Below are 57,671 nucleotides of genomic sequence, written 5' to 3'. Positions count from 1 at the left end.
TGTACATTACGAACAGTCGTATTTCCTAATATCAATTCTTCAGCAATAGCAATTTTTCTATTTGTCATAGAATCGTCTTCAAATTCAATGATCTTCATTTGATATTTAGTCGCGTCTTTTGACGAAATCTGACATTCTTTTTTATCGGGTGAGAAGTAAACTTCAGATGTTGTTTTGTTGATTTTAGCATTTACACATAATCCGTTGTCTGTTAAAGTTGCGGGGAGAATAGATTCAGAACTGTGCCAGTCTATGTTTGGTTTTCCTATTGGTTCTAAAGCAATACATTTATTTAATCCTCCTTTTAGATCAGGAGCTGTTTCTATAAAGCTCTTTGTAACTTTTATAGCTGATGTATAATCTCCGATAGCTGCAAAAGCGGCGGCTCGTATATTTAAAATTGTAGTTTTTGATCCTTCTTCTACCAGTTGCTTTTCATACTTAGTTAATAATGAATCTGTATATTGAATACATATTTCTGATCGTTCTTTTAGAAATTCTAAAAACATACGGATGATCCAGCGTCCCTTTTCATCTGTTGTTGCTTCAAACCATTTACGATTTGCATCCAAGCGGATAAAGTCACCGTTATTAATACAAATAGAATAATGAAGAGGGTGCGTCCGGTAGCCTTTACCACTGAATGTCATTTGATCAAGATCTAAAATACAGGATTCAAAGCTTGAAGTATACGGGAATCCCAATAACCCTTCACAAGTACCTGCTATATCATTGTGTCCTTGTCTGGTAAGGAACTGAACAGGATTTTCAAGAATAGAGTGCCATTCCAGAGAATTCTCCTGGATAGAGTTATTTGTATAAATAAGATTGCTGTCATATCCTGTATCAAACATATATTCTTCCTTCTTATTATTGTTTAGATGTTGGATATAGGGATGTCCGTCTCTGAAACATACATTCGGTTGAAGAACTTTCTTTTGAGCGTTTTTCCTAAAAGTGACTTTGCCCGGTGAAAATTCGATGGATGATAATTTCATTAATTCCTGCATTCCCAAAGTGTTACTTTGAGAAAAGTAATCCGGAGCTTGTGGAGATGCTATTTGAACATTGATATTGTGATATACAATGTTTCCTACTTGCATTTTATCTATTATTCCAGTAACGGCTTTTATATCTCCCAAATAACTGCCAACAATAACTGTATCTCTTAGCATGTGAACATTGCACTTTTCTGCTGTAGCATAAGAGAGAAAGGTAAATGGTGCTCCTGTATCGATAATGACATTCGGTATTTCAATGTCATTTATCTGAACAGGTATTCGAAGCGGAAAGTCCTGCGGAATCGGGATCGTGCAAATTTCTTTATTAAAATCTATTCTACTATCAGGTGTCCCGTCTAATTGACGGGCTACAGATTCTATCCAGGCAAATTCAGGCCCCGTCTGGGAAAGAGAATCTTTTTCAATGCTTTTGCAATAGACTGCCAATTCATTATATTTTCCTAGTTCAAAAAGGGCTTTAGCTTTTAAGTATTTATATTTAGGAGGATAATCTTCAGAAGCATAATATGTGTACAATGAGTCGATACTTTTAATAAGTAATTCTGGGCGGTTGAATGCGTTGCCGATACACATTTGCGCATAAAATCTCATACTAGGTTCAAAATAAGCGGCAGAATCATTATGTAGTTTCCATATTTCAAAGAAAGAATCATTAGAACCTAATTTAATGAGTTTGTCAGTGTAATTATTCTGAATTTGGCTTTGTACTTGAAGAATATGTCCAGTGAAAAGCAAAAAGCAAATAATAATTTGATGGAGGAGATGTCGTTTGTTCATGCACTTATAGTTTAAAGTAGAATATATTTCGCTACAAAGTTCGTCATTTATTGTGATAAGAACAAATATTCTAATGCTTATTTCATCTACCTTATTTTTATTTATAAAAGTGAGTTTATTTAAAGTTTTAGTTAGTCGAGATTTTCAATAATTTGCTGTAAATTTGCGCAATTAAAACTATAAACAGTAATATTATGGCAGCAAAACCAAGTATTCCTAAAGGAACTCGTGACTTTTCGCCGGTAGAAATGGCGAAGCGTAACTATATATTCAATATAATTCGTGATGTATATCATCTGTATGGTTTCCAGCAGATAGAGACTCCTGCGATGGAGATGCTTTCTACATTGATGGGTAAATACGGTGATGAAGGGGATAAGCTTCTTTTTAAGATTCAGAATTCAGGTGATTATTTTTCCGGGATTACTGACGAAGAACTGTTGAGTCGTAATGCTACTAAACTGGCAAGCAAGTTCTGTGAAAAAGGACTTCGTTATGACTTGACTGTGCCTTTTGCTCGTTATGTGGTGATGCATCGTGATGAAATCACTTTCCCGTTCAAACGTTATCAGATTCAACCGGTTTGGAGAGCAGATCGTCCACAGAAGGGACGTTATCGTGAATTCTATCAGTGTGACGCTGATGTAGTAGGTAGCGATTCATTACTGAATGAGGTTGAGTTAATGCAGATTGTAGATACGGTGTTCAGCCGGTTTGGGATTCGCGTATGCATTAAAATCAATAACCGCAAAATACTTTCTGGGATTGCAGAGATTATTGGCGAAGCTGATAAGATAATAGATATTACAGTTGCAATCGATAAATTAGATAAGATCGGTTTGGAGAATGTGAATGCCGAACTGAAAGAAAAAGGAATCAGTGATGAAGCGATTGCTAAGTTACAACCGATTATTCTATTGAGTGGAACCAATGCTGAAAAGCTCGCTACTTTGAAAAATCTATTAGCTGCAAGCGAAGTAGGAATGAAAGGAGTGGAAGAAAGTGAATTCATTCTGAATACTTTGGAAACAATGGGATTGAAGAATGAAATAGAGTTGGATTTGACATTGGCTCGCGGACTGAACTATTATACAGGTGCCATCTTTGAAGTGAAAGCATTGGATGTACAGATTGGCAGTATTACGGGTGGAGGCCGTTATGATAATTTGACAGGAGTATTCGGGATGTCCGGTGTTTCCGGTGTTGGTATTTCTTTTGGTGCCGATCGTATTTTTGACGTGTTGAATCAGTTGGAACTGTATCCGAAAGAAGCAGTAAATAGTACGGAAGTATTGTTTGTGAATTTTGGTGAGAAAGAAGCAGCGTTTGCTATCGGAATATTAGCTAAAGTTCGTACAGTAGGTATACGTGCTGAAATATTCCCGGATGCAGCTAAGATGAAAAAGCAGATGAGCTATGCAAATGCTAAAAATATTCCTTTTGTTGCTATCGTTGGAGAGAATGAGATGAATGAAGGTAAAGTTATGCTTAAGAATATGGAAACAGGAGAACAAAGTCTTGTTTCAGCAGAAGAACTGACTGCTATTTTGCGCAAATAAAATATCTTTCTGTAACGAATCTGTAAAGAATAGGAGGTATGCTAAGAACTATTTTGCATACCTCCTATATTTTTTATAAATGTCGTTCCGGATACATTTCATTCCACCATTCCGGTCGTTCTTGCAGCCATCGTGCAAACCAAGCCATGATAGAATTATGCCATTTGATGCGTTTGTCGTAATCCGAAATAAAGTGGTTCTCTCCATCTACGGTGATAAATTCTACTGTTTTACCTAATATTTTGAGAGCATTGAAAAGCTGAATACTTTCACCGATAGGTACATTCGTATCGACAGTTCCATGCAATAGCAGCAATGGAGTGTTGATTTTGTCTGCATTGAACAGAGAACCTTGTTTGGTAAACAGTTCGGAATTATTCCATGGATAGCTATCAGCGGCAGCAATAGAATTATATCCATAGCCCCAATAACCTTCTCCCCAATAACTGGTTACATTGCTGATACCTGCGTGTGATACAGCGGCAGCAAAAATGTCTGTTTGAGTCTGCAAATACTGAGTCATAAATCCACCATAAGAAGCACCAATACATCCGATTCGTTTCTTGTCCACAAACGGATGTTCTTTACAGAATTGCTTTGTACCTTCAATTATATCATCGGCAGTACGCTTTCCCCAGGCATTGACGTGACGTGCAGAAAACTCCTGTCCGAAACCGATTGTGCCGCTAGGTTGGATAACATATACTACATAATCTCTCGAGGCAAATAACTGTGCACAATACGGACTACTGATACCGCGGGTTGTAGGAGTCGTTCCACCGTAATAATATACAATCATCGGATATTTCTTATTCGGATCAAAATTGGGGGGTAAACACATTTTTCCTGTGATTACTGTTCCGTCCGAAGCTGTAAAGTTCCAAGGTTCAGTTTTTCCTAATTCAATTTTTTCCAGAATTGGTTTCATCGGATCTGCCAACAATCGGGACGTTTTCTTTTTCATATCATATAGGTAGGCAACGCCTGCATTATGATCCGATTGACCGATATAAGCAGCTATCCATGGATTGTTTTCTGCTAAAGTGAAAGACCCGGTAACATCTGTTTCTAAATTCAACTTTTCAAAGTTATTGTTTTTGGGAGAATAGCGGTAAATGTTTTTGCAGTCACCATCATCCGTGTTGAAGTAGATACATCCATCTCCTCGATTCCATTGCAAAAGACTGACGGTAGGATTGAAATTTTTGGTGATCGGCTCTATCTTACGGGTAGCCAAATCCATAATAAATGCCTGAGTGTCGTAATCATTGGCAATAGGATGATCGCCACAATTCTTTCCAATTCCCCCAAAAGCTTCGGGACTTGCAGTCAGCAATAGTTTTTTCCCATCCGGAGAATAATTGGCTCCTCCCAGAAATCGTTCTTCGTGGAAAAGAGTATCTACTTTCAATGTTTCCAAATCAACGAGATAAAGAGAAGACAGTGAGTAAGGACGTTGGGTGATGTTCTCCTTTGAAGTACTGTATATCAGATATCTACCGTCTGGAGAAATATCTTGTAAATAGGTACTGTGATTGCCATAAGTTAAACGTTCGGAAACTCCATCGGTTATATTATACTTAGCAAGGAAACTGCGTCCACGAGTATTTGGGATGCGGTCTGCTGGGCTGACAATACGGCGTAAATTCCCTGCTTCCTTTTCTCCTTCCTCGTAAGGATAATAGATAAGATACTCCTCAGTAGGCGACCAAGTGAAATTCTGTTCGGGAATTCCTTTCAGAATTGTTTCTTCCTGTAATGTAGCAGGATCGAATGTAAGTACATCATTTCCGCTAGAAGCAGTAGCAGTGTAATACAACTTATCGCTTTTCGGCATCCAGCGCATGCCATCCTTTACATTTTCTAAAATAACTTTTCCGGTTTTCAGTTCAGTGAGTTCGCAATAGATGCGCGAACGTTTGGCAGAGTGGTTGTTCCAATAACGGGTTAATAGATATTTTCCACTGGGAGAGATAGATACGGCAATAACCTTGTTTCCGTAGACCGTATTGTCAAGAGCAAAACGTTTTTTGGCATTCGGGTCCAAAGTGCAGGCGATATCTTTGAATTGCTTGTCTTTTATAAATTCACTTTTTAACGTAGGTATAGCTTTATCTTCGGAAGTAGAAAGAAGTTTGAATGTAATTTCGTAATCTCGTTCCGGTTCCAGATTGATAGCAATCTCATGGGAAGAGGCAGAAGTGATGCTATCTTCGGCATTTTCTTTTTTGTGTTTAGAAACTCCGTCAATAAAAGCTTCCCAGCGTACAGGAGAAGTGACTTTCAGCTTACCTTTAACAAAGCGCTCTGCTCTAATTTGAGTCTTGACTAAATAGATTTTACTGTCTTTCTCCGCTTTCGTTAATTTCAGAAATCCAGCGGTGTCTACAGCTAGCGTTTGCATAGGTGCATCGGGCAACTCCAATACTACCGGAGTCTGAAGTAACATTTTAGTTGCATATTTTTCTCCTTTAGGATTGATACTGTCGTTCATAATAGGAGTACGTACATCAATTGCATTACGAACTTGGTATTGCGTCAATCTGTCCTGTGCTTGGAGAATAACGCCGGTTGCCAGAAAAATGGCTAAAATCATTCCTTTCTTTTTCATGTGCAGTGTATTTTAATAAGTATTAGTATTCGATGTGTTCCAATATTCCGTTTAAAAAAGCGATAGCTACTCCATAATTTGTCATAGGTATCTTTTGTTCTCGGGCGCGTTCAATACGGTTGAGTACATACTTGCGGTTGAACATGCAAGCTCCGCAATGTATGACTAACGAATATGGAGTTAAATTCTCCGGAAAGTCAGTGCCCGAAACAATATCGATGGATAACTTCTCACCAATTCTTTTTCGCAATAATCGTGGGAGTTTTACTCTTCCTATATCCTCGGAAAGTGGAGCATGGGTACATGCTTCGGCTATTAACACACGTGATGCTTCTGTCAGACTTTCAATAACGGCAGCACTTTCGATATAGAAATGGATATCTCCCTTATAACCGGCAAAAAGAATGGAAAAGGATGTGAGTTTACTCTCTTCCGGCTTCTGTTCATAAACTGTTTTGAAAACTTGTGAGTCCGTAATAATTAATTTGGGAGGACGGGTAAGTACTTTTAATGTTTCCGCCAGTTTGTCGGTAGTACATGTCACAACGAGGCACTTCTTGTCCAGTAATTCACGGATCGTTTGTACTTGTGGCAAGATCAGTCTGCCTTTGGGAGCCTGAATGTCTTGAGGCATAACAAGTAATACAAGATCGTTTTCAGTCACAAGTTTACCAGTGATACTTTGCTCTTCAAACTCTGTAGGTAGCTTCTCAAGAATAGCCGGACGAATCTGTTCGATACCCGTCCATTCTTTGGTGCTGACTAAAATAGGGTTATTTCCTAAAAGCTCTCTTATACGTTTGGCAAGAGATTTTGTCGTTTTCCGAATATCCGTTTTGTTGATTAGAAAAATAATCGGAATGTTCTTTTCTTTCAGTTGTTCATACCAATAGAGTTCCTCTTTTAGCTCTGGTTCTTCTTCTGTAGCGTCACCTCCACAAATCATAATAGCGATATCTGTTTTCTCTATTGCCTTTTTTGTTTTTTCAATGCGCATCTTTCCCAATTCCCCTTCATCATCAAATCCTGGTGTATCGATAAATAAACAAGGACCTATTCCCTGAATTTCCATTGCTTTCGATACAGGATCAGTCGTAGTACCCGGAGTGTCGGAGACAAGAGCTACCTCTTGTCCTGTCAATGCGTTAATGAGCGATGATTTTCCGCTATTACGTTTCCCGAAGAGAGTTATATGTAACCGGTTGGCATTTGGAGTATCTGATAAACTCATAATTTAGGATGGATATGAAATTTATTATTGCTACAAAACTACATTTTATTATTTAGAATCGAAAATCCCTTTTGCCTTCAGCTATCTCTTTTAAGTTCCTAATTGCTATTTCTCTGATCTTAGGGTTCGGTATTCCTTCCGTTTCCTTCTGAATCAAAGAAACTCCTTTCTTTCGAGTATCTTCTGAGGCATAATCTTCCAGATATTCTTTCAGAGTCATTAAAGCATTTGGTCCGCAGCAATTAGCTATCTGACCGGATTTGACCAATGACATAAAACGGTCTCCGGTTCGTCCTTCCCGATAACAGGCAGTACAGAAACTAGGAATATATCCCAGTTTGAGTAACCAATTTACTACCTCATCCAATGACCGGGTATCACTTACATCGAACTGAGCTGAATTATTTGTCGGAAGTTCTGTTTCTGCATATCCGCCGACACTGGTACGGGAACCGCCACTTATCTGTGAAATTCCTAGTTCCAGCACCTTTCTACGAGATTCTTGTGATTCACGAGTTGAGATTATCATTCCCGTATAAGGAACAGCAATTCGGATGACAGCTACGATTTTACTGAATATCTCGTCAGAGATAGCATTAGGAAAATCTTCCGCATTTATATCATCTGCCGAACAAATACGGGGCACGCTGATAGTATGCGGACCAACTCCGAATCGGGCTTCCAAATGTTCGGCGTGCATTAGCAATCCTACAAAATCATATCGGAACGTATTTAGACCAAAAAGTACTCCCATTCCTACATCGTCGATTCCTCCTTCCATGGCACGATCCATTGCCTCCGTATGGTAAGCGTAATTGCTTTTCGGACCGGTGGGATGGAGATTTTCATAGTTTTCTTTGTGGTAGGTTTCCTGGAATAGAATATACGTGCCGATTCCCGCTTCTTTCAGACGGCGGTAATTTTCTACCGTAGTAGCGGCGATATTCACATTAACCCGTCGGATTGCCCCGTTTTTATGCTTGATGCTGTAAATCGTTTGAATGGATTCCAGAATATATTCTATCGGATTTAATGAGGGATGTTCTCCAGCTTCAAGTGCCAGACGTTTATGTCCCATATCCTGTAGCGCGATTACTTCTTTGCAGATTTCCTCTTGCGTTAGTTTTTTACGGGCAATTGTTTTATTCTTAGCATGATACGGACAATAGACGCAACCATTGACACAATAATTAGACAAATAAAGTGGGGCAAACATCACAATACGATTGCCATAAAACTTTTGTTTGATTTCTTTGGCAAGATGAAAAATTCTTTCTATTAGGTCAGGCTGATCACACTCCAATAGTAAAGCTGCCTCCTTGTGAGTCAGTCCTTTGTAGAGAGCAGCTTTTTCGATAAGTTGCTCTATCAAAACGCGGTTATTTTTATTAGCCTGTGCATATTCCAAAGTTGCCAGAATTTCTTCGTGGTTGATAAACTCTTCTGCTTTTGATGAATCTGCTTGGTATATCATAATTTTCTATTTAAATTTTCAACTCTCGTTTCTCAACCTCTCACGTTGAAGTCTCCTCTGTCAGTCGAAATTTCATAGCCGATGGATTGCAATTGTTTTTGCAAGAGTATTAATCCTTCGGCCGATTCAGCTCCCAGAGAAGCCTTGTTGTTGTATAACTCATATTTTTCCCGTTCTTCGCGTGGCGATAGGTTGGGCATGACTACATTAGCACCTGCTAAGATACCTCTTTCCCGTCCGTCGGGAGCAAGAGTGGCAAGCGCTGTCGTTGCTGGAATCAGTGCTGAAGGGTGCATAAGTCGGAAGATAGACAATAAAAGCAATGTTTGTTCCACTGTTCCATTTGGAAATTGTGCAAAAGGTGTATCATGATGTGGCAGGAAAGGTCCGATACCGATCATTTCCGGACATAACTTTTCGATGAATAAAATATCCTGTATAAGATGTTCTACCGTCTGTCCCGGACTGCCGACCATGATTCCTGTTCCGGTTTGATAACCGATTTCTTTTAAATCCCGCAAACATTGTAGCCGATGTTTACAAGACATTTCAGCAGGATGTAATTGACTGTAATGAATTTCATCATAAGTCTCATGCCGTAAAAGATACCGGTTTGCCCCTGCTTGGAAGAAACGTTGGTAGGCTTCATACGGTTTTTCACCGAGCGATAAGGTGATGGCACAATCGGGATACTGTTTTCGGATCGCCGCTACAATGGTTTCTATCCGCTCATCTGTCAAACCGGGATCTTCTCCACCTTGCAGCACGAAGGTCCGGAATCCAAGTGCATATCCTTCTTTACAGCAATCAAGTATGCTTTCCATACTCAATCGATAACGTTTAATATGAGGATTTCCTTTTCGGATACCGCAATAGAAACAGTTATTCCGGCAACAATTGCTGACTTCAATCAGCCCGCGGATATAAATTTTGTTGCTGAAATGCTGTAGGCTGACCTCTTGTGCCTGCTTATTGATGTGACGCAGAGTTTCCGCGTCACATTTAGTTAGTAACTGTCGAAATTCTTCCGGTTGGAGAGTTTTTTTCTGTCTTAATTTATCGATCCATTGTCTCATAGCTTTCTTTCCGCTTGAGCAACTCTTGTGCCAACTGGCGACGTCCCGAAACAATGTCATTATGTGTGCTAGGACCGGTGATACATCCACCTTCGCACGCCATCACTTCCACAAATTGTCCGGCTATCTTTCCTGTCTTGGCAGCACCACGAAGTACTGCAATATGTTTCTTGTTGATATCTGAAATCTGAATTGCATTGATCTTATCTGCTTCCTCTTTCAGATACGCCTTGACTGCTCCCATTACACCACCAGCCTGAGCAAAGCCATGCGCCTCACGAACAGAAGTCTGAACGACAGAGAACGCTTGAACTTCTTCCAACTGAATATCCAGTCCGTCAAGAATCGAACCAACCTCTTCAAAAGTGAGGATAAAATCTACGGCTTCATCGCGGCGTACTTCTTTTCTTTTGGCAACACAAGGACCGACGAATACGATTTTTGCATCCGGATATTTTTCTTTAGCAATTCTCGCTGCATAGTACATGGGCGAACTGGTGCTTGAAACATAAGGTTTCATGCCGGGAATATGTTTTTCTACTAGTTCAATGTATGATGGGCAGCACGAAGTAGTCATAAATGACTGTCCTTCTTCCAGTTTTTCCAATAATTCATGTGCTTCGTTACTAGTGGTCATCATTGCCCCTTCGGCCACTTCAATAATATCAGTAAATCCTATTTCCTTGAAAGCTCCGTATACCCGATCGATGGAAGTATGGAACTGGCCGAGAATAGATGGAGCAATGATAGCTACCATCTTCTCACCTTTACGGATACGTTGCAATACATCAAACGTTTGTGAGATTTCGAAGATAGCACCGAACGGACATGCATTCATACATTTTCCGCAGTAGATACATTTACTTTCGTCAATATGTTCAATGCCATGTTCGTCTTTGCTGATCGCTTTTACGGGACAAGCTTCTTCGCAGGGAACAGGGATATATACAATTGCATGATAAGGACAACTCTTATGGCAGATGCCACAACTGATACAAGTATCGTGATCAATCATTGCTTGCCCGTTTTTCTTGAAGCGTATCGCATCTTTCGGACAGTTGATATAGCAACTACGAGCTACACATCCGCGACAAAGATTGCTTATTTCATAATTGATCTGTACACAAGAAGAGCAGGCCTCATCAATAACGCACATGATATTTTCCTTGACTGGTTCCGGACGGTTCAATGCCATTTTTGCATAATCAGAGAGTGGAGTTAGTTCGTCATGTTCATCCGTCATGTCGAATCCCATTAGTGGGAATGTTTTATATTTCCAAACTGCACGTTCTTTGTGTACACAGCAGCGTCCCATTGGTTTCGATTTGCGCGGACTCAGTTCAATAGGAAGACGATCGATTTTTTCCACTAACTGGTCAGTTTTCCAGAGCCTTACAAGTTCAGCCAGCAATTTGTGCCGGACAATCATAATATTATTCGTAAATGCCATATTGTGTTTAAAGGGGTTGTTAGTGTCTGCAAAGATAATTCTTTTAATTCTGAATTTTGAATCTTTATTTATGAAATATTCGCTGGTGGGGAGTTTGTGTTGTAAAATTCCGGGCTTAAAACTCTTATTGAATGTAACATCTTCTTCAAACAAATGTAATGTCTGAGTTGTTCCTTTGCAATCATATTAATAAAAGATAATGATAGGTTTATTCAACGATTGCTTTCCGCCGATTATGGACGGAGTTTCATTGACGACACAAAATTATGCTTATTGGCTGAATAAAAAAGCCGGTAACGTATGTGTGGTAACTCCAAGTGCGCCCGATGCCAAGGATGAGGGAACTTATCCGGTATATCGTTATTCTTCTATTCCTATTCCGATGCGTAAGCCTTATCGATTGGGTTTTCCACGCATTGATTGGCCTTTTCATGCCCGTATTCATAAGCTTTCTTTCGATTTGGTACACGCTCATTGCCCTTTTTCTTCCGGATCGTTGGCAATGCGTATTGCCAAGTCACAGCATATTCCTCTTGTGGCTACATTCCATTCCAAGTATCGTTCTGATTTTGAACGGGCTATCCCCTGTAAAAGTATAGTCGATTATCTGATTCGTAATGTGGTTCGTTTCTATGAAATGGCAGACGAGGTTTGGATTCCTCAAGCTTCTGTTGAAGAGACTTTGCGTGAATATGGATATAAAGGGAAAGTCGAGGTAGTGGATAATGGTAATGATTTTGCTGATGGAGCACCCATAGCAGAGTTAAGACGTGTGGCGAGAGAAATGTTGAAGTTGGGCGATGATGAAATGATGTTCCTGTTTGTTGGACAACATATTTGGGAAAAGAATCTTTCTTTTTTGTTGGATGTACTGGCGCAAATAAAAGAACAATCGTTTCGAATGTATTTTATTGGTACAGGATACGCCGCTTCGGAAATCAAACAAAAGGCACGTGAGCTATCACTCATGGAGAAAACAACTTTTGTGGGAAATATAACTGAACGTGAACGATTGAAACAGTATTATGCTGCTGCCGATCTGTTCCTCTTTCCTTCATTGTATGATAATGCACCGTTGGTAGTGCGTGAAGCTGCTGCTTTACATACTCCTTCATTGATGATTAGGAACTCTACAGCAGCTGAAATCATCTCGGATTCTTCAAACGGCTTTCTGAGTGCAAACAACGTAAATGCTTATGCTGAACGGATTACTGAATTAATTCGGCAACCCCGTCTGATTACCAGAGTAGGAGATGAGGCTTCGCGAACCATCGCCCGTTCTTGGGAGAATGTGGCAGAAGAAGTTTACGACCGGTATATGAACCTAATGATACGGAAGAAACTGTGGAAGCGATAAAGAAACCTTTTAGATTTTCTTATGTGATTATTCCTGTCGTAATCGGTCTTTCGGTAGTAGGGTGGCTGTTTTGGAAGGAATTCAATCCTCAATTATTCTCGGATATTCATTTTTCCTGGAGATTGTTGGGCGGTCTGTTGCTTGCCTTTCTATTTATGTTTGGGCGGGATGGCGGACTGATAACTCGGTTTCGTTATCTTTCTGAAAATACTCTTTCGTGGCGGAAAGCATTCAACGTCAATATGCTTTGTGAATTTACTTCGGCGGTAACACCATCTGCGGTGGGAGGGAGTAGCTTGATTGTTCTTTTTCTGAATAAAGAAGGAATTAATGCCGGGCGAAGCACTGCATTGATGATTTCCTGTCTCTTTTTAGATGAATTGTTTCTGGTGATAGCTTGTCCGCTGGCATTGTTGTTCTTTCCGTTTTCCGAGTTATTTGGAACTGTATCCGTTTTCTCGGAAAGTATCAAATTACTATTCTTTATTGTGTATGGAGTGGTAACAATTTGGACCATTTTATTATATCTGGCATTATTCCATCGTCCCGAATGGGTAAAGCATTTGCTGATTAGTGTTTTTCGTTTGCCGCTACTTCGTCGTTGGAAGAAAGTAGTTGAAGAATTGACGGATAATTTAGTGGAAAGTTCTCATCAAATCAGCGGCAAACCTTTTGTATTCTGGTTGAAGGCGTTCGGGTTGACTTGTTGTGCCTGGGTTTCCCGTTACTTGGTGGTGAATGCGTTATTGTTTGCTTTTACTACGAATGGTAGTCAATTAGTTGCTTTCGTTCGTCAGCTTATTTTGTGGATTGTGATGACTGTCAGTCCTACTCCCGGTGGAAGTGGAATTAGCGAATATATGTTTCAGGTATATTATGCAGACTTTTTCTCTGTTTCAGGAATGGCGCTGGTCGTTGCTTTTGTCTGGCGTATCATTACTTATTATATGTACCTGATTGTTGGGGTTTGTATTATTCCGGGATGGTTAAAGAAGTTCAATTTTTAAGATTTTTGAAATATTCTTGAAAATTTTTTGTAGCTTACATGCGTTATCTTTGTAGTAAGTAAAAAATAAAAGGAGGAAGAGGTATGGATGACGGTCTTTTAGAACAGAGAAATCGATATGCTATGATTGGAGCATTAATGATCATTATTAGCCTTATATTTTTATTCTATATAGGCAGTTCAATGGTCAGCGCAACGAAGAAATATCTGGAACAGGTACAAGGGATAGAGATAACTTGCCAATAATTGTTATTAAGTAGGTAAGTTTTTCTATCTATAATTCATTCTATTGTTTTGTTAGTAGGACGGAAAATCATTATTTTTGCCTAATGATAAATCAAAAAGATGATGGAAGAAAAAGAAAGACCCTGGAAAACAGTCAGTAGCAAATATCTATTCCGCTATCCTTGGCTGACTGTACGCTGTGAAGATATGTTGCTCCCTAATGGAAATCATATTCCTGAATATTATATTCTGGAGTATCCTGATTGGGTAAATACTATTGCTCTAACTAAGGATGGTAAATTTATTATGGTTCGACAATATCGTCCGGGAATTGGGAGATATTGTTATGAACTTTGTGCGGGAGTTTGCGAAAAAGAAGATTCTTCTCCATTGGAATCTGCACAACGTGAATTATGGGAAGAAACTGGATACGGAAAAGGAAACTGGCAAGAATATATGGTGATTTCCGCTAATCCAAGCACACATACTAATTTGACACATTGTTTTCTCGCTACGGATGTGGAGTTGATTGATCATCAACATCTGGAAGCTACGGAAGATTTGACTGTACATTTACTGACCCTGGAAGAAGTAAAAACACTGCTCGAGAATAATGAAATAATGCAGGCATTGAATGCTGCTCCACTTTGGAAATATATGGCCAATATATAATTTACATTCATATTGGATTTTTATGAATTCTCTCTCTATGCTTTAACTCTCCCTGTTTAAAAAAAGAAATTTATCTGCCATCTTACACAATCTGCATATATCTATTTGATATATAATGGTTTAATAGTGTGTAAGATGCTGTTGCAGATTGGTGTAAGATCGTTTATCTTGCACACTTTGTATCGTCCTTATTTGGGTTGTCTGGTTAAACTTAATAATTCTTGTATCACTTATTGAAGACTTCGTTATTGCGTTGTTTCCTTTTCGATATTGTTTCAGGATATTTTTAATACTTGAAACATTCTGTTCCAATACGATGAACACATAGTTTCAAGGCATGAAACAAAGTGTTTCAAGCGTTGGAACTAAAAGTTTCATGGGTTGAAACACTTAGTTTGTACGCTTGAAACTATTCGATTGACCGTATATAAGTTACGAATTGAACTATAAGTTTGATGAGTTGCTACGAGTCGTTGTTTTCAAAAAGTTGCTTTGGGCCAGATAATTGGCATTGTTTGCATAGATAAACATGACACTCCCGTCTTTAATTGTATTAATAATAGGCTTTGTCAAAGTCTGCGGAAGCGCGGGACATCCGAAACTTCTTCCCAAACGCCCGGAAGCAATCACAGAAGGATCGGCATAAGCAGCCCCATGCACTACAATTGCACGTTCTTTTGCCTTATCATTAATACCTTTTTCCAATCCGTTGAGAATAAGTGAATATCCGTTTTTTCCCTGATAAGTGTTTTCTGTCAGATAAAAGCCCAATGAACTTTTGTAAGAACCGGTTTGATTGGAGAAAGAAGTAGCATAATTGTCTCCACTATTTTTTCCATGAGAGACAACAGAACTATACAGAAGCTCTTTCTTGTCAATGTCGAAAACATAAAGTCTTTTTTCAGTGGAAGGTTTAGAGAAATCGATCAGTGTCAGTATCGGTTTTTTCTTTCCTTGAATTCGGTTGTAACCTGCTACTGCTTGACGAAAGGCGATAAAATTGACTGTACCTGCCAATCCCATTTCTTCGTAAAGCTGTTCGCCTGCTGCCAATTCCGATACGGGAAGAGAAGAAAGTACAGAATTATCTTCCCTATTTGTGTTAGAAATATGGCTGATCGGGAAAAAAAGAAGTAAACAACTTAATACGATTTTCTGAAACATGATAGATATTCTATAAAAAACGATGTGGCAAATATAGGAAAATTTATTCCAATACAAAAATAATCGTCTCATTTACAGGGGCCCAGTCAAAAATAAACTTGGCATGTGAGGTCGCATTTCGTACACACATATGTGATCTTGGAGTGGTTCCCAACGACCAACTATATTCTATTTGAGTAGTGCGTGGTGCATTGACAGGTACTCCGTGAATATAAGCTCCGTCAGTGAAACGGCTGGCATAGGGGGCATATCCTCCTGTTTCTATCGAACCATCTTTCAGGAATATCATTTTAACCTTCTTTTCTTGTAGTACAAACATTCCTAAAGGAGTCTCCTGTGCATACGGTGGGCGATGGAGTCCTGTGGTAGAAGGGTTCATACTACGGATCAGCCATTGTCCTTCTCCTGTACGTTCTAGAGTAGCGATATTCTGATTGTGGCGGTCCACGAAAATAGCTTTATTAAATACAATCGTATCACCGATCACTTTTACATACTTTTTAGGAACCATCCATTCATCTCCTGTGAATATGGGTTCTACTTTGACAAAATTTTCTCCATCTTCCAGAAAACGTGCTAATTCGCCGTCCTGTCCGTAACGTTCGGGGATAAGCGTATCTGTCAGCAGATAAAGAGGTATGGATTGGTAACGCTCTACTCCCAGCGTATCTGCAATACGTTTGTAAGCATTTCTTTTATAGTTTTTTACGAGCGGTGCTTCACCGTTCCTATTTTTATAATTTTGAAGAATAGCCCATCGTGACGGTTGTAACTGTATCGTTTCGAGCAAAGCAAGTCGTTCTTTGATTTTATCCCACTGAAAGTCACGAGTTGTATCTTTATAAGGATACGTATCTTCCAGTGTATATTTGTCATACAATAATTCTTTGCTGATATGGATATCTTCTGCGGTAATTTTCTTGATGACAGGTATTTCAATGGTGTCCTGTTTCACAGAATCAGTCGGTGGTATCTCGACAGTAGAAACATCTCCTGTCCGAGAAGTACAGGAGTAGAGTACGCAGAGGGCAATGAATATGCCGATTCTTATTTTCTTCATAATCATACAGTGCATTTATAAACTCGTTCACGAATATATGTTATTATAAGGAATAATCCACATCTTTTGTTTAAAAAGTATAGAACAAATATACTTTTTGCCAGTTGAACCGAATGGACGGTCATTTTGTCAGTCCGTTTCTGCCAAACAAACATTATTATACTTTGGCACACTTTTCGCAATGTCTTTAGCGTCCCGCCCGTTAAAAAGGCGGGTGACTTTTAATTATAAATGTATAACAATATAAAATCAAAAAAACTATGAACATTAAACCGTTAGCAGACAGAGTGCTTATCCTCCCTGCCCCTGCAGAAGAAAAAACAATTGGTGGTATTATTATTCCTGATACAGCAAAAGAAAAACCTTTGAAAGGTGAAGTTGTGGCAGTAGGTCAGGGAACAAAAGACGAAGAAATGGTGTTGAAAGTAGGCGATACAGTTCTTTATGGCAAATATGCCGGAACAGAACTCGAAGTTGAAGGTACAAAATACCTGATTATGCGTCAGAGCGATGTTGTCGCTGTTTGGGGTTAATTAAAATAGTAAACTATAAATTTTTAAATTGTAAATATCATTATGGCAAAAGAAATATTATTCAATATCGATGCCCGTGACCAACTGAAAAAAGGTGTCGATGCGTTGGCAAATGCAGTAAAAGTAACACTTGGCCCGAAAGGACGTAACGTTATTATCGAAAAGAAATTTGGTGCTCCACACATTACAAAAGACGGTGTGACAGTAGCAAAAGAAATCGAATTGTCGGATGCTTACCAGAATACCGGTGCACAACTGGTAAAAGAAGTTGCTTCTAAGACTGGTGACGATGCAGGTGACGGTACTACTACTGCAACTGTTTTGGCTCAGGCTATCATAGCTGAAGGCTTGAAAAATGTAACTGCCGGTGCAAGCCCAATGGATATCAAACGTGGTATTGACAAGGCTGTTGCCAAAGTGGTAGAATCAATCGAAGGACAAGCTGAAACTGTAGGTGACAACTACGACAAGATTGAACAAGTTGCTGCTATTTCTGCAAACAATGATCCAGTGATCGGTAAATTGATCGCTGACGCTATGCGTAAAGTTTCTAAAGACGGTGTGATCACTATCGAAGAAGCTAAAGGTACTGATACTACTATCGGTGTAGTAGAAGGTATGCAGTTCGACCGGGGTTATTTGTCTGCTTACTTCGTAACGAATACAGAGAAGATGGAATGTGAGATGGAGAAACCTTACATTCTGATTTATGATAAGAAAATCTCTAACCTGAAAGATTTCTTGCCTATCCTCGAACCGGCTGTACAGTCTGGACGTCCTTTATTGGTAATTGCAGAAGATGTAGATAGCGAAGCATTGACTACGTTGGTTGTAAACCGTCTGCGTTCTCAATTGAAGATCTGTGCTGTGAAAGCTCCGGGCTTCGGTGATCGTCGTAAAGAAATGTTGGAAGATATCGCTATCTTGACAGGCGGTGTAGTTATCAGCGAAGAAAAAGGTCTGAAACTGGAACAAGCGACTATCGAAATGTTGGGTACTGCTGATAAAGTTACTGTTACTAAAGATTACACTACAGTTGTAAACGGTGCCGGTGACAAAACTGCAATCAAAGAACGTTGTGCTCAGATCAAAGCTCAGATTGAAGCTACTAAATCTGATTACGATCGCGAGAAATTGCAGGAACGTCTGGCTAAATTGTCAGGTGGTGTAGCTGTACTTTATGTAGGTGCTGCTTCTGAAGTAGAAATGAAAGAAAAGAAAGATCGTGTAGACGATGCATTGCGTGCTACTCGTGCTGCTATCGAAGAAGGTATCGTTGCTGGTGGTGGTGTTGCTTATATCCGCGCTATCGACGCTTTGGAAGGTATGAAGGGTGACAATGCTGACGAAACGACAGGTATTGATATCATCAAACGTGCAATTGAAGAACCGCTTCGTCAGATTGTAGCTAATGCTGGTAAAGAAGGTGCGGTAGTTGTTCAGAAGGTACGTGAGGGTAAAGCTGACTATGGTTATAATGCTCGTATGGATGTTTACGAAAACTTGCATGCAGCAGGTGTAGTAGACCCAGCTAAAGTTACTCGTGTAGCTTTGGAAAATGCAGCTTCTATTGCAGGTATGTTCCTGACAACTGAATGTGTGGTTGTAGAAAAGAAAGAAGAAAAACCTGAAATGCCGATGGGTAATCCCGGAATGGGGGGCATGGGCGGAATGATGTAATATCGTTCTTCTTTAGAATAACATATAAAAGAGTTAGAACCGCTTTCCTTGTAAAAGGAAGCGGTTCTTTTTTGTAGGTAATATTCGTTGGCGAAGTTTATCCTTTCTTTGATTTACGGTATTCTCTTGGAGACATTCCCATTATTTTGCTAAATAAACGAGAAAAATAATAAGTATCTTCAATGCCTATTTTATAGCATATTTGGTTGATCTTCATATCTGTTGTATCGAGTAACAGGCAAGCTTGCTGTATTTTGAGTAAATTGAAATAGGTTAGCGGGCTATGGCCCGTCTGTTTCTTGAATAACATAGAAAAGTGAGAAGGAGAATAACCTATTTGTCTGGCAATATCTTCCAGACTTAAATGCTTTTCGATGTTTTCTTTCATATAATGAATGGTTATTTCTTCAATATTCTCATTATCCGGACTATTATTCGTTGCATTGCGATATTGTTGTATATAACGTAATGTTCCTAAATAGAAATGGAACATGGAGAAAGCATACCTCAGGTTTTCAAGGTTATAACTATTCTTTAAAGTATTGAATATTTCCTCGAATAAATCAATTCGGGTATTGATACGCGAGTGTTGTATAGGCTTTATGTCCATCGGACGGTTGGCTTCTTTGGCATAGAATGGTGCTAACGTACCTTTAAAGTGAATCCAGTAAATAGTCCATGGGAAAGATTTGTCGGAAGCATAGGCGTGGGGTACTCCGGCGGGAAGTATAAAATACTGATTGGCAGAAATAGTATATTCTTGATTACCTACCCGGTACCATCCGGCTCCATCTATACAATAAATGAATACGTATTGATTGATAGGTTCATTACGTTCACGAAAGTGATGTTTGGCTTTTGGGTAATAACCTATGTCGGTTATATGTAGCATAGATACCAAAGGATCTTCTTCCATTAAGTCGATAATCATACGGGGAATAACTAGTGCCCTTTCTCCTGAAAATCCATCTTTTAGTTTTATCATAGCTTTTAATTTAAATGGTCGTGCTCCACAAATATATAACATCGAAAACTATTTATCAAGTCCTGTCTGGGAAAATATGTGGAAAAATAAAATAGTCCATCTTTATAAGATGATACTCTATTTTTTCTATTTTTGATTCATATTATTTTTGCAGCGTTAATTAATCTAAGTTCTAGTGATATGAAGAATTATAATAAGAAGTTCGTTTATTTTATCTGTCTGGTCTCAGCAATGGGAGGACTGTTGTTTGGGTATGATTGGGTAGTGATTGGAGGTGCAAAACCTTTCTATGAACTTTACTTTGATATTGCCGATATACCTACAATGCAAGGATTGGCTATGAGTGTAGCATTGTTGGGGTGTCTGATCGGTGCGATGTTAAGTGGTATGTTAGCCGACCGTTACGGACGAAAATCTCTTTTGATGGTTTCAGCTATTATATTTTTGGTTTCCGCTTATGCCACCGGAGCTTTTTCTGTATTTAGTTGGTTTTTGATAGCTCGTTTTTTGGGAGGTATAGGCATCGGTATTGCTTCAGGTCTTTCACCTATGTATATTGCAGAGGTGGCTCCGACTTCAATTCGCGGTAAATTGGTTTCATTGAATCAACTGACTATAGTATTAGGTATTCTTGGAGCGCAAATAGCCAATTGGCTGATTGCCGATCCTATTCCGGCAGACTTTACCAGTGCGGACATTGCTGCATCCTGGAATGGACAAATGGGATGGCGATGGATGTTTTGGGGAGCTGCTTTTCCGGCAGCACTATTCTTATTACTTACATGTTTCATTCCTGAAAGTCCCCGTTGGTTGGCCATGAAAGATAAGGAGAAAAAGGCTGAAAATATACTTTATAAAATAGGAGGGCAAAGTTATGCGGAACAAGAACTTCGTTTGTTGCAAGCGACAACTGCTACCGGAAAAAATGGAGGTGGATTACGGTTATTATTCAGCCGGCCGTATCGTAAGGTATTGATATTTGGTATTGTCATAGCTGTATTTCAACAGTGGTGCGGTACAAATGTGATTTTTAATTATGCCCAGGAAATATTCCAGTCCGCAGGATACTCGCTGGGTGATGTACTTTTCAATATTGTGATAACAGGGGTGGCGAATGTAATTTTTACCTTCGTGGCTATCTATACAGTGGAACGCTTAGGACGTCGCGCACTCATGCTTATCGGTGCCGGCGGATTGGCTGGCATTTATCTGATTCTAGGTACATGTTATTTCTTTCAAGTCAGCGGCTTTTTCATGATAGTACTGGTAGTAATGGCAATAGCATGTTATGCTATGTCTTTAGGACCTATCACCTGGGTATTGCTTGCTGAAATATTCCCCAATCGTATACGTGCTGTGGCTATGGCTACCTGTACATTTGCATTATGGGTAGCTAGTTTCATTTTGACATATACATTTCCTTTATTAAATAGCTTCCTGGGAAGCAGTGGTACGTTCTGGATCTATGGTTTGATTTGTATAGCCGGTTTTTGGTTCCTTCGCAGACTTCCTGAAACAAAAGGGAAATCGTTGGAGGCATTGGAAAAAGAATTAATAAAATAATTAAAAAATAAAGCTTCGTATATCGCAGGCTGATTAAATAAGATTTATACAAGTTTGGTAAATAGATAAGGCAGGGAAAAGCAGATAATCCTTGTCGTGGGGACTCTTTATCTGTTTAGTTATCAAACGATTAGAAAATTGAAAATATGAAATTCTGAAATATGGCATTTCAGAATTACGTTAATGAATAGCAATAATTGATAGTATGGTAAGAGCATGGAAAGAAAAAAAGGTAATTCCTACCTATGAAATCGGGAAACCGGAAAAGAATCCGATTTTCTTAGAGAAGCGCGTTTATCAAGGTAGTAGCGGGGTTGTTTATCCCTATCCCGTCATTGAATCAATCTCCAATGAGAAGGTTGATAAAGAGTATGACGCGTATTTTCTGGAAAACGAATATATTAAAGTGATGATACTGCCCGAATTGGGTGGACGTGTACAGATGGCATACGATAAAATCAAACAACGTCATTTTATTTATTATAATCATGTGATAAAACCAGCGTTGGTGGGATTGGCCGGCCCATGGATTTCAGGAGGTATTGAGTTTAATTGGCCCCAACATCATCGTCCCAGCACCTTTATGCCGGTAGATGTAGCTATTGAAGAGAATGAAGATGGTAGTGTTACGATATGGGTAAGTGAAATGGAACGTATGTTTCACCAGAAAGGAATGGCAGGTTTTACACTTCGTCCCGGACATGCTTATCTTGAGATTAAAGGAGTCCTTTATAATCGTACAGAGATACCACAGACATTTTTGTGGTGGGCAAATCCGGCAGTAGCAGTGAATGACTATTATCAAAGTGTATTTCCCCCCGATATTAATGCTGTGTTTGATCATGGTAAACGTGCTGTGTCAAGCTTTCCGATTGCTACGGGAACTTATTATAAGATGGACTATTCGGCAGGTGTGGATATTTCTAATTATAAGAATATTAAAGTCCCTACTTCTTATATGGCCGTTAATTCTCGTTTTAACTTTGTGGGCGGTTATGAAAATGATACTCGTGCAGGCATGCTGCACGTAGCCAACCATCATATATCTCCGGGTAAAAAGCAATGGACATGGGGCAATGGTGATTTTGGTCAGGCATGGGATCGTAACCTGACTGATGAAGATGGGCCTTACATTGAGCTTATGGCGGGTGTATATACCGAGAACCAACCGGATTTTACATGGTTACAACCTTATGAAGAAAAGAGTTTTGTACAATACTTTTTGCCATACCGAGAGTTAGGAATTGTAAAAAATGTAAGTAAAGACTTACTGATGAATATTGATCCGGTAGATGAACATCAAGTGAGATTTAAAATATTTGCTACTTCCAACCAGACTGTGACAGTGGTTTTGAAAGGAAAAGACGGCGAAGTTTATTTCAATAAAGAGGTTACTATTACTCCGGAAAATTTGCTGGATGAGACCGTAAGTACAGGGGAAGAAGATTTTAGTGAATTGACACTTGGAATATTTGGAGATGGAATAGAATTGCTATCATGGCATACAGAGCCGGATGAAGTGAAACCTATTCCCGACGCGGCAGAAGCTGCACTGTTACCGGAAGAAATAAAAACAACGGAGCAGCTTTATCTGACAGGTTTACATTTGGAACAGTACAGACATGCTACTTATAATCCGGTAGATTACTATGAAGAAGCTCTACGTCGTGATCCGATTGATGTTCGCAACAATAATGCACTTGGTTTGTGGTATATCCGCAAAGGATGTTTTGATAAAGCCGAACAGTATTTACGGACAGCCGTAAAAACTTTGCAGAAACGTAATCCGAATCCTTATGATGGAGAGCCAATTTATAATCTGGGACTTGCATTGAAGTATCAGGGGAAAATAAGCGAGGCTTATGATTGCTTCTACAAGTCATGCTGGAATGCCGCCTGGCAAGACGCCGGTTATTTTGCATGTGCCCAGATTTCTGTGATGCAAGGACGTTTAGAAGATGCTTTGGATGAAATAAATCATTCGTTGGTTCGTAATTGGCATAACCATAAAGCCCGCGCTTTGAAAATAACGATTCTCCGCCGGATGGATAGGAGAGAAGAAGCCATACAATGGATTAAAGACTCATTGTCGATTGATAAATTCAATTTTGCTTGTTATTACGAGAAGTATTTGGTTACTAATACTTCTGAAGATCTGGCTATTTTGAAAAAAATGTTGCGCAAGGAAGCTCACAACTATGATGAAATAGCACTTGATTACTCTGGAGCTGGTTGCTGGACGGAAGCGGTTTCTTTGTGGAAAGTAGCGATTGATGAGGCTGCTATCACTCCGATGACTTATTATTATCTAGGATGGAGTCTGTTACAAGGGGGATTTGATGGTGTACAACAAGCATTTGCAGATGCAGCCAATGTATGTCCGGACTATTGTTTCCCTAACCGTCTGGAGGCAATTCTTGCCTTGCGATGTGCTATGAAAGAGAATCCATGTGATGCAAAAGCTCCTTACTATTTGGGTAATTTATATTATGACAAAAGGCAATATAGTCTAGCTATCGAAGCATGGGAAACTTCTATCAAATTGGATGATAAGTTTCCGACCGTATGGCGTAATTTAGCTTTGGCTTATTTCAATAAAAAGGATGAAAAGGCAAAAGCAATGGAATATATGGAACGTGCTTTTCAATTGAATCCGGCTGATGCACGTATTTTAATGGAACTTGATCAGCTGTATAAACGTATGTGTCGTCCACACGCGGAACGCTTGGCATTCTTGGAGCAGTATCCCGAATTAATTATGCAACGTGATGATTTGGTATTAGAAGAAATAACCTTGTTGAATCAGATAGGTGAATATGAGAAAGCCAAAGAACTTCTTGATGATCATATTTTTCACCCATGGGAAGGTGGAGAAGGAAAGGTTGCCGCCCAGTATCAGTTTGCACGTGTAGAATTGGCAAAGAAAGCATTAGCAACGGGTAAATATGAGGTTGCTATCGCATTGCTGGAAGAATGTCTGGAATATCCATGTCATTTGGGCGAAGGTAAGCTGTACGGTGCTCAGGAAAATGATTTTTATTATTTCATGGGATGTGCTTATGAAGCTTTAGGTAAAAAAGAAAGAGCTATTACTTGTTGGGAGCAAGCTGTCATAGGTCCTACTGAACCTGCAGCAGCTTTGTACTATAACGATGCAAAGCCCGATAAGATATTTTATCAAGGACTAGCCTTGTTGAAATTAGGACGCAAGGATGAAGCTAACGGACGTTTTTATAAGTTGATTTCTTACGGTGAAAAACATCTGTTTGATAAAATAAAGATGGATTATTTTGCCGTATCCTTACCTGATCTATTGATTTGGGAAGATGACTTGGAGATTCGCAATATGATTCATTGTAAATACATGATGGCATTGGGGTATTGGGGATTGCAACGAGAGGAAAAATGTATTGGGCTTCTGGACGAGATAACAAGAATGGATATAAACCATCAGGGGATTTTGGCTATATGTAACTTGATAAATCAGTGCTCGGCTGTGTGATAGAGTGAATGTGCTGAATATGAGAATCTAATAAAAAGAATGCTTATGTCTTATAATGTAAATATGGTTCCTCCGTAAAGTATGAATGTTTTAAGTTCTTAGATTAAATCTAATAAACATTGAAATACAATTATGTCCATTAAATAGTGGACAATCAAAAATAAATGTCTAATTCAAAATGAAAACATGGGAAAAAATTGTTTGCTTGACAGAACAGCTTGGCTGAAGCGACCTTTATTCTGTTTATTATTGACTTGCCCTGTTTCTGTAATTGTTGCCGATAACGTAGCAACACAGACAAGTATGAAAAACACAGAGATACTTGAAACTACGCAGCAAAAAGTAGAAACACGTACAGTGGTAGGTACAGTTGTTGATAAATCCGATAATATGCCTGTTATCGGTGCAAATATAAAAATTAAAGATAAGAAAATTGGAGTAATCACTGATGAAGAGGGTCGCTTTTCTATTCAAGTACCAAGGGGAAAAGAGACAGTATTGGAAATCAGTTATATCGGTTACCAGACACAGACTATATTTATCACCGATCAAGGTGAAGTAAATGTGAAAATGGTATCAGATAATGAAATGTTGGATGAAGTTATAGTTGTAGGAGCCGGTACACAAAAAAAGGTTTCTGTGACAGGAGCTATCACTACTATCAAGGGGTCGGACTTGAGAACACCTACTTCTTCATTGACTAATAGCCTTGCCGGTAAACTGGCTGGTATTGTTGCTTACAGTACTAGTGGTGAGCCGGGGTCTACTTCAGGTTTCTATATCCGCGGTATCGGAAGTTTTGCAGGACGTACAACTCCATTGATCCTGTTGGACGGTGTGGAAATTTCAAGTGGAGACTTAGACCGTATCCCTGCTGAAAATATCGATGGTTTTTCTTTATTGAAAGATGCCTCTGCTACAGCTATTTACGGTGCACGTGGTGCTAATGGCGTAATGTTGGTAACAACCAAGAACGGAGAACTGAACCAAAAAGCAAGAATCAACGTGACTTTCGAAGCTTCCATGCAACAGCCGATGCAATTTGTAGACTATGTAAACGGTGCACGTTGGATGGAAACATATAACGAAGCTTCAATTGCACGTGGTGGGAAGGCTCAATATTCAGATGAAGATATTGAAATGACTCGCAGCCATTTGTATCCGTACCGTTATCCGGATGTAGACTGGCAGGATGTTATGTTTAAGAAGTCTACCTGGAACCAACGAGCCAATATCAATATATCCGGTGGTGGTTCACGTATCACCTATTATATGAGTTTGCAGGCAAACCATGATACCGGTATGCTGGATATCCCAAAGACATATTCGTATAATAACAACATCAACCGTTGGAATTACATCTTCCAAAACAACCTGACTTATCAATTGACATCAACGACGAAACTGGGATTAAGAATGAATGCTCAGATTGGTAACCTGAAAGGTCCGGGATATTCCACTTGGGAATTGTTTGATGCAACGCGTGCTACCAATCCGACAGCTTTTCCTGCCACTTTCCCCGCTCGTGATGGTGATGAACATATCCGCTTTGGTAACGATTGGGTTGTTTCCAACAATGATTTATATACGAACCCTTATGCTAAAATGTTAAGTAGTTTCAAGGAAGAAAATTATAATACCCTGAATACAGCCATGAATATTGAGCAGAAACTTGATTTTATTACCAAAGGACTAAAGGCAACCGCATTGGTAAACTTCAAAAACTGGTCTACTACCAACTATACCCGTTCTATCGATCCTTACTACTATCGTATGATAAAGAATACATGGGATTTAAACAATCCGGATGTATTTGATTTGGAACGTGTAGGAAACTCTGGTACAGACTATATCAATGAACATGATAATGGATACGGTTCCAACCAGACTTTCTATTTTGATGCACGTTTGGATTATAGCCGTACATTCGGATATCATGGCGTATCGGGAATGTTGATGTATATGCAACGTGAATATCGTAGTGGTGTTCGTCCGAATCGTTTGCAAGGATTCTCCGGTCGTTTTACTTACGACTATAAACACAAATATCTGGCAGAATTCAACTTCGGTTATAATGGTACAGAACGTCTGGCGAAAGGTGATCGTTTTGAGTTTTTCCCGGCTATGTCTATAGGATGGGTTCCAAGTGGTGAAGATTTCTGGGAACCATTACAGGATTACGTTAACTTTTTCAAGATCCGTGGCTCGTATGGTGTTGTGGGTAATGATGAAATGGACGAAGGTGCCGGACACTTCTTGTATGTAGACAATGTAATCTTGAATGGTGGTGGTTATCACACCGGTTACGATGGTGAGTACAGTTATAATGGTCCTGGCTTTAATACTTTAGCCGTTGAAGGTGCTTGTTGGGAACGTGTGAATAAGTTGAATATTGGTGTGGACATGGAATTGTTCAACCAACTGAGTATTACTTTTGACTGGTTCTACGATCATCGTCATAAAATCTTTATGAAACGTGGCTCTTGGCCTACATTGCTTGGATATTTTGGAGCGACACCGTGGAGTAATGTCGGTAAGGTAGATAACCAGGGACTCGAATTGAGTGTGAACTGGAAAAAAGAAGTAATCAAAGATTTAAGAGTGGATCTTCGTGGTAACTTTACTTATAATAAAAATAAATTTAAGTACTACGATGAACCTCAATACGAAACAGAGTGGACAAGAAAAGCTGGATTGCCATTGAGTTATATGTGGGGATTTGTTTCAGAAGGTTACTTCACCAGTGAAGATGAAATCAAGCATTGGCCAGATCAATCTGGATTGGGAAGCCAACCTAAGCCGGGTGACCTGAAATATCGTGATATAAACGGTGACGGTGTTATCAACTCTTCCGATGGAATTATGTTGTCTCCCTATGGTTCTATGCCTCGTATTCAATACGGTTTGGGATTAAATGTAATCTATAAGAATTTAGATTTTGGCGTATTCTTCAACGGTTCGGCTCAACGAAATATCATGATTAACGGTACTATGATTGCGTTTGGTGAACGAAATAACAACGTGATGAAATGGATTGCAGATGACCACTGGTCAATAGATAATCCAAATCCGAATGCTCAGTTCCCGAGACTTGGTTTGAGAAACACTGATATTGCCAACAATAACCAGAGTAGCAGCCATTGGATACGTAATGGTAACTTTATCCGTTTCAAGACACTAGAGTTGGGATATTCTTTCCCACATTGCCGCGTTTACTTCAGTGGTGATAACCTTGCAGTATGGAGTCCTTTCAAGTTGTGGGACCCAGAGTTGGGATGGAATACTTACCCGATGCAACGCACATTTAACCTAGGTGTACAAGTTAATATCTAATCAATGTAAAAACAGACTGAATTATGAAATATAATATTAAAAATATCGCATTGGGATTTTCCCTATCCTTTGGAGTACTAGTATCATGCGATTATTTGGACGTAGTTCCACCCGAACAGGCAACTACCTCTGATACGATGAAGGACAGGAATAGTGCTAACGGCTTTATTAATTCTTGTTACATAGCTGTAGAATCGACAACTCCTTTTCCATATAAAAACTATGAATGGTCTTCGGATGAATCTGTACATTCGGGACAGTGGAGCGAAGACAGCCAAAAGGCCGCTTGGAATCTTTATTCGGATACAAATGCTGCCGGTTGGTGGAATGCTTGCTATAATTATATCGGACATTGCCATATGTTTTTAAATCTGTTGGAGCAGTATAACAATCCGACAGGAGCTACGGAAGAGGATAAGGCACGTTGGAAAGCAGAAGCACAATTCCTGAAAGCATATTACCACTTTCGGTTGCTGGAAATGTATGGACCTATTCCCATTGTAGATGATCGTATGCCTCAATCTACTTTGCCCGGAGAGTTCCCCGGACGTTCACATTTTGATTATGTAGTCGATTACATTTGTAACCAAAAGCTGAATGATGAGACCATTAACGCTCTTCCAGATGTAACAAATGCACAAGAATGGGGACGTGCTACTTCTATCGCTGCATTAGCGTTGAAAGGACGCGTATTACTGTATGCCGCTTCTCCATTGTGGAATGGTAAGTTCCCTTATCCGGATTGGAAAAATACAAACTATGAGACTCCGGGGTACGGTACTGAACTAGTGAGCCGTCAAGAAGATATGGGCAAATGGGATCGTGCCTTGGAAGCCAACTTAGCGGCACTGAAAGCTGCTGAAAGTGTGGGTGAACGTAAACTGGTAGACATGGATAATGTGCCTAGTAATATACGTGATGTGCCTATTCCTTATATTGCAGGAGTTGATACTTCAACAGTTGAGGGTAAAGAGTTTGCCAAAAGAGTATTAATGCTTCGTACCATTACTTCTTCAAACGAAGATGATGGTAATAAGGAAATTATTTGGGGAGTATTTTTGCAAGGTAGTAACGCATGGATGACTTTTGCACAATGTCCTCCTCGTATCCTTTGTTTCAATGAAGCGGATAATAGATGGGCAGATGGTTGGGGGGCTATCAATCCAACGCTTTATTCTATAGAACATTTTTATACAAAGAATGGAAAATTACCTGATCTTGATCCAAGTTTCCCAAAAGGGGATGAACGTTTCGAGAGAGCAGGTATCTTAGTTAAAGGTCATGAAAATGTAATTAAGCTGAATACTAATAGAGAGCCTCGCTTCTATGCAATGTTTTCATTTGACGGAGATGATTATTCACCGATTATGAAAGACGGTGAGCCATTAACTATCAATATGCTTAGCAGCAAGGCACAAGGTTATGGCTGGGACCAGAATGGACGTAACTATATCGAAGGCGGATACCTCACTAAGAAATATATTTCTCCTAGTGTACGCTATTCTTCTATTGACGGAGCAACTGATAGTAAGAATTATGCAAAGCCGTTATTCCGTCTTGCAGAACTTTATCTGAACGTTGCCGAATGCTACGCAGCAAAGGGAGATGTAGGAAATGCTTTAATCTATCTGAACCGGATTCGCGAACGTGCCGGACTTCAGGGATTGACAGAGTCAGAAGTTGCCGCTTCCGGAATGAGTATTACTGACTGGGTACGTAACGAACGTTTCATTGAACTTTGGGGTGAAGGACATCGCTATTATGATGTGCGTCGTTGGCTGTTGGCTCCACAACAGTTGAAAGCCGGTGCACGTGAAGGTCTGAACATGTTAGGCGCAGGAAAAGATCCGACGTTCGAAGCGTTTAATAAACGGACGGTTATCAACCAACCGTTCCAATGGGATAACCGTATGTATTTATGGCCTATCGCATGGACTGAGATTTCTAATGATCCGCAATTAGTTCAAGCTCCGGGATATTAATAATAACCTTAATAGTAATAGAAATGAAAAAGATAGTATACTTATCAATGTTTGCAGGGTGCTTGGTGTCTCTGGGTGCTTGCAACAGCTCGGAATATGACCTTGAAAATCAGATACCGGAGCGATATAATAAGATATTGTATTTGCAAACCACCGGTAAACAGGAGCTGACGCTGTATGATACAGGAGAAAACAACACGTTTACTTATGCTGTTATCAAAAGTGGAAGTGAACCAACACTCACTGCTACTGCGGATTTAAAGGTGCTGACTCAACAGGAATTAGATGAACGATACGGTGAATTAGAAGGCGTCAATTATAAAATCTTGCCCGGAGATGCCTATTCATTGGGGAATTCACATATGGAATTTGCTTCACAAGATCGATATCAGAATGTGATTGTGTCTGTGGATCCGACAAAGGTACAAACAGCTATGGAGGCAGACCCTACTGCAGTATGGGTATTACCTTTATATGCTACGAGTGAGGTAGACTCTATCAATACAGATAAAAACAATCTGTTTCTGCAATTTACAAAGATACTAAAGCCTGCTGTGCAATTCTCTAATACAAGAGTTAGTATGATCACAAAGCAGTATGGCCTGGTAGGGACATTTACACAGGAAGCTTTGTTTAAACTTGATGTAGAGAATATATCTTGGGATATTACTTGTAGCTTTACGATAGATGACGAATATGTGAATAATTACAACACAGAACATAAAACTACATATAAGCTATTGGATGCTCATTATTCATTTGCCGAGCAGATGGTATTGTCGAAAGGAACAACAGAAACTCCGTTGGTAGTGACTATTGAAGGAGCTAATCTGGAGCCGGGAGACTATATGTTGCCTATTAAAATAAGTAATACCTCTTTATTCTTACCGAAAGAGGGTGAAGATGTTTATCCTTTGACATTCCGTATCATGGGAACTCAACTGAGTAGAACAGGATGGACTGTTGTAGCCAGTTCACAAACGGTGGAAGGAAACGGTAACGGTGCAGCTTCTAATATATTTGATGATAATATCAATACCTATTGGCATTCTAAATGGGATAATGGATATCCTCCGTTACCACATGACTTGGTCATTGATACTGAAACCACGCACGAGTTTACCCAGATCTCCTTACAACGTAGGTTAGGATATGACTATGCACGTTTGGGGCACTTCTATGTAAGTGATACGGGTGAATCCTGGCAGGAGGTCGGAACATTTACAATGGAAAATCAGGATGCTGTACAGACATTCAGTATAACTCCAACAAAGGGACGTTATGTTAAGATAGAAGTTACAGAAAGTAACAATAACAATAACTGTGCAGCCTTTTCTGAAGTTTATCTATATGGTATAAACTAATTATCTTGTAAATAACATAAATAGGGAGTGTCCTGAGAGAGGGATAAAGAATATCTATCGAAGGTGCTCCCTTTTATTCATCAAATTATATTTGTCATATGAATATATTGAAAAGCTTATTGATTAGTTGTTTTGTTATACCACTATTCATATCCTGCGGAGGTGACGATAAACCTATTATTGATGATGAGGATCCAAATGGCGGTGGAAATAATGGTGGAGGCACAGAGCAACCGGCAACACCGGTTGATCCGAAATGGTGGGGAACCGAAGAAATTCCTCCTACTTTGGCAGATAGTGCTTTCTGTTATTATAACAGGGCTTTTCTTCTGGATCGTCTGAACAGCAAGGATGGAAGAATCTACTATCGTCATCAGCAGGGAACTAAAGACTGGTCTTATTATTGGAATCATGCATTGATTATATTGATGGTGGAAGACCGTTATCAATGTGTGGGGGACGAATCTGTAAAGCCATTGCTATCGGAATTACTTTATTCTTTTTTGGAACACGAAAAGAATCCTGCAACAAACGATACGCACGACTGGACGTGGAACATCTTTACTGATGACCTACTTTGGGCCGGATTAGCATTTATTCGTGGGTATCAGATTACCGGTGAACCCCGTTTCTTGGAACAGGCAGAATGGGATTGGAATCATCTCTATAAGCAGGCCTATGACAATACCTATGGAGGGGGACTCTGGTGGAGCGTTAATAAAGAGAGTAAGTCCGGTTTGAGCAATAATCCTGCTGTATCCATGGCTTGCTACCTCTATGAAGCAACCGGTAAAGAAATATACCTGCAAAGAGCCAAAGAACTCTTTGAATGGCTTTATACACATTTGTATCAGCCTACGGGAGGAGTTGATGAAAATATTTCCGGTCCTGAACCCGGAAAACTGACCAATTCGTACAATGTATATAATATAGGGGCTTTTGTCGAAGCATGTAATGCATTATATCAGATTACTAAAGAGCCTATTTATGCCGAAACTGCCAAACAATGTATCAAATATGTGATGACGGAGTGTGTAACTAATGAAGGAATAATGTCTGCTCACCGTTATGATGGTAGTTGGGAGTCTGAATTTTCGCGTGGTATGGGGCTTTTCGTACATGAAAATAACTTGTGGAATTATGAGACTACTTATACAAAAGACCGGAAACCGATCACTTATTATGAATGGATGAAACTCAATGCAACGCTTTCTTGGAAAAGACGTAATAATGATAATCTTACATGGAATGAATGGGCGGTACGGACACCTGATGCACCTGTAGATGCTCCTTTGAAAAGAAAGGTATGGTCAGCATTGGAAATGGTAAGTATGGTAGTGATGAATCAGGTTACTCCGGAGACTAACCCAATGGGAACATTCGGGGAATAAAGAAGAGTGAAGCATGTCCGGAAGATTGAATAGATGGGTGACCTGTTGCTTTCAGGACAGAAGGAAAATAGGTTAAGTAAATAGAAAGGTATTGAATAAATAGGTATTAAATATATAATTTAATTTTCGCAAGTGGTTTTAGGTGCTTCAGAAGGCTTTTATTTCTATGTTTGTAGAGTATTAATGGGCTATTTGACAGGTATTAATAGTCTATTTGTCAGTTATTAATAGTCTGGAAATAGGGTCTGAATACTCCTCAATAGGGCTATATATTAGAAAAGATACTTGTGAAAATTGAATAAATGAGAAGTGATAAGCCCAAAGTTTACAACTGAAAATTGACTGTTATTTTATTGAAAATGAAAAGAATAATTTTATTATTAGGTTTTGCCTTTTTTCTTTCTCTTACGGCATGTGGTAAGAATGAAAATGGGAGTATGGAGGGTGAGGTATCTGCTCCGGCAGCAAGAACAGTGGTGAAACAACTCCCACCGGTAAGAGTTGTTTGTGTGGGTAACAGCATTACCGAAGGCTACGGAAACACAAGTCAGGAAAAAGCATGGCCCGCTCAAACCAATAAACTGCTGGGAAACGGCTATGCAGTATTTAACTGTGGAGTCAGCGGAACTACTATGTTTAAAAACAGTGAGGCTCCTTATTGGGCTACTTCCAATTTTAAAAGAGCTAAAGAAGCCAATCCGCAAATTCTGATTATTGCTTTAGGAACGAATGATGCTCATCCATCACGTTGGAATAAGTTGAAGCAGGAATTTAAGTCGGATTATTTGGCAATGGTGAATGAATTCCGTCAAGGAGGAAAAGATCCGGTTATTTATGTTTGTCTTCCTCCTCCTTTGTTAGGTCCGGCAAAAGCCGATCAGAATAAGGTGGTGGAAGAAGAATTGATTCCAGTTTTGAAACAGATTGCAAAAGAAATAGGGGCTCAAGTTATTGACTATCACCAACCTTTACTGGGAGCAAATAAGGGATTCCCGGATGATGTACATCCTGACGATTCGGGAGCTGCATTAATGGCAGAAATAGCTTCTCAGAGAATAAAAGAGATGCAAGTGATACAACCTCACCTTTCTGTAAGCAAAGGAGAGGTGGAGAAAGAAAGTATTGCTATAGTTGAAAAAGGAGGAACTGTGACTCTTGACCCACTTCCTGAAAATGGTAGCTGGCGTTGGGAGGGACCGGATGGTTTCACATTTAATGAGCGTGTATTGAAACTGGAGAATATAAAACAGGGAGGTATTTATACAGCTATTTATACCAATGAGGCCGGATATCGAAGTGTGGCTAACTTTCTGGTTTCTGTCAAAGGAGAGGAAGGACCGATTTTAATATCTAGTGTCAGGGATATGGATGGTAAATGGCTAAGAAGTAAATTTATTCGTGTCAATCCGGGGGGAACTATTACTTTAGATGTACAGGCCGATGCTATCGGTGAGTTAAGTTGGAGTTGGACTGGTCCGGATGGTTTCTTTGCCGGAACGCGGGATGTTACCTTGTCACCGGTGATGGTCAATCAAGGTGGTGAATATACAGCTTCTTGTACCGATAGATACGGTCGTCAAAGAAGCACGACTTTTACGGTGAAGGTAGAAGGAGAGGTGGTTTGTCCTGACCTTGTGTCTTATCTTAATAGTGGCAGTGGTTGGCAGCAAGTAACAGAAATGGAGCTAAAAGCTGGCGACAATGTGACTTTTGGTCCTCATCCCATGAATGGTAACTGGCATTGGGAAGGTCCTGCGGGCTTTACTTCCGATCGGCGGGATGCATCTGTACTTAACTTCAGTGCAGAGAAAGCAGGAAAATACGTCGGAACTTTTACTAATGTTGCCGGTTGTCGGTTAGAACTGGTTGTTACATTAAAATTGAAGAAATAAAATATAACATAACTATTTATCCCAATGAAAAGAAGTTTGATTAAAATAAGTGCTTTTATGCTCCTGCTATGCGGAGTGTACGCTTGCCAGACGAAAAACGATACATATCGTTCTTTGTCGGGAGAATGGAATTTTGCACTGGATAGTACTGATGTTGGCGAAAAAGAGAACTGGGCCATGAAGTCTTTCCAAGAACAGGTCAAATTACCGGGCTCTTTACAGGAACAGGGAAAAGGGTATGATGTAAGTGTCAATACCCAATGGACCGGAAATGTAGCAGACAAATCCTGGTATACCGAGGAAGAGTACGCCAAGTATCGTGAACCTGGAAATGTTAAGGTACCGTTTTGGCTAACTCCCGATAAACATTACGTGGGTGTCGCATGGTATCAGAAAGAGATTGAAATACCCGAATCATGGAAGAACAAGAGAGTTCAATTTGAATTTGAACGCACTCATTGGGAAACCTCACTCTATGTGGATGGAAAGAAAATTGGGCATTTGAATACACTGCATGTTCCTCACAGATATGTACTCAGCTCTTTGACTCCCGGAAGGCATTTATTGTCGTTAAGAGTTGATAACCGGATGCATGTGGACGTAGGTTCGAATGCACACAGTGTTTCGGACCATACACAGACAAACTGGAATGGAGTAATTGGCAAAATGAATATGCAGGCACTTTCTTCTTTCTCTATCGACAATATACAAATCTATCCTGATGCGAAAGATTCGAAAGCAATCGTGAAAGTTTATTTGGATGGAAAGCCGGAAAACACTCGTTTGGCATTGAACGTTCTTTTCGAAGGCAAGTCTGTACTGAAGAAGGATATAGAAGTTACTCCGGATGATGGGGATTGTGTGGAGACAACTCTTGTATGGGATAATGATGTAAAATTATGGTCTGAATTTACTCCTAACGTTTATCGACTACAAGCCGTTCTGGATTCAAAAGACGGTGTTAGTGAAAAAGAAGTAAATTTTGGATTCCGCGATTTCAAGACGGCAGGCACTCATTTCGAAATTAACGATCGCCCGACTTTCCTTCGTGGAACATTGGAATGCTGTATTTTTCCGATGACCGGTTATCCTGCTATGGACAACGATTATTGGGCTAAAATCTATTCTACCTGCAAGAAATATGGTTTGAATCATGTCCGCTTCCATTCCTGGTGTCCACCTGCCGCTGCTTTCCATGTAGCTGATAGTTTAGGTATATACCTTCAGGTTGAATGTGGGGGATGGGCTTTAATAGGCGATGCCTATATGCAGGACCAGTGGTTCAAAAAAGAGGGCGACCGGATACTGAAAGAATACGGAAACCATCCGTCCTTCTGTATGATGGGTTACGGGAACGAACCGGCAGGAGGTAAACAGGCAAGTTACTTGCGTGGTCTGATCGATCATTGGCAACAAAAAGACAATAGAAGATTGTACACAAGTGCCGCAGGATGGCCTTATGTGGATAATGCGGATTATTTTAATACGCCTATACCTCGTATCGGAGGAGCTATGAATAGCATTCTCAATACTTCTGTTCCCCGCACAGATTATGATCATCAGAGACTTATTGGCAAAGAAATGCCGACGGTAAGTCATGAAATAGGCCAATATTGTGTATATCCTGACTTTAAAGAGATTGATAAATATACTGGTTTCCTGAAAGCTAAGAACTTCGAGATTTTCAGAGAGACTCTGAAGGAAGCAGGAATGGAAGACATGGGAGATAAGTTCCTGTTTGCTTCCGGACGTTTACAGACTTTATGTTATAAAGCCGAAATAGAAATGGCTTTGAGAACAGAGAAGTTAGGAGGTTTTCAATTGCTCGACCTGCATGATTTCCCGGGACAGGGAACTGCTTTAGTAGGAGTACTGAATCCTTTTTGGGAAAGTAAAGGATACGTAGACGAAAAGGAATACAGTATGTTCTGTAACCAAGTTGTTCCTCTTGCAAGAATGCCTAAGCAAATATTGACCAACAACGATACACTGAAAGCTGACATTGAATTTGCTCAATATGGAGAGAACCCATTGACTGACGTGAACGTGGTATGGAGTCTTGAAAATAAGAAAGGTGATGTTGTAAAATCAGGTTCTTTCAAATGTGATCTTCCGATTGGTGGTGGTATGAAGGCAGGCAGTATTGAATGCCCTCTGAATTCTTTCTCCACTCCTGCACAGCTGACGTTGAAAGCTGGTATAGAGAATACGGAGATTACCAATAATTGGCATGTCTGGGTATATCCTGCTGAAAAGAAGGCTATCGAAAAGATGCCGTATATCACATATGATCTGAATGGTGCAGCCATTGACAGACTGAACCGAGGAGAAAACGTATTATTCCTTTCTTATGGAAAAGTAGCTCCGGAAAAGGGAGGAAATATCGGCGTTGCGTTTACCCCAGTTTTCTGGAATACAGCCTGGAATGGTCATACTCCTCCTCATACATTGGGGCTCTTGTGTGATCCGAATCATCCTGCTTTCGCCTCTTTCCCGAACGATGGTTATTCGGATTTTCAATGGAAAGATCTAGCTGTGAAATGTAATGCCATGATAATGGATGAATTTCCACATGAGTTTCGCCCGTTGGTATACATCATAGATGATTGGTTTGAAAACCGGAAACTGGGTATGCTCTTTGAAGGTAAGGTAGGTAAAGGTAATCTGATGGTTTGTAGTGCCGATTTAGATACCGATCTGGAAAACAGATTATCTGTTGTTCAGTTTAAACAAAGTATTCTGGAATATATGGCTTCCGACAAATTCAATCCTCAAAATGAGGTAGACGTAAAGATATTGAAGAATATTTTTAAATGAGAAGAAAGAAATTTATCAGAAGAAAAACAAACATAGTTAAATGAAATGTACTAAATTAGTTTCCTAATTAATAAAAAGAAATCAATCCATGAAAAGAAGTATAGTAAATTGGAGCGTTTTTATAGCTCTTTTGTGTGTAATATATGCTTGCCAGACGAATAAAAATCTGGCTCATTCCTTGGCAGGAGAGTGGAATTTTGCTTTGGATAGTAATGATGTTGGCGAAAAAGAGAACTGGGCTACGAAATCTCTTTCGGAACGTGTTAAGTTGCCGGGATCCTTACAGGAGCAGGGGAAAGGACATGATGTGAGTGTCCATACACGATGGACAGGGTCGGTGAATGATAAATCATGGTACGAAGCAGCCGAATATGCAAAATATCGGAAACCGGGAAATGTCAAAGTGCCGTTTTGGTTAAATCCTGATAAACATTATGTAGGTGTTGCCTGGTATCAAAAAGAAATAGAGATACCGGAAGGATGGAACAACAAACGGATTCAGTTTGAATTTGAACGTACTCATTGGGAGACTTCATTATATATTGACGGAAAGAAAATAGATCATCAGGATGCTTTGCAAGTTCCTCATAGATATGTAGTCAGTTCTTTGACTCCCGGCAAGCATCTATTGACTTTGAGAGTTGATAATAGAATGCACATTGATGTCGGTTCCAATGCTCATAGTGTTTCAGATCACACTCAGTCAAACTGGAATGGAGTGATAGGCACGATAAATATGAAGACTCTTCCCGCTATGGCTATTGATCATATACAAGTGTACCCTGATGCGAAAGCAAAGAAGGCGAACATTAAAGTCTACTTGAATGGGAAGTCTGAAGATTCTCGTCTGGCACTGAAAGTTCTTTTTGAAGGTCGTCCGGTATTGAAAAAAGAGATAGAGATTGCATCTACTGCGGGTGATTATGTAGAAACCACCCTTGAATGGGAAGATAGCGTAAAGTTATGGTCTGAGTTTACTCCGAATGTTTATCGGTTACAAGCTGTTTTATCTTCTCCAGATGGAGCTAGCGAGAAAGAACTCAATTTCGGATTTCGTGATCTTACCGTAAATGGAACTCGTTTTGATATAAACGGTCGGCCTCTTTTCCTTCGTGGAACATTGGAATGCTGTATTTTCCCGAAGACAGGTTATCCGGCAATGGATAATGAATATTGGACAAAAATCTATAGTACGTGTAAGAGCTATGGTTTGAATCATGTTCGTTTTCATTCCTGGTGTCCTCCTGCTGCTGCATTTCATGTAGCTGATAGCATGGGAGTATATCTTCAGGTTGAGTGTGGTGGATGGACTTGGGTAGGAGATGGCAATCCGCAGGATGAATGGTTGAAAAAGGAGAGTGACCGCATTGTGAAAGAGTATGGAAATCATCCGTCTTTCTGTTTGTTGGCTTATGGAAATGAGCCGGGAGGGGATAATCAAGGAAGTTATTTGAATGATCTCGTAGTTCATTGGAAACAGACTGACGGTAGAAGATTATATACCAGTGCTGCTGGGTGGCCTAAAGTGAAAGATGCGGATTATTTTAATACGGATCACCCACGTATCGGAGGAATTGGGCGTATAGAAAATATTCTGAATGTGTATACTCCCCGTACTGACTATGACTTTAGAGAACGCATAGAGAAAGATATGCCGACGGTAAGTCATGAGGTTGGTCAGTGGTGTGTATATCCCGACTTTAAGGAAATTGATAAATATACAGGTGTATTGAAAGCCAAAAATTTTGAAATCTTTAGAGAAACCTTAAATGAAAAAGGATTGGGGGATATGGCTGAGAAGTATTTGTATGCTTCCGGTCGTTTACAAACCTTGTGCTATAAAATGGACATAGAAGCTGCTCTGCGGACTCCAGGCTTTGCCGGATTCCAACTATTGGACTTACATGATTTTCCCGGTCAGGGGACTGCCTTAGTGGGAGTGCTGAATCCTTTTTGGGAAAGCAAAGGGTATGTGGACGATAAAGAGTTTAGTACCTTCTGTAATCAAACCGTACCATTGGCAAGAATGTCCAAACTGATCTGGAACAATAACGAACAATTGACAGCAGATATAGAGTTTGCTCATTTTGGAGAGAAACCTTTGAATGATGTAACTGTTGTGTGGAATATTGAAACAAAGGAGGGTAATGTTGTAAAATCAGGTTCTTTCAAAACTGATCTTCCTATAGGAAACTTGATAGAAGTGGGTAGCATCGAATTACCTTTGAATACTTTCACTGATCCTACTCAGCTGACATTGAAAGTGAATATAGAAAATACTAAGATCGCTAACAGTTGGCATGTATGGGTATATCCTTCCGAAAAGAAAGAAATACAAAAGATGCCTTATATCACGTATGATCTGGATAATAAAGCCATAGAGAAGTTGAATCAAGGTGAAAATGTGTTATTCCTTTCTTATGATAAGGTTACACCGGAAAAAGGTGGAGATATTAAAACTGCCTTTTCTCCTATTTTTTGGAATACAGCCTGGACCAACAATGCTCCTCCTCAGACTTTAGGTTTCTTATGCGATCCTAAACATGACGTCTTTGCTTCTTTCCCGAACGATGGTTACTCGGATTTTCAATGGAAAGATCTTGCTGTAAATTGCAATGCTATGATAATGGATGATTTTTCTCACGATTTCAGACCATTGGTTTATATCATTGATGACTGGTTCAAGAACCGAAAACTGGGTGTGCTTTTTGAAGGTAAAGTAGGTAAGGGTAATTTGATGGTTTGTAGCATTGATCTGGATACAGATTTGGATATCAGATTATCTGCTGCTCAGTTTAAACAGAGCATTTTGGAATATATGGCTTCAGACAAATTTAAACCTCAACAAGAAATAGATTTGCAGGTATTGCGGCCTATGTTCTTAACAGAGAAATAAGCAATGTATGCTTACATATTGTAAATGTAAATGCAGTATCTGACATCACTGAAAAGAGTAAGAAGAACCTTTTCAGGATAGTGACGGTATCTCAATAAAAGATTGACGGTATATGGTTAGGATGGTGACATTATCCTGACCATATACCGTCAGTCTTTTATAATGATGTTGTGGCTATCTGTGGATAGGTAATCGTGCTTTTTTGATGGATAACTATTTATCCGGCTCCGGCTGAATCAGCTGAAATTTCTCGTTGTACAATCCGATCAGTAAGCTTTCTCCTTTTCCGTCTACTTTCAATCCTCCATAAACGGCGTTTTCATAGACATCGGCTTGTCCTTCTTCAAAAAAGAAAGATTCTGCTCCGAAGAATAACTGGGAATCAACTACTTTATATTTGATAGCCAGCTCATTTTCTGATATAGGCTCCAGATTTTCTTGCAGGCGAATGACTTGTCCCACTTGGTTACTGTCTGTTTTCAGAATAGCGTATCCATGTGTCGGTGTATTCTCCTGTAACAGTCCCGATCTTGCTTCCTGGTAACTGAGCCGCATATAATCTCCTTGCATCAGGGAACGGGGATCGACCGGAGCTAGTTGCAATAACACCAGTTGCCCGTTTTCCAGTATCTTTTCCTTCTGATAAATAGACCAATTGAAATAACCCAATAGAAGGATTAGGTTTGCGATAATCAGTATCCGGCTATATTTTTTCATGTTTCGTTCTTTTTTGGGTGAAGTAATACCAAGCTACTAGTAAAGCAACTCCTGTGAAGAAGAGAGTGATTGACTTCAGGAGTAGATTTAGATTCAAATCATAATAGTATTTCGAAATAGCATAGATGAATAGCAAGAGTGCGGTGGCACACTCAGTCCGGTAGCCATAATAGAAACAAATCAGGATGAGAAGCAGACTACCTGACAGATAGGGAGCAAACAGGGTAGGCAGGCAGATGATGAGGCAAAGAGCATAAACTCCTGCTTGTTTGGCTATCGGCTTTATTTCCATCACTTCCATAATTTTGCGGACAATGATAAAAAATCCTATCCAAATGGCAACAGATGATATCCAGAAAAAGTCGATATCGATCATCCGGGAACAGATGGATAATATGACTAATGATGCAACGCAGGAGACAAATAATCCAGCATGAAACGGTCTGTATTTGGCAAGGTGATTCTTAAATACGAGAGAGACTTTTGTTTCGTATATATTTGTCAGAAGAAAAGCTGCTAATATAAGTATCATACCTATTTGCAATAGTGCCCATGAGAAAGTTAGCTGGGCTATTTCTCCAAGGAATGCAAAAGCGAACAGGATAATTGAGAGGAAGGGGAGGATGAAATTTTTCGAGAATAGGAAGGTAAGGACACTGATTATCATCAGAGTGATAAAAAGGAGTACCAAGTTTTGGAATAGGCCGTAGCCTAATAGCATAGTTCCAGCTACATAGAGGGTGATGTTCATGGCGTCTAGAAAAGAAGCTGTAGAACTTCGGTTGATAAACAGTGTAGCAACTATTAGTATTACTCCTGTTATCATTGCAGATAGTTCCGTATCAATAATTGAGGATACAAACATAAAGCCTAGTAAGAATATAGCAGTCAGGATTCCTCCTATGATTGACAGGGCTTGGATTGTCAGGCTATTATTTTGTGCCATACCATTTCTTTTTTAAGTTGAGTACTGTATATATAAGTAGGGTAGTTCCGGTAATAACTATAAGTCCACTCAGAAAAAATAGTGCTGATTCACTATATAAATTACTGCGGATTATAAATAGGAATAATAAAATCATCAGTATGGCAAAAGGGATGGCAGAGAGATAGAACAGATTCTTCTGTTTCCAGCCAAAACATAGTCCGATTGGGAATAGAAGGAGAGCGCTGATTAAAGGAAAGATGATCATGTTTTCGCTGTTGTCTATGGCAATGATTATTTGATAACTGGCATGGATGATGGTGGCTACGGATAATAGTCGGATAAACCAGTCATTATGTGCTCCTAGTTTTCCTTTCATTTTCATCCATTCGGCCAGTATTGTAGCCAAAGCGCATATCCATGTAACGGCATTGGTCAGTAGGGCTACTTCGAGAATCTGATTGGGAACTATTTGCAGGGCATATAGCCATAAGGTGACACAAAATAATCCCAGAAAGGTGAACCAAAGTGGTGCGAAACGGATGGCGATTGCCCAAAGGAGTGTAAAAAGTGTCCATCCTAGAAAAAGATCGTACGCATTAGCTCCTGTTTGATAGATTTGCCCGAATACGGCAAAAAGAGTACCTATAAGAAATGTAGCTCCAGTAAGTAAGATCTGTTTAATGAGTATATTCCATCGGGTAAAAACAGCCAGTAAGACAGAGACTGTTAATAGCACTTCTATGATTCCCAATTTAGCAAATTTGGATAAAGCATCCCAGTTATAGGCAAAGAAAAAAATAATACCTGCTATAGTGAAGCCAGTGCCGGCAGCTAGTAAAAAGATGGAAAGAAGTTGATTCCATTCTTTTTTATTTGCGTACATCGATTGGCGGAAGGGGGATGAAAAGTCCGGTTTTTCCATGTGTTTCTCTTTTTGATGATTATACAAACATAAGAAAATAAAATGATTTTATGCAAAGAAGCATGTAAAAAGGTATAATCTACTTGATGGTAAATGAAACATCAGGCAAACTATACCTTAATTAAACAAATGGTAAATCGCTTCTCCTTTAAAATACTTCTCTGATATGTTTATAATTTGAATTAATCGTATCAATGACTTCTTGTGTCCGTCCGTTAATCAGTAGCTTATACATCGATTGTGCAAAACCGACCATTTGCCCTAATTCAATTTTAGGAGGCATAGCAAGTGCGTTCGGGTCTGTCATAATATTGATCAGTACCGGACCGTCAATTTCGAAAGCATTATATAAAGTAGTTAATACTTCTTCCGGATCACTAACATTGAACCCTGTCATTCCCATTGCTTCTGCCACTTGTGCAAAGTTTGGATTCAGCATATCTGTTTGCCAGTCCGGTAGGCCATCTACTTCCATCTCTAATTTGACCATACCCAAAGAGCGGTTATTGAATACAATGATTTTGATAGGTAATTTATATTGGACAACAGTTTGCAAGTCTCCTAATGTCATTGATAATCCACCGTCTCCACATAATGCTATAACCTGTCGTTCGGGGCAAGCTAAAGCTGCTCCAATAGCTTGTGGCAGAGCATTTGCCATAGAACCATGATTGAATGAACCCAACATATGACGTTTACCCGTTGCCTGTAAGTAACGTGCTCCCCATACACAAGTCATTCCTGTGTCTACAGTGAATATTGCGTCATCCGAAGCCAGTTTATCAATCTCTGACATCACATATTCCGGATGAATCTTATTAATTTCTCCTTTATCTTTTGTGTAGGCAGCTAAATCTTTTTTTACTCCTTCATACCGCTTTAGCTGTTTTACAAGGAATGAATCGTTGGTTTTAGGGTTTAGCATACGTAATAATGCCTGGATAGTCATTTTAACATCTCCACAAAGCCCGATTGCTAATTTGGCACGACGCCCCAGACGTTCAGGTTTGATATCAATCTGTACTATTTTGATGTCATCGGGAAGGAAAGCTGAGTAAGGGAAGTCAGTACCTAACATCACAAGTACTTCAGCCTCATGCATACTGTAATATCCTGAAGGCATTCCCAATAATCCTGTCATTCCCACCTCATAGGGATTTTCGTATTGTACATCCATTTTCCCTTTGAAAGTATATGCAACTGGTGCGTTCAACTTTTCGGAAAGAGCAATCACTTCTTCATGTGCACCCCGACAGCCGATACCACAGAAAAGAGTGATTTTCTCATGTTTATTTAGTAAATCGGCTAATTGTGCCAAATCTTCCTCCGCAGGACAAATTTCAGATTTTGTGGGATAAGCATGGGTGGAAGAGTCTACAGAGACGGAAGAAGCTTTAGCCAAATCTCCGGGAAGTCCGATCACTGAAACTCCTTTACGCGTAATGGCTGTTTGTATAGCCGATTGAAGCATACGGGGAAATTGTTTTGGGGTAGTTGCTACTTCATTGTAATAACTGCAATCATTGAATAGTTTGATTGTATTGGTCTCTTGGAAATATTCGGTTCCAAATTCATTGGTGGGAATTGTTGAGGCAATAGCAATAACAGGTGCACCTGATCGTTGTGCGTCATAAAGCCCATTAATCAGATGGACATGTCCAGGTCCACTGCTTCCGGCACAACATCCTGGGCGACCTGTAAGCTGTGCCTCTGCTCCTGCGGCGTAAGCTCCGGTTTCTTCGTGCCGAACGTGTATCCACTTTATCTTATCGTTTTTCCTAACTGCTTCATTTACTTCATTCAAACTGTCTCCGGTAACTGCGTAAATTCGTTCTATACCGGTAGCTGCTAATGTTTCAATCAGCTGATCTGCTATTTTCTTTGCCATATCTTTATTGATTATTGATGGATAATTGGAATAATAACAGATGTTTATTAAGAAAAGTTCAACTTTAACGTATGCTGGTGAACCTATTTTGCGAAAGTAGAACACTGTTTTTGTGTTAAAAGGAGTTTTGTAACAGTATTTTAGTAAAAACGAATAAACAATTGCAATATCAATTGGTTATTTTTACAGGTGAAATTGTAACTTAATGTTTTAACCTATAAAATTTTTAGTGTAAAATGGATAAAAAAGAAATTGGACTGAATGCAGGTAAGGTTTGGCAGTTGTTAAGTAATAATGAGAAATGGGGCTATGGAGTTCTGAAAAGAAAGTCTGGGCTAAAAGATAAGGAATTAGGTGCCGCCTTAGGCTGGTTGTCCAGAGAAAATAAAATAGAGTTTGACCAATGTAATGATGAACTATATGTTTATCTCTGCGTGAATGTTTATATAGGATAAAAGAAGCATATCTGAAAATAATTCTGTTACTTTGCATTCCGATTAAAAAGCGAAGTAACAATGAGAAGTTTTGCCTCTGATAATAATTCCGGAGTACACCCGATGGTAATGGATGCACTGAACCGGGCGAATGTGGACCATGCATTGGGTTATGGTGATGACAAATGGACAGAAGAAGCTGTCCGCAAGATAAAGGAAGTTTTCACTTCCGATTGTGAACCGTTGTTTGTTTTTAATGGGACAGGTAGTAATGTGGTTGCATTACAGTTAATGACTCGTCCGTATCATTCTATTTTCTGTGCTGAAACTGCCCATATTTATGTAGACGAATGTGGTTCTCCAGTAAAGATGACAGGTTGTCAGATTCGTCCTATCATAACAGTTGATGGAAAACTGACTCCTGAACTCATGCAACCTTATCTTCATGGTTTCGGTGATCAACATCATTCACAACCCAAAGCTCTTTATATATCTCAATGTACTGAACTCGGAACAATTTATACTCCTGAAGAATTAAAACGGCTGACGGACTTTGCCCATCTGAATGGTATGTATGTCCATATGGATGGAGCAAGAATAGCGAATGCCTGTGCTGCACTGAATCTTTCTCTTCGAGAATTGACCGTAGATTGTGGAGTGGATGTTCTTAGTTTTGGTGGCACTAAGAATGGTTTGATGATGGGTGAGTGTGTTATTGTGTTTAATAAGGATTTGCATCGGGATGCTCGTTTTATTCGGAAACAGTCAGCGCAATTGGCTTCAAAGATGCGTTATCTTTCTTGCCAGTTTACTGCATATCTGACTGATGACCTTTGGTTAAAAAATGCAACTCATGCTAATGCTATGGCAGCAAAACTTTATCAGGAATTGAAGAAGTGTCCGGATGTTATTTTTACGCAAAAAGCTGAAAGTAATCAGTTGTTCCTGACAATGCCCCGCCCTCTTATTGACCGAATGTTACAATCTTACTTTTTCTATTTCTGGAATGAAGAAAAGAATGAAATTCGTCTGGTGACATCTTATGATACAACTGACGAAGATGTGGCTGAATTTATACGACTTTTTAAACGTTAAAAGAGAAAAATAGAACAACAAAAGCCTTTGTAATCGTGTTTTAATAAAAAGTTTAGAATTAACTTTGTCCCGGACTTTCCTTCTTCTTATTATTATATATGAACACTAGGCTGAACAGATATATATTTTTAGTGCTGCTATTATTCAAACAAACGACTTTAAGCGCACAAATAAATTCTACTCCATTAGAACAACCGATAGACTCTGTTGTATCTGTTGCCGATTCTATTCCGGTTAGTCGGAGCTTTTTTAAAAAATTTCTTGATTACTTCAATGATGCCAATAAAGAAAAGAAAGATAAGAAGTTTGACTTTAGTGTGATAGGTGGTCCTCATTATTCCAGTGATACCAAGTTTGGTTTGGGGTTGGTAGCCGCAGGTTTGTACCGTACTGACCGGAATGATACAATTTTACCTCCTTCCAATATTTCTCTTTACGGAGATGTCTCTACAGTTGGTTTTTATCTGTTAGGGATACGGGGGAATCATTTGTTTCCTCAAGAGAAATATCGCTTGAATTATAATCTTTATTTTTATTCATTTCCCAGTTTTTATTGGGGACAAGGATATGATAATGGAGCAAATCCGGACAACAAGAGTGACTATAAACGTTTTCAGGCTCAGGTGAAAGCAGACTTTATGATCCGTATTGCCAAGAATCTGTATGTGGGACCAATGGCAGTATTTGACTATATTGACGGGCATGATTTTGAAAAGCCGGAACTCTGGGAAGGGATGGCAGCGCGGACGACTAATGTTAGTTTGGGTTTTTCTTTACTTTATGATTCACGTGATTTCCTGACTAATGCTTATCGAGGATATTATTTAAGAATTGACCAACGGTTTAGTCCGTCATTTTTGGGTAATAAATACGCTTTTAGTAGTACCGAATTGACTACCAGTTATTACCATACGGTATGGAAAGGTGGAGTATTAGCTGGACAGTTCCACGCTTTATTGAATTATGGTAATCCTCCTTGGGGACTAATGGCAACTTTGGGAAGCTCTTATTCAATGCGTGGCTATTATGAAGGACGTTATCGTGATAAGTGTGCGATGGACGCTCAAATAGAACTCCGGCAGCACGTGTGGAAAAGGAATGGGGTGGCTGTATGGGCAGGAGCGGGAACGATATTTCCTAAATTTTCTGGCTTCACCTCAAAACATATTCTTCCTAATTACGGCTTTGGTTATCGTTGGGAGTTTAAGAAAAGAGTAAATGTACGTTTGGATTTAGGTTTTGGTAAACACCAGACCGGATTTATTTTTAATATAAATGAAGCTTTTTAAGAATATAAAGAAATGGTTAGAAAACCAGGAACACCTATTTTATATGTTCTTGGTTATATTGATAGTACCTAACGTTGTTCTCTGTTTTACAGAGCCGTTACCGTTGATGGCAAAAGTGTGCAATGTGTTATTGCCTTTTGCTTGTTATTATCTGTTGATGACTTTATCCCGGAATTGTGGGAAAATGTTATGGATTTTGTTCTTATTTGTTTTTTTCGGAGCTTTTCAGATCGTATTGCTTTACTTATTCGGTCAGTCGATTATCGCTGTCGATATGTTTCTGAATTTGGTAACAACCAATTCTAGTGAGGCACTGGAATTACTTGATAATCTGATTCCTGCTGTTATTATAGTGTTTGTTCTTTATGTTCCGGCATTGGTGTTGGGTATGATTTTAATCATTAAGAAACGAAGGCTTTCTTTGGAATTTATACGTAGGGAACGGAAAAGGGCTTTTATAGTTTTGGGTATTTCACTTATTAGTCTTGTGGGAGCTTATATACAAGATTCCCGTTATGAACCGAAATCAGATTTGTATCCGGTGAATGTGTGCTATAATGTAGCATTAGCCATTCAACGGAATGCATTAACTCAAAGTTATCATGAGACATCAAAAGATTTCTCATTTCACGCTCGGAGTACACATCCGGAGAATGAACGAGAAGTGTATGTTATGGTAGTAGGTGAAACCTCCCGTACCTTGAATTGGCAACTATACGGATATGAAAGGGAGACGAATCCGAAGCTGTCAAAGCAGTCGGGGCTAATTGCTTTTCCAAAAGTGCTGACAGAATCGAATACTACCCACAAAAGTGTACCAATGCTGTTATCAAATATAACAGCCTGTAACTATGATTCCATTTATCATCAGAAAGGAATCATAACCGCTTTTAAAGAGGCAGGTTTTCAAACTGCTTTTTTCTCTAATCAACGTTATAACCGTTCTTTTATTGATTTCTTCGGAATGGAAGCTGATACCTCTGATTTTATTAAAGAGGATTCCGTTAGCTTAACGTATAATCCTTCTGATGACGAATTGTTGAAGTTGGTAGAGCAGGAATTAGCCAAAGGGGTGAATAAACAGTTTATTGTACTCCATACGTATGGCTCACATTTCAATTATCGCGAACGCTATCCATCAGAGAGTGCCTATTTTACTCCGGATTATCCTGCTGATGCAGAACGAAAGTATAGGGATAATTTAATAAATGCGTATGATAATTCGATTCGTTATACGGATGGCTTTCTGGCACGACTGATTGGTCTGTTAGAAAAGCAGCAAGTGAATGCGGCCATGATCTATACTTCCGATCATGGGGAAGATATTTTTGATGATTCCCGCCATTTGTTTTTGCACGCTTCACCTGTTCCTTCTTATTATCAACTTCATGTACCTTTTCTAGTCTGGATGTCCGAAAGTTATCGGACAACATATCCGGAACATTGGGAAGGGCTTACAAAGAATCAGAATGAAAACGTTTCTTCCAGCAGTTCTTTCTTCCCTACAATGTTGTATTTAGGAGGAGTGGAGACTGCTTATCGGGATGATTCGCAATCAGTGGCGAGTCCACTTTATACGATGAAACCGAGGGTATATCTGAACGATCACAATGAACCTCGTCCTTTGGATGATTTGGGTATGAAAAAGCAGGACTTCCGGATGTTGGAACAGAAGGATATTAACTACTGATAAATTGTGCTAAAATAGACATCAAAAAGACCTGTTGGTGTGTTATTTGCGGTATGAATAATAAACGATTAAATTCATAAAACATGGCTTATATAGATTATTATCAGATTCTTGGGGTGGATAAGAGTGCTTCTCAGGATGATATTAAGAAGGCCTACCGCAAGTTAGCCAGGAAGTATCATCCTGACCTGAATCCTAATGACCCAAGTGCAAAGGATAAGTTTCAGCAAATCAATGAAGCCAATGAAGTACTAAGCGATCCGGAAAAACGTAAGAAATACGATGAGTATGGCGAACATTGGAAACATGCTGATGAGTTTGAAGCACAGAAGAAGGCACGACAACAAGCGGGAGGCTTTGGTGGTGGACATGGCTTTGGCGGATTCGGTGGTGCCGGACAAGGTTTCACTGATGGTGATGGAAGCTATTGGTATTCGTCTGGTGGTGATGGCTTTTCTGGTGGTAATGCCAGTGGATTCTCCGACTTCTTTGAATCGATGTTTGGGCAACGGGGCAGAGGGCAAGGTAGTAATGCCGGATTCCGTGGACGGGACTTCAATGCTGAACTTCATCTAGCGCTTCGTGATGCGGCTCAAACTCATAAACAGATTTTGACCGTTAATGGAAAACAAGTGCGTATTACTATTCCTGCCGGTGTAGCCGATGGACAAGTCATTAAACTGAAAGGTTACGGTGGTGAAGGTGTCAATGGCGGACCTGCAGGAGATCTGTACATCACATTTGTGATTGCCGAAGATCCTGTATTCAAACGGTTGGGAGATGACCTGTATGTTGATGTGGAGGTAGACCTTTACACAGCCGTATTAGGTGGTGAAAAACTGATTGGTACATTGGATGGAAAGGTGAAATTAAAGATTAAACCGGAAACTCAGAATGGAACGAAAGTTCGTTTGAAAGGTAAAGGATTTCCGGTCTATAAGAAAGAAGGACAGTTTGGTGACTTGATTGTGACCTATTCTGTTAAGATTCCTACAAACTTGACAGATAAACAGAAAGAATTGTTCCGTCAATTACAGAGTATGAACTAAAATGAATGAGCACTATGCAGACCGAATTAATTATTGTCAGTGAATACTGTCACAAATGTCATATTGAGCCTTCATTTATAGATTTGTTGGAAGAAGGTGGTTTGATTGAAGTACGTGCCGAAGGTGGCGAGCATTATCTGCTCGTGTCACAACTTCCTGAAGTGGAGCGTTATAGTCGGATGTATTATGACTTGTCCATTAATATGGAAGGTATTGACGCTATTCATCACTTGCTGGAAAGAATGGAAGATATGAGACGTGAACTAGATTCACTTCATAAACAACTTTTGCTGTATCGAGGACGTGAAATCGAAGATATGGATTGGTGATAAAATGAAGCCTCTGTTTGATAGAAACGGAGGTTCTATTTATAGTAAACAGAGGCTCTGATTCATTTGAATGGAACCTCTGTTTTTTTGTATTTGTTCTTGTACCCGTTAATTAGTTGATGTATGTACATATTTCTTCCAAATAGCGTGCATCTGTTTCATCGAAACTATTTAGCTTATTACTATCGATATCGAGTACTCCAATGACCTTTCCTTCCTTGATAATCGGTATTACTATTTCTGATTTGGATTCGGAACTACAAGCAATGTGGCCGGGGAATTGGTCTACGTCAGGTACAATTAGTGTACGGACTTCTTTCCAAGCAGTACCACAGACTCCTTTGCCGTAACGGATGCGTGTACAAGCTATAGGACCTTGAAAGGGACCAAGTACAAGTTCATCTTCTTTTATCATATAAAAGCCTACCCAGAAGAAATCGAAAGTCTGTTTTAACCCGGCTGCCATGTTTGCGAGGTTAGCTACTCTATCTGTTTCCGTACTCACTAACGAATATAGTTGTGGAAGTAATTCCCGGTATTTCTCTTCTTTACTTCCTGTATTGATGAATAAATTTTCTGCCATATTCTTAATTTACTTCTTTTTACGGTTAAGGATATCTTTATTTAGATATTTGGACCATAGATAAAATCGTATTATTTTTCTTCACACAAAAGTAAAGAATAATAGTGAAACATGATAGAAATAGAAAGGTATATTTTACTCTGTAGCAACTATGCTCGTGCTATACACAATCATTAATTTTCAATTAGTGTTCTATCTGTTGATTTTTGGTTAGAGACTATTTGGTTCCTACTGGAAAAGGGATATAAAAAAGCATCCGCTTCATAAGAAGGGATGCTTTTTAGATTGTTTATCTATTTTCGATTATTTCTTGTAGAAAGCTAGTTCTTCCTGATCGAAGTTTTTGATAAAGTTGTCATGTTTCTCTATTTCTGCTTCAGCATAGTTCAAATATACGTGTGCAGATTTAGTAAATAATTCCGGTGCTTTACTTGCATCTTGGATTAATAAGTGGCACATAATACAGTCTGCCGCCATTTCCATAAGTCTGCGAGCAGTGAAGTCAAGTAATTCCTGATTTTGAGTTCCTTTTACGAGATTGGTGCAAGCTTCAAATTTGTCAGCCATCTTTTTCAGACGAGACATTAACGGTTCCATCTCCGGTGAACAAGGAATAGCCTCAAATTCGCGGATCGTTGAAATATAAGAACCATTTGTCACGTAACGGATAGCGGCAACTGTCTGTAACTGAGTTGTACCTTCATAGATACTTGTAATACGTGCATCACGATAAATGCGTTGGCAAGCATATTCCATCATGAAACCTGAACCACCATGAATTTGGATACAGTCGTATCCGTTTTGATTGGCATATTCCGAGTTCATACCTTTTGCTAATGGAGTAAAGCTATCAGCCAATTTTGCATATTTCTTCTGTTCCTGGCGTTCTTCCGGAGTAAGTTTGCGTTCGCGGGCAATGTCGTCTAATGCTTTGTAGATATCTACATAGCGGGCTGTTTGATACAATAGTGCACGTCCTGCATCCAATTTACCTTTCATGATAGCAAGCATATCATATACAGCCGGGAATTCAATAATTGCTTTGCCAAACTGTTTACGGTCTTTAGCATAAGCTAATCCTTCGTTATATGCAGCTTGGCTCAGACCTACAGATTGTGCGGCAATACCCAAACGTGCACCGTTCATCAGTGCCATAACGTATTTGATCAAACCGAGTTTGCGATCACCACAAAGTTCAGCTTTTGCATTCTTATATACTAATTCGCAAGTAGGAGATCCATGGATACCGAGTTTGTTTTCGATACGACGAACATCTACACCACCTTGCCGTTTATCATAGATGAACATAGACAGTCCACGACCATCTCTAGTTCCTTCTTCCGAACGTGCCAATACCAAATGAATGTCAGCGTCACCATTTGTGATAAAACGTTTTACACCGTTCAGCAGCCAGCAACCATCCTTTTCGCTATAAGTAGCTTTCAACATAACCGATTGAAGGTCAGACCCTGCATCCGGTTCTGTCAAGTCCATAGACATCGTTTCACCTTCACAAATACGTGGAATGAAACGGCTGTGCTGATCTGGATTACCGAATTCATACAATGTTTCGATACAGTCTTGCAAAGACCAGATATTTCCGAAACCGGCATCTGCAGCTGCTACAATTTCCGCACACATAGTATAAGGAGTAATCGGGAAGTTCAAGCCACCGAATTGACGGGGCATAGTCATACCGTTCAATCCTGCTTTTACCATAGCGTCCAAATTCTGCTTAGTTCCTGATGCATATTCTACACGGCCATTTGCACAATGAGGACCTTCTTCATCTACGCCTTCAGCATTGGGAGCAATGATTTCGCCAGTAATCTCTCCTGTGATTTCCAATACTTTATCATAAGAGTCTATAGCATCTTCGAAATCGATCGGAGCATAGTCAAATTCATCTTTATCTCTGTAATTGCGTTCTTTGAGTTCGCAAATACGTTTCATCATCGGATTGTTCAAGTGATACTTGAGTTCCGGTATTTCTGTATAAAAGTTAGCCATCTTTCCTTACTTGCTATTTTGTTTATAATACTTAATCATCTTCGGTACAACCTCTTCGACGGTCCCATTGATTACGTAATCAGCAATCGAATTGATCGGAGCATCCGGATCATTGTTGATAGAGATGATAATACCACTTTCCTGCATACCGGCGATATGCTGGATTTGTCCCGAGATACCACAAGCAATATAAAGTTTGGGGCGAACAGTAACACCAGTCTGCCCAATCTGACGGTCATGATCTGCAAAACCTGCATCAACGGCAGCACGACTGGCGCCTACTTCTGCATGAAGTTCTTTTGCAAGGTCGAACAGTAAATTAAAGTTTTCTTTAGAACCTACACCGTAACCACCAGATATGACAATTGGTGAACCTTTCAGATTGTTTTTGGCTTTCTCCACATGACGTTCGATCACTTTTACTACATAGTCTGTATCGGCTACATATTTCTTCACATCATGGCGAATCACTTCTCCATTGTAATTTGGCGAAAGGATCTCTTTTTTCATCACGCCTTCACGAACCGTTGCCATCTGTGGACGGTGTTCAGGATTGACAATGGTAGCAACGATATTACCGCCAAATGCCGGACGAATCTGATACAAGAGGTTTTTGTAAGTCTTACCTTCTTTTTTGTCTTCATGATCACCGATTTCCAATGAAGTGCAATCGGCAGTCAGACCACTGGTCAATGCAGAAGAAACACGTGGACCGAGGTCACGACCAATAACGGTAGCACCCATCAGACAAATTTGCGGTTGTTCTTCTTTGAAAAGATTCACCAGGATAGAAGTATGAGGAAGAGAAGTATAAGGATAAAGTCCTTCACCATCAAAAACATGGAGTTTATCTACTCCATAAGGAAGGATTTGTTTTTCGATATCTTTGAGGTTGGTTCCGGCAACCACTGCTTCGAGTTGGCAGTTTAGTTGGTTGGCTAACGAACGACCTTTGGTCAGAAGTTCCAGGCTAACGTCTGCGACAATGCCTTCTTCTATTTCGCAATATACAAATAAGTTATTCATATTATTAATGTTTTTTGGTAGTTAAGTAGTGGCACTACTTAATTACTTTATCCAATAGTGTGGTTAGCTAATAATTCAACAATTAAGTCTTCCACATCGCGGTCGCTGTCGCTGATGGTTTTGCTCTCTTTAGCCTGGAACACGATGTTCTGAATAGCTTTTACTTTGGTTGGTGAACCTGAAAGACCACATTGAACAAGATCTCCGTTTACATCGGATACACTCCATTCGGTCAGATTTAAGTAATCACGCTTGTCGTACAGGTCAGTGTAATCAAGATTACCTTGTTGCTTTTCCGTAACGGTCTTAGCATGTTTGTACTTCTGTACTAATTTTGCATTACGTGGACGGCAGGGAGTAGCAGAGCCATTTACAGTAATAACGATAGGTAGAGGGCCTTCTACAGTTTCCACACCACCGTCGATATGACGTTTCACTTTGATTTTACCTTCGCCTACTTCCAGAATTTCTTCTGCGTATGTAATTTGCGTCAAACCTAACTTCTCCGCTACTTGTGGACCTACTTGTGCAGTATCACCGTCAATAGCCTGACGTCCGCCGATAATAATATCGCATTCACCAATTTTACGGATAGCAGTAGCAAGTGCGTAAGAAGTAGCCAGTGTATCTGCACCGGCAAAAGCGCGGTCGGTTAGTAAATATCCATTATCTGCACCGCGGAAAAGTCCTTCACGAATAATATCGGCTGCACGTCCCGGTCCCATTGTCAGAATGGTAACGGTGGAGCCCGGATGAGCATCTTTCAGTCGAAGAGCTTGCTCAAGAGCATTCAGGTCTTCGGGATTGAAGATGGCAGGGAGTGCCGCACGGTTAATCGTTCCGTCGGCTTTCATGGCATCTTTCCCAACGTTACGTGTGTCGGGAACTTGTTTAGCCAATACAACAATTTTCAAACTCATGTTATTAATTTTAGTATTAGTACTTCTACAAGTTAGTAGCCAGTAGTCAAGTAGTAATGTCTTGCTATCAAAACTATCCGGTTAACTATCAGTGTGCAAATTTACGCAAACACTTGGTTCTGACAAGAAAACTGCATAAAAAATGCACATGTTTAAGGATTTTGAGCAAAAGAAAGGGGATTAAGCGGCTTGTTTCGAGACCTTCAAAATCATGATAGGATGTTATTATATTAGTAAAAATAGCGTTGGTGAACTTATGGAAATTTAGATGAGATTATTTAATAATATTTGAAAATTAGTATATTTGTGTGAATTTAAATAGCTCCCTCCTTAATAATGCAGAATCACTAAAGAATAGGGTAATAGGAGCTATCTTTTGTGGTTATGGATTGAATATAGGTTTATGGTTGCTTTACAGAAAACGGTGTTAGAGTGGCTCGCAATATTAGTCTTAGATAATACTGCTTCAATTGCTTTCTTGTCAATCCCATTATTTCTTTTTTGTAATCAGGATATTCGGAAAGTAATAAGTCTCTATTTGCCAACTCAAAGTCTTCATATTCGAATCCCGGTGCTACAGCACAACTAACCAAGGCAAACGTACTTGGCTCTTTCAATCGGGCAGCAAACCAAACTCCCGGTTCTATTGTCACTTGCAATACCCCACTGTCTTGATCAGATAATTCCCGACACACTAATCCCCCTTTCTCAAAGGAATATATCAATAGAGGTGCACCTTTATGAAAGAACCAACTCTCAGGTGACTTGATCCGATGAAAAGCTGAGAAATCATTTCTCTCTAATAAATAATGAATGGTTGTCATGACTCGTCGCTTGGCTCCCCATCCTTCCATTGATGCCCACTTCTCTGACCGATATGCCTCTCGATAGTAGCCGCCTTCCGGATGAGGTGTCATTTTCAGATGAGCAATCCAATATGCAGCGTGCTGTTTTTCATGGTTCTTCATAATGCTTTATATGTCTGGTTTACAAATGTATATACTATTAGTCTAATCTTATTTAAATTATTTGTATGCATACAATAGAAAAAAGGCGTTTTTCTCTATCAACCTATCACCATACTTCTGTATCCCTTTATTCATCGGGTTTACAAGAGGTGATAGGTTGTAAAGTAACCTATCACTTTCTCTATCACCTATCACCACTATCTTGTTGATTCCTTTTTATATAAACTCGGTGCGATCCTATCCCGTCAATCCCTATTCCGGAATCCGGTTGATGTGCCCATTGTCTCAATTCATTGGTAGCTGCGGTCTGTAACAAACCGGTTAGTCTTCGGTATTCCCGAACTGTCAGGAAAGCATGATTATCGAGATATTTTAGAGCTAATGCTAGTCGTTGTTCTGTGGTGTATTTTTGTGATGAACTTTGTCTTTTCCATGGTGCTCTCTCCAGATGGCATCTTGAATTAATGTTTCTTATCATTGTTCTATCTACCCGGAAGTTCACCTTTCCCACTACAATACTCTGTGCGTTACGGTGTTTACCTCCCTCTTCTGCATCTTCCCTCTCTTTACCTTCGCATAGAGTGAGGGACGGAGTGAATGTTCCTATTCCATCTATTTCACAGAATATCCATTTGCCATTAGATATGCCATTTCTATAGATGCCTGAAGAAATATTCCCTCTATGTCTCCGGCACTGAATCCGCTGACATCTTCAATTCTCTTTGCCAATTCTTTAGTACTCATATTTTCTATCCGGGCAAACTTCGGATAAGTTAACTTTTTTGCCCGTCTTATGTATATCGGGCATCTCTTCCATAATTATCGTGCCATACTATCTGTATCTTAAGTATTAATAAATATCTCCTGTTGTATTAAAGAAAAACTTTCTTGCATCTAATAGAAAACTTCGTCTCTCCTAATAGGAAAGTTTTTCTCCCTTAAAAGTAAATTATAAATGCAAGTTCTGTTTTTATAAATGCAAGTTGCGTTTATATAATTGCAACTTGCGTTTATATAATCAAAACTTGCAATTATAGATTAGTATTAAGCAAAGGTAAGTTTTCTATTTGAGAAAAGAAAGTTTTCTACTAGAGAAGAGTAACTTTTCTATTATATATAGATAACGCAATAAGTAGTATAGTAGCAGTTTTTACATTAAATGCTATGAAAGTCAAAGTGTAAGTAACTTCACTGCTGTCCC

The 57,671-nt window shown here is 39.5% G+C and carries 40 protein-coding genes and 1 pseudogene (1 of these 41 running past the window's edge); 22 read left to right on the top strand and 19 right to left on the bottom strand.

Going from position 1 to position 57,671, the window contains the following annotated elements; translation table 11 throughout:
* Nucleotides 1-1,799 carry the 5' portion of a retropepsin-like aspartic protease gene (locus tag EJF25_RS20070; RefSeq protein ID WP_125042443.1) on the bottom strand. Its footprint begins 316 nt before the window's first position, so only the first 1,799 of its 2,115 coding nucleotides appear in the window; the start codon lies at nt 1,797-1,799; its stop codon lies beyond the left edge, outside the window.
* Nucleotides 1,800-1,993: 194 nt separating this feature from the next.
* Here EJF25_RS20070 and hisS point away from each other — a divergent pair, with 194 nt between their 5' ends.
* Nucleotides 1,994-3,358 carry a histidine--tRNA ligase gene (gene hisS, locus EJF25_RS20065; RefSeq protein ID WP_125042442.1) on the top strand — a complete coding sequence of 455 codons (1,365 nt, stop codon included), beginning with the start codon at nt 1,994-1,996 and terminating at the stop codon, nt 3,356-3,358.
* 73 nt (nt 3,359-3,431) lie between these two features.
* Here the strand turns inward: hisS and EJF25_RS20060 are convergent, their stop codons facing one another.
* The 5 genes from EJF25_RS20060 to EJF25_RS20040 are packed head-to-tail and all read right to left on the bottom strand — an operon-like array spanning nt 3,432 to nt 11,200.
* A complete protein-coding gene (locus tag EJF25_RS20060; RefSeq protein WP_200832950.1) occupies nt 3,432-5,969 on the bottom strand; it encodes an alpha/beta hydrolase family protein in 2,538 nt (845 codons plus the stop codon).
* 22 nt (nt 5,970-5,991) lie between these two features.
* Nucleotides 5,992-7,200: a [FeFe] hydrogenase H-cluster maturation GTPase HydF gene (gene hydF, locus EJF25_RS20055; RefSeq protein ID WP_125042441.1), complete on the bottom strand. Its 1,209-nt coding sequence runs from the start codon at nt 7,198-7,200 to the stop codon at nt 5,992-5,994.
* A 52-nt stretch (nt 7,201-7,252) separates the two neighbouring features.
* Entirely contained in the window at nt 7,253-8,674 is a 1,422-nt protein-coding gene (hydG, locus tag EJF25_RS20050; RefSeq protein WP_200832949.1) for a [FeFe] hydrogenase H-cluster radical SAM maturase HydG, read from the bottom strand.
* Nucleotides 8,675-8,706: 32 nt separating this feature from the next.
* On the bottom strand, nt 8,707-9,750 hold the full coding sequence (gene hydE / locus EJF25_RS20045) for a [FeFe] hydrogenase H-cluster radical SAM maturase HydE (RefSeq protein ID WP_125042440.1): 1,044 nt from the start codon (nt 9,748-9,750) through the stop codon (nt 8,707-8,709).
* A complete protein-coding gene (locus EJF25_RS20040) occupies nt 9,731-11,200 on the bottom strand; it encodes a 4Fe-4S dicluster domain-containing protein (RefSeq protein WP_125042439.1) in 1,470 nt (489 codons plus the stop codon). The genes hydE and EJF25_RS20040 overlap by 20 nt, the downstream gene beginning before the upstream one ends.
* Nucleotides 11,201-11,399: 199 nt before the next feature.
* Here EJF25_RS20040 and EJF25_RS20035 point away from each other — a divergent pair, with 199 nt between their 5' ends.
* The 4 genes from EJF25_RS20035 to EJF25_RS20025 all read left to right on the top strand — a co-directional run bounded on the left by EJF25_RS20035 (nt 11,400) and on the right by EJF25_RS20025 (nt 14,460).
* Nucleotides 11,400-12,557, top strand: a complete 1,158-nt coding sequence (locus tag EJF25_RS20035) for a glycosyltransferase (protein ID WP_125042438.1) — start codon at nt 11,400-11,402, stop codon at nt 12,555-12,557.
* Entirely contained in the window at nt 12,545-13,564 is a 1,020-nt protein-coding gene (locus EJF25_RS20030) for a lysylphosphatidylglycerol synthase transmembrane domain-containing protein (protein WP_125042437.1), read from the top strand. Before EJF25_RS20035 ends, EJF25_RS20030 begins: the two co-directional genes overlap by 13 nt.
* Nucleotides 13,565-13,647: 83 nt before the next feature.
* Entirely contained in the window at nt 13,648-13,809 is a 162-nt protein-coding gene (locus EJF25_RS25175; RefSeq protein WP_200832948.1) for a hypothetical protein, read from the top strand.
* A gap of 102 nt (nt 13,810-13,911) precedes the next feature.
* Nucleotides 13,912-14,460, top strand: a complete 549-nt coding sequence (locus EJF25_RS20025; RefSeq protein ID WP_125042455.1) for an NUDIX hydrolase — start codon at nt 13,912-13,914, stop codon at nt 14,458-14,460.
* 444 nt (nt 14,461-14,904) lie between these two features.
* On the opposite strand, the gene EJF25_RS20020 is transcribed toward EJF25_RS20025, so the two are convergent.
* Together EJF25_RS20020 and EJF25_RS20015 are read right to left on the bottom strand one after the other, a co-directional pair.
* Nucleotides 14,905-15,624 (bottom strand): murein L,D-transpeptidase catalytic domain family protein, encoded by a 720-nt coding sequence (locus EJF25_RS20020; RefSeq protein ID WP_125042436.1) that lies wholly within the window; start codon nt 15,622-15,624, stop codon nt 14,905-14,907.
* 43 nt (nt 15,625-15,667) lie between these two features.
* Nucleotides 15,668-16,684 carry a L,D-transpeptidase gene (locus EJF25_RS20015; RefSeq protein WP_370685732.1) on the bottom strand — a complete coding sequence of 339 codons (1,017 nt, stop codon included), beginning with the start codon at nt 16,682-16,684 and terminating at the stop codon, nt 15,668-15,670.
* A gap of 260 nt (nt 16,685-16,944) precedes the next feature.
* On the opposite strand from EJF25_RS20015, the gene EJF25_RS20010 reads away from it, so the two are divergent.
* Nucleotides 16,945-17,217: a co-chaperone GroES gene (locus tag EJF25_RS20010; protein WP_125042434.1), complete on the top strand. Its 273-nt coding sequence runs from the start codon at nt 16,945-16,947 to the stop codon at nt 17,215-17,217.
* A 42-nt stretch (nt 17,218-17,259) separates the two neighbouring features.
* Complete coding sequence (gene groL / locus EJF25_RS20005) at nt 17,260-18,897, top strand: chaperonin GroEL (RefSeq protein WP_125042433.1); 1,638 nt, start codon at nt 17,260-17,262, stop codon at nt 18,895-18,897.
* Between the two features lie 97 nt (nt 18,898-18,994).
* Here the strand turns inward: groL and EJF25_RS20000 are convergent, their stop codons facing one another.
* Nucleotides 18,995-19,882, bottom strand: a complete 888-nt coding sequence (locus EJF25_RS20000; protein ID WP_125042432.1) for a helix-turn-helix domain-containing protein — start codon at nt 19,880-19,882, stop codon at nt 18,995-18,997.
* A 180-nt stretch (nt 19,883-20,062) separates the two neighbouring features.
* Between EJF25_RS20000 and EJF25_RS19995 the strand changes: the two genes are divergently transcribed.
* From EJF25_RS19995 to EJF25_RS19955, 9 genes are all read left to right on the top strand, one after another.
* The gene (locus tag EJF25_RS19995; protein WP_125042431.1) at nt 20,063-21,445 is read left to right on the top strand and encodes a sugar porter family MFS transporter; all 1,383 of its coding nucleotides are present in this window, start codon (nt 20,063-20,065) and stop codon (nt 21,443-21,445) included.
* A gap of 205 nt (nt 21,446-21,650) precedes the next feature.
* Complete coding sequence (locus tag EJF25_RS19990; RefSeq protein WP_125042430.1) at nt 21,651-24,947, top strand: DUF5107 domain-containing protein; 3,297 nt, start codon at nt 21,651-21,653, stop codon at nt 24,945-24,947.
* 186 nt (nt 24,948-25,133) lie between these two features.
* Nucleotides 25,134-28,280 (top strand): SusC/RagA family TonB-linked outer membrane protein, encoded by a 3,147-nt coding sequence (locus EJF25_RS19985; RefSeq protein ID WP_125042429.1) that lies wholly within the window; start codon nt 25,134-25,136, stop codon nt 28,278-28,280.
* Between the two features lie 23 nt (nt 28,281-28,303).
* A complete protein-coding gene (locus tag EJF25_RS19980) occupies nt 28,304-30,262 on the top strand; it encodes a RagB/SusD family nutrient uptake outer membrane protein (RefSeq protein WP_125042428.1) in 1,959 nt (652 codons plus the stop codon).
* A 23-nt stretch (nt 30,263-30,285) separates the two neighbouring features.
* Entirely contained in the window at nt 30,286-31,626 is a 1,341-nt protein-coding gene (locus EJF25_RS19975; protein ID WP_125042427.1) for a BT_3987 domain-containing protein, read from the top strand.
* A 98-nt stretch (nt 31,627-31,724) separates the two neighbouring features.
* Entirely contained in the window at nt 31,725-33,017 is a 1,293-nt protein-coding gene (locus EJF25_RS19970) for a glycoside hydrolase family 76 protein (protein WP_125042426.1), read from the top strand.
* A gap of 359 nt (nt 33,018-33,376) precedes the next feature.
* On the top strand, nt 33,377-34,909 hold the full coding sequence (locus EJF25_RS19965; RefSeq protein ID WP_125042425.1) for a GDSL-type esterase/lipase family protein: 1,533 nt from the start codon (nt 33,377-33,379) through the stop codon (nt 34,907-34,909).
* A 24-nt stretch (nt 34,910-34,933) separates the two neighbouring features.
* Nucleotides 34,934-37,726 (top strand): DUF8487 domain-containing protein, encoded by a 2,793-nt coding sequence (locus EJF25_RS19960; protein ID WP_125042424.1) that lies wholly within the window; start codon nt 34,934-34,936, stop codon nt 37,724-37,726.
* An 88-nt stretch (nt 37,727-37,814) separates the two neighbouring features.
* Nucleotides 37,815-40,622 carry a DUF8487 domain-containing protein gene (locus tag EJF25_RS19955; RefSeq protein ID WP_125042423.1) on the top strand — a complete coding sequence of 936 codons (2,808 nt, stop codon included), beginning with the start codon at nt 37,815-37,817 and terminating at the stop codon, nt 40,620-40,622.
* 213 nt (nt 40,623-40,835) lie between these two features.
* On the opposite strand, the gene EJF25_RS19950 is transcribed toward EJF25_RS19955, so the two are convergent.
* The 4 genes from EJF25_RS19950 to EJF25_RS19935 all read right to left on the bottom strand — a co-directional run bounded on the left by EJF25_RS19950 (nt 40,836) and on the right by EJF25_RS19935 (nt 45,077).
* Nucleotides 40,836-41,339 carry a GDYXXLXY domain-containing protein gene (locus tag EJF25_RS19950; RefSeq protein WP_125042422.1) on the bottom strand — a complete coding sequence of 168 codons (504 nt, stop codon included), beginning with the start codon at nt 41,337-41,339 and terminating at the stop codon, nt 40,836-40,838.
* Nucleotides 41,326-42,285: a DUF4401 domain-containing protein gene (locus tag EJF25_RS19945; protein WP_125042421.1), complete on the bottom strand. Its 960-nt coding sequence runs from the start codon at nt 42,283-42,285 to the stop codon at nt 41,326-41,328. Before EJF25_RS19945 ends, EJF25_RS19950 begins: the two co-directional genes overlap by 14 nt.
* Nucleotides 42,272-43,189 carry a DUF2157 domain-containing protein gene (locus EJF25_RS19940; protein ID WP_125042420.1) on the bottom strand — a complete coding sequence of 306 codons (918 nt, stop codon included), beginning with the start codon at nt 43,187-43,189 and terminating at the stop codon, nt 42,272-42,274. The genes EJF25_RS19945 and EJF25_RS19940 overlap by 14 nt, the downstream gene beginning before the upstream one ends.
* 148 nt (nt 43,190-43,337) lie before the next feature.
* Nucleotides 43,338-45,077 carry a thiamine pyrophosphate-dependent enzyme gene (locus EJF25_RS19935; protein ID WP_125042419.1) on the bottom strand — a complete coding sequence of 580 codons (1,740 nt, stop codon included), beginning with the start codon at nt 45,075-45,077 and terminating at the stop codon, nt 43,338-43,340.
* A gap of 236 nt (nt 45,078-45,313) precedes the next feature.
* Between EJF25_RS19935 and EJF25_RS19930 the strand changes: the two genes are divergently transcribed.
* From EJF25_RS19930 to EJF25_RS19905, 6 genes are all read left to right on the top strand, one after another.
* Nucleotides 45,314-45,532: a winged helix-turn-helix domain-containing protein gene (locus EJF25_RS19930; RefSeq protein WP_125042418.1), complete on the top strand. Its 219-nt coding sequence runs from the start codon at nt 45,314-45,316 to the stop codon at nt 45,530-45,532.
* A gap of 60 nt (nt 45,533-45,592) precedes the next feature.
* On the top strand, nt 45,593-46,606 hold the full coding sequence (locus tag EJF25_RS19925; protein WP_125042417.1) for a threonine aldolase family protein: 1,014 nt from the start codon (nt 45,593-45,595) through the stop codon (nt 46,604-46,606).
* A gap of 98 nt (nt 46,607-46,704) precedes the next feature.
* Entirely contained in the window at nt 46,705-47,895 is a 1,191-nt protein-coding gene (locus tag EJF25_RS19920; RefSeq protein WP_125042416.1) for a BamA/TamA family outer membrane protein, read from the top strand.
* The gene (locus EJF25_RS19915) at nt 47,882-49,585 is read left to right on the top strand and encodes a phosphoethanolamine transferase family protein (RefSeq protein WP_125042415.1); all 1,704 of its coding nucleotides are present in this window, start codon (nt 47,882-47,884) and stop codon (nt 49,583-49,585) included. Before EJF25_RS19920 ends, EJF25_RS19915 begins: the two co-directional genes overlap by 14 nt.
* Before the next feature lie 83 nt (nt 49,586-49,668).
* Nucleotides 49,669-50,634, top strand: a complete 966-nt coding sequence (locus EJF25_RS19910; RefSeq protein WP_125042414.1) for a DnaJ C-terminal domain-containing protein — start codon at nt 49,669-49,671, stop codon at nt 50,632-50,634.
* A gap of 14 nt (nt 50,635-50,648) precedes the next feature.
* On the top strand, nt 50,649-50,963 hold the full coding sequence (locus tag EJF25_RS19905; protein ID WP_200832947.1) for a chaperone modulator CbpM: 315 nt from the start codon (nt 50,649-50,651) through the stop codon (nt 50,961-50,963).
* A gap of 112 nt (nt 50,964-51,075) precedes the next feature.
* On the opposite strand, the gene msrC is transcribed toward EJF25_RS19905, so the two are convergent.
* From msrC to EJF25_RS19875, 6 genes and pseudogenes are all read right to left on the bottom strand, one after another.
* On the bottom strand, nt 51,076-51,546 hold the full coding sequence (msrC, locus tag EJF25_RS19900; protein ID WP_125042412.1) for a free L-methionine (R)-S-oxide reductase MsrC: 471 nt from the start codon (nt 51,544-51,546) through the stop codon (nt 51,076-51,078).
* A gap of 303 nt (nt 51,547-51,849) precedes the next feature.
* Entirely contained in the window at nt 51,850-53,556 is a 1,707-nt protein-coding gene (locus EJF25_RS19895) for an acyl-CoA dehydrogenase family protein (protein ID WP_125042411.1), read from the bottom strand.
* Nucleotides 53,557-53,562: 6 nt separating this feature from the next.
* Entirely contained in the window at nt 53,563-54,582 is a 1,020-nt protein-coding gene (locus EJF25_RS19890; RefSeq protein WP_125042410.1) for an electron transfer flavoprotein subunit alpha/FixB family protein, read from the bottom strand.
* Between the two features lie 47 nt (nt 54,583-54,629).
* Nucleotides 54,630-55,502: an electron transfer flavoprotein subunit beta/FixA family protein gene (locus tag EJF25_RS19885; protein ID WP_125042409.1), complete on the bottom strand. Its 873-nt coding sequence runs from the start codon at nt 55,500-55,502 to the stop codon at nt 54,630-54,632.
* Nucleotides 55,503-55,903: 401 nt separating this feature from the next.
* On the bottom strand, nt 55,904-56,470 hold the full coding sequence (locus EJF25_RS19880) for a cupin domain-containing protein (RefSeq protein ID WP_125042408.1): 567 nt from the start codon (nt 56,468-56,470) through the stop codon (nt 55,904-55,906).
* A gap of 184 nt (nt 56,471-56,654) precedes the next feature.
* Nucleotides 56,655-57,287, bottom strand: a pseudogene (locus EJF25_RS19875) (HU family DNA-binding protein).
* Nucleotides 57,288-57,671: the final 384 nt, after the last annotated feature.

This window comes from Bacteroides faecalis (genome assembly GCF_003865075.1).
GTDB classification, from domain to species: domain Bacteria; phylum Bacteroidota; class Bacteroidia; order Bacteroidales; family Bacteroidaceae; genus Bacteroides; species Bacteroides faecalis.
The sequence above is the reverse complement of the archived record's forward strand: the minus strand, read 5'-3'. Positions and strand labels throughout refer to the sequence as shown.

What these genes read in the sequence shown, in the direction of transcription:
- hisS (WP_125042442.1), top strand. Translation starts at nt 1,994, where the DNA reads ATGGCAGCAAAACCAAGTATTCCTAAAGGAACTCGTGACTTTTCGCCG.
- EJF25_RS20060 (WP_200832950.1), bottom strand. Translation starts at nt 5,969, where the DNA reads ATGAAAAAGAAAGGAATGATTTTAGCCATTTTTCTGGCAACCGGCGTT.
- hydF (WP_125042441.1), bottom strand. Translation starts at nt 7,200, where the DNA reads ATGAGTTTATCAGATACTCCAAATGCCAACCGGTTACATATAACTCTC.
- hydG (WP_200832949.1), bottom strand. Translation starts at nt 8,674, where the DNA reads ATGATATACCAAGCAGATTCATCAAAAGCAGAAGAGTTTATCAACCAC.
- hydE (WP_125042440.1), bottom strand. Translation starts at nt 9,750, where the DNA reads ATGAGACAATGGATCGATAAATTAAGACAGAAAAAAACTCTCCAACCG.
- EJF25_RS20040 (WP_125042439.1), bottom strand. Translation starts at nt 11,200, where the DNA reads ATGGCATTTACGAATAATATTATGATTGTCCGGCACAAATTGCTGGCT.
- EJF25_RS20035 (WP_125042438.1), top strand. Translation starts at nt 11,400, where the DNA reads ATGATAGGTTTATTCAACGATTGCTTTCCGCCGATTATGGACGGAGTT.
- EJF25_RS25175 (WP_200832948.1), top strand. Translation starts at nt 13,648, where the DNA reads ATGGATGACGGTCTTTTAGAACAGAGAAATCGATATGCTATGATTGGA.
- EJF25_RS20025 (WP_125042455.1), top strand. Translation starts at nt 13,912, where the DNA reads ATGGAAGAAAAAGAAAGACCCTGGAAAACAGTCAGTAGCAAATATCTA.
- EJF25_RS20020 (WP_125042436.1), bottom strand. Translation starts at nt 15,624, where the DNA reads ATGTTTCAGAAAATCGTATTAAGTTGTTTACTTCTTTTTTTCCCGATC.
- EJF25_RS20015 (WP_370685732.1), bottom strand. Translation starts at nt 16,684, where the DNA reads ATGAAGAAAATAAGAATCGGCATATTCATTGCCCTCTGCGTACTCTAC.
- EJF25_RS20010 (WP_125042434.1), top strand. Translation starts at nt 16,945, where the DNA reads ATGAACATTAAACCGTTAGCAGACAGAGTGCTTATCCTCCCTGCCCCT.
- groL (WP_125042433.1), top strand. Translation starts at nt 17,260, where the DNA reads ATGGCAAAAGAAATATTATTCAATATCGATGCCCGTGACCAACTGAAA.
- EJF25_RS20000 (WP_125042432.1), bottom strand. Translation starts at nt 19,882, where the DNA reads ATGATAAAACTAAAAGATGGATTTTCAGGAGAAAGGGCACTAGTTATT.
- EJF25_RS19995 (WP_125042431.1), top strand. Translation starts at nt 20,063, where the DNA reads ATGAAGAATTATAATAAGAAGTTCGTTTATTTTATCTGTCTGGTCTCA.
- EJF25_RS19990 (WP_125042430.1), top strand. Translation starts at nt 21,651, where the DNA reads ATGGTAAGAGCATGGAAAGAAAAAAAGGTAATTCCTACCTATGAAATC.
- EJF25_RS19985 (WP_125042429.1), top strand. Translation starts at nt 25,134, where the DNA reads ATGGGAAAAAATTGTTTGCTTGACAGAACAGCTTGGCTGAAGCGACCT.
- EJF25_RS19980 (WP_125042428.1), top strand. Translation starts at nt 28,304, where the DNA reads ATGAAATATAATATTAAAAATATCGCATTGGGATTTTCCCTATCCTTT.
- EJF25_RS19975 (WP_125042427.1), top strand. Translation starts at nt 30,286, where the DNA reads ATGAAAAAGATAGTATACTTATCAATGTTTGCAGGGTGCTTGGTGTCT.
- EJF25_RS19970 (WP_125042426.1), top strand. Translation starts at nt 31,725, where the DNA reads ATGAATATATTGAAAAGCTTATTGATTAGTTGTTTTGTTATACCACTA.
- EJF25_RS19965 (WP_125042425.1), top strand. Translation starts at nt 33,377, where the DNA reads ATGAAAAGAATAATTTTATTATTAGGTTTTGCCTTTTTTCTTTCTCTT.
- EJF25_RS19960 (WP_125042424.1), top strand. Translation starts at nt 34,934, where the DNA reads ATGAAAAGAAGTTTGATTAAAATAAGTGCTTTTATGCTCCTGCTATGC.
- EJF25_RS19955 (WP_125042423.1), top strand. Translation starts at nt 37,815, where the DNA reads ATGAAAAGAAGTATAGTAAATTGGAGCGTTTTTATAGCTCTTTTGTGT.
- EJF25_RS19950 (WP_125042422.1), bottom strand. Translation starts at nt 41,339, where the DNA reads ATGAAAAAATATAGCCGGATACTGATTATCGCAAACCTAATCCTTCTA.
- EJF25_RS19945 (WP_125042421.1), bottom strand. Translation starts at nt 42,285, where the DNA reads ATGGCACAAAATAATAGCCTGACAATCCAAGCCCTGTCAATCATAGGA.
- EJF25_RS19940 (WP_125042420.1), bottom strand. Translation starts at nt 43,189, where the DNA reads ATGGAAAAACCGGACTTTTCATCCCCCTTCCGCCAATCGATGTACGCA.
- EJF25_RS19935 (WP_125042419.1), bottom strand. Translation starts at nt 45,077, where the DNA reads ATGGCAAAGAAAATAGCAGATCAGCTGATTGAAACATTAGCAGCTACC.
- EJF25_RS19930 (WP_125042418.1), top strand. Translation starts at nt 45,314, where the DNA reads ATGGATAAAAAAGAAATTGGACTGAATGCAGGTAAGGTTTGGCAGTTG.
- EJF25_RS19925 (WP_125042417.1), top strand. Translation starts at nt 45,593, where the DNA reads ATGAGAAGTTTTGCCTCTGATAATAATTCCGGAGTACACCCGATGGTA.
- EJF25_RS19920 (WP_125042416.1), top strand. Translation starts at nt 46,705, where the DNA reads ATGAACACTAGGCTGAACAGATATATATTTTTAGTGCTGCTATTATTC.
- EJF25_RS19915 (WP_125042415.1), top strand. Translation starts at nt 47,882, where the DNA reads ATGAAGCTTTTTAAGAATATAAAGAAATGGTTAGAAAACCAGGAACAC.
- EJF25_RS19910 (WP_125042414.1), top strand. Translation starts at nt 49,669, where the DNA reads ATGGCTTATATAGATTATTATCAGATTCTTGGGGTGGATAAGAGTGCT.
- EJF25_RS19905 (WP_200832947.1), top strand. Translation starts at nt 50,649, where the DNA reads ATGCAGACCGAATTAATTATTGTCAGTGAATACTGTCACAAATGTCAT.
- msrC (WP_125042412.1), bottom strand. Translation starts at nt 51,546, where the DNA reads ATGGCAGAAAATTTATTCATCAATACAGGAAGTAAAGAAGAGAAATAC.
- EJF25_RS19895 (WP_125042411.1), bottom strand. Translation starts at nt 53,556, where the DNA reads ATGGCTAACTTTTATACAGAAATACCGGAACTCAAGTATCACTTGAAC.
- EJF25_RS19890 (WP_125042410.1), bottom strand. Translation starts at nt 54,582, where the DNA reads ATGAATAACTTATTTGTATATTGCGAAATAGAAGAAGGCATTGTCGCA.
- EJF25_RS19885 (WP_125042409.1), bottom strand. Translation starts at nt 55,502, where the DNA reads ATGAGTTTGAAAATTGTTGTATTGGCTAAACAAGTTCCCGACACACGT.
- EJF25_RS19880 (WP_125042408.1), bottom strand. Translation starts at nt 56,470, where the DNA reads ATGAAGAACCATGAAAAACAGCACGCTGCATATTGGATTGCTCATCTG.